Raw genomic sequence first — 55,328 nt, 5'->3', positions numbered from 1 at the left:
TCCGCCGCATCAGCAGCATCCTGCCGGTGGCAGTGCTGGTGAACTACAGCGAGTCGGGCAGTTCCAGTCTGCGCGCGGCGCGGGAACGGCCGGTGGCGCCGATCCTCAACCTCACGCCGAACCTGTCCACGGCGCGGCGGTTGAGCGTGGCGTGGGGCGTGCATTCGGTGGTCAATGACAGGCTGCGCCAAGTAGACGAGGTGTGTTCCACGGCGCTGGAGATTGCCCAGGCGCAGGGGATGGCGGAGCGTGGGGATACCTTGGTGATTACGGCGGGGGTGCCGTTCGGGCAGCCGGGGTCGACGAACTCATTGCGTATCGAGACGTTGATTTAGCGTCTGTAAGGGCCTCATCGCGGGCAAGCCCGCTCCCACATTTGATCGATGTTCGACATGAAAACTCGGTCAACTGTGGGAGCTGGCTTGCCTGCGATAAGGGCAACTCGGCCTGATTGAATGACCCCAAATGCACAACCCAACCTGTCCCGACTGGGCCGAAGCCCTGCTTAACGGCTTCAGCCAGATCTTCCTGCAGCGCCAGCCGCTGTGTGGCCTGCTGTGCCTGCTGGCGATCCTGATCGGCGCGCCGACCTTGCTTGGCGGCGCGCTGCTGGGAGGCCTGGCGGGGTTGCTCACGGCCCAGCGCCGGGCCTATCCCAAGGCCGAACGCCAGGCAGGGCTGTACAGCTACAACGGCGTGTTGCTGGGGTTGTTGATCAGCCAGCACTTCGCCTGGTCAGCCGTGTTGCCGCCGCTGATCCTGGCGTGCGGTGGCTTGAGTGCGATCCTGACGCGGCAATGGTTGAAACGCGCCACTCAGCCCAGTGATTTGCCCGCCTACACCGCGCCGTTTGTCGGCCTGGGTTGGTTGCTGCTGGGCACCCTGCCGGAGCGTGCATTTGCCCTGAACGTACCCGACGCCTCGGCCATCTTCACCGCGCCTTTTACCGGGCTCGCCCAAATCATGCTGCTGGACCAGCCTGTGGCCGGCGCCTTGATTGCGTTGGGCCTGTGGTTGGCCAACCGCCGCGCGGCCACCTGGGCGTTGATCGGCGCCAGTGTCGGCGTACTGATCGCGCTGTGGCTGGACGAACCCGCCACTGCCCTCCTTGGCCTGCACAGCTACAACCCGGCGCTGGCTGCCGTGGCGTTGAGCCAAATACGTCGCCAACCCTGGCTGCCGCTGCTCGGCATCCTGCTGGCAATCACCCTCACCCCAGGCTTTGCCGCCCTGCATCTGCCTGCGTTGACCGCGCCGTTCATCCTCGCCTGTTGGCTGGTGCGCGCTGGCGCTCGGGTGCTGCGCAAACCCCGCATGGACAGGCCCTTCGAATCCCCCCTAGGCTTGCTCGATATTCGTTTCAGGCGGGATTTATGGACAGCAATAACGACTGGCGCCAGCGGCTCTACGTCATGGTTTTTCAAAGTGACACGGTCGCCGGGCGGCGCTTTGACGGCATCTTGCTGCTGATCATCCTCGCCAGCCTGGTGATCGTGATGCTCGACAGCATCGACCAGATACACCAGAACTACGCCGATGTGCTGGCCTATATCGAATGGGGCTTCACGCTGATCTTCCTGATCGAATACGGGTTGCGCCTGTATTGCTCGCCCAAGCCGTTACGCTATGCCTTCAGCTTTTATGGGCTGGTGGACTTGCTGGCCATCGTGCCCGGCATCCTCGCGCTGTATTACAGCGATGCGCAGTACCTGCTGATCATCCGCATCATCCGAATGCTGCGGATCTTCCGCGTGCTCAAGCTCAGCCCCTACCTCAAGCAGGCCAACTACCTGATGTCGGCGTTGCGGGGCAGCAAGCAGAAGATCGTGGTGTTCCTGGTCAGCGTGTGCACGCTGGTCACGGTGTTCGGCACCTTGATGTACGTGATCGAAGGTCCGGAGCACGGCTTTACCAGCATCCCCAAGGGCATCTACTGGGCCATCGTGACCCTGACCACCGTGGGCTTTGGCGACATTGTGCCGAAGACGCCGTTGGGCCAGGTGATTTCATCGCTGGTGATGATCACCGGTTATTCGATCATCGCCGTGCCCACCGGGATTTTTACCGCTGAACTGGCGAGCGCAATGCGGGGCGAACAGCTGCAAACCGACTGCCCGGTGTGCAAGAAGAACAGCCATGAGCCAAATGCCGCCTTCTGCTCGCGCTGCGGGAGCAACCTTTTCCATAAAGTGGAATAAGCAAAGTACGTTTTAATCTTTAAGCGTCTATGCGGCGCCAGCTATAGTCGCTGGCAAATTGCCCCTACTCAATTGACAACCGTCTCGAACAACAAGGAATGAGCAGTGAAAAAACTCGTTAGCGCCTCTCTCCTGGCCGCCGGCCTTGCCCTGGCGGGCGCCGTCCAGGCCGCACCCGTCACACTGCTCAACGTCTCCTACGACGTAATGCGCGATTTCTACAAGGACTACAACGCCGCTTTCCAGAAGCACTGGGAAGCCGAACACCCGAACGACAAGCTGACCCTGCAGATGTCCTTCGGTGGTTCCAGCAAACAAGCGCGCTCGGTGATCGACGGCCTGCCGGCTGACGTGATCACCATGAACATGGCCACCGACATCAACGCCCTGGTCGACAATGGCAAGCTGGTGCCGGACAACTGGGTCACTCGCCTGCCGAACAACAGCGCGCCGTTTACTTCCGCCACGGTCTTCATCGTGCGCAAAGGCAACCCAAAAGCCCTGAAGGACTGGCCGGACCTGTTGAAAGACGGCGTGCAGGTGATCGTGCCCAACCCGAAAACCTCGGGTAACGGCCGCTACACCTACCTGTCGGCCTGGGGCTATGTGCTGAAGAACGGCGGCGATGAAAACAAGGCCAAGGCCTTTGTCGGCAAGCTATTCAAACAGGCACCGGTGCTGGATACCGGTGGCCGTGCGGCCACCACCACCTTCATGACCAACCAGATCGGCGACGTGCTGGTGACGTTCGAGAACGAGGCGGAAATGATCGCCCGTGAATTCGGTCGCGATCAGTTCGAAGTGGTCTATCCAAGCGTCTCCGCCGAAGCCGAGCCACCGGTGTCGGTGGTCGACAAGGTGGTCGAGAAGAAAGGCACCCGCGTGGCCGCCGAAGACTACCTGAAGTACCTGTGGTCGCCGGAAGGTCAGGAAATCGCGGCGAACAACTACCTGCGTCCACGTGACCCGAAAGTGCTGGCCAAATACACTGACCGCTTCCCGAAAGTCGACTTCCTGTCGGTAGAGAAGACCTTTGGTGACTGGCGCACGGTGCAGAAGACCCACTTTAATGATGGTGGGGTGTTTGATCAGGTTTACTCGGGTCAATAACTGACGCAACGCACTAAACCTGTGTGAGCGGGCTTGCTCGCGGATGCGGTGTATCAGCCAACTGATTCAGTGACTGATACTCCCCATTCGCGAGCAAGCCCGCTCCCACATTGGGTTCTGCGCCAGACTCTACATCGGTGGTGTCACGCCATCCTTGCCGGCTGAGATAGCCTGGGCAGTGATGATCCCATCCGCCCCCTGCGCCGCAAACATTACCACCTTCACCCCTGGCTTGAGCAAGCTGCGATCGCCAGGTTCCAGGTTGACGATCGGCACATCCTCCGGCACCACGATCTTCTGTTCGCCGCCTTTGTATTTCACCGTCAACGTCCGCCCGTTGCTGACCACCAGGTCGCCGACGGTGCCGTTGGTCATGCTGCTGCCTTCCTTCAAGTCAAACGCGCGATGCCCGTCGCCCGTGCCGGCCATGGCCGGTGGGAACACGTGCACTTCCAGCGCCGTCAGGCTGCCATCGGCGTTGGGCATGGCGGCGGAGCCAATGTAGCTGCCCGGCTTGATCTCATCGATCTTGGCCAGGGTGACCGCGCGCACCTGAGTGCTTGGGGTCAGGTGCACGATGACGTCCTCGCCGCTGTTGACCTTGACGTGCATCGCGTCGCCCTCCATCGCCGTGATGGCGCCGCGTACGCCCACCCGCGGGACATCCTCGGCCTGGGCCAGGCCCACGGCCATGGCGGCGGCAAGCGTGGAAGCCAGGAGCATCTTGTTCAATGTGATTTTCATGACCTTCAATTTCCTGTTTCGGCAGTTGTGCCTGAATGTATCATCACCCTTCGCGCCGAAAGTTAACGATTCACTCATCATTACTGGGCATGAGTGTTATCACTGCAAGCGGCCTACCCGGTCTACGGTGTTGTCTTTAGGCTCGCCTCACTTTCATTCGCTTTTATGAGAACACCATGAACGCTACCTCCCACGCTACAACCACCATGACCCGGAGCATGGTGATGCTGTTCGCGTTTTGCTGCGGCGCCATCGTTGCCAACATTTACTATGCACAACCGATCATCGAGCTGATCGCGCCGGACATCGGCCTGACGCCCGCCATGGCCAGCCTGATCGTCTCGTTGACACAAATTGGTTACGCCCTGGGCCTGTTTTTCCTGGTACCGCTGGGTGACCTGCTGGAAAACCGCAAGCTGATGATCGCCACCACCGTGCTGGCCATCGCCAGCCTGTTGGGGGCGGCATTTACCGAACAACCGAACCTGTTCCTGCTGGTGTCGCTGCTGATCGGCTTCAGCTCGGTGTCGGTGCAGATCCTGATCCCGCTGGCCGCGCACCTGGCACCCGCCGAGTCCCGAGGCCGCGTGGTCGGCAGCATCATGGGCGGTCTGTTGTTGGGCATCCTGCTGGCTCGGCCCGTGTCCAGCGTGGTGGCGGACCACTTCGGTTGGCGCGCCATGTTCATGGCCGCTGCGGCGTTGATGGCGTTAATCAGCGTGGTGTTGCTGATCACCATCCCCAAGCGCCAGCCTGACCACAGTGCCACCTATGGCCAGTTGCTGCGCTCCCTCGGCACGTTGCTGCGTGAGCAACCGGTATTGCGCCAACGGGCGTTCTATCAGGGTTGCATGTTCGCCACCTTCAGCCTGTTCTGGACCGCTGCCCCACTGGAACTGGCGCGTAACCACGGCCTGAGCCAAAGCGAGATCGCGCTGTTTGCACTGGTCGGTGCGCTGGGCGCCATTGCGGCGCCCGTCGCCGGTCGCCTGGCCGATGCCGGGCATACCCATCGCGCTTCGTTGCTGGCCATGCTGTTTGCGGCGTTGAGTTTCCTGCCGGCCTTTGTACACCCGTTGTACAGCGTGATCGGCCTGGCCGTGACCGGTGTGGTCCTGGACTTCTGCGTGCAGATGAATATGGTGCTCGGCCAGCGCGCTATCTACGCCCTCGACGCCAACAGCCGCAGCCGCCTGAACGCGCTGTACATGACCAGCATCTTTATTGGCGGCGCCTTCGGCTCGGCGATTGCCAGCAGCGTGTATGAACACGGCGGCTGGCTGGGCGTGATGCTGGTGGGCAGCGCATTCCCTCTGATTGCGTTACTGCGGTTCCTCAGTGCTTCACGCCAGGCCACAGTCGCCACTGCTTGAGGCAGCGGTTCAAGACTGGTTTTTTTCCGCGGATGCTTGGCCGGACGGCGATGTCAGCCGGCTCAGCAACTGCGAGAAAAATGCTAGCAGAGTGGTGGCGAACATCTGAATCAAGCCGGCGGCGTGTTCCTGTGCCTTATCCGGCAACGGGGAGGGAGCGGGTGTTGGGACCGGAGGCGGTGTCGGTGTCGGTGTCGGCGTGGGTGTCGGCGTGGGTGTCGGCACGGGTGCAGGTGCAGGCTGAACCTCAGGCGCTTGACCGCCCCACTGCACATCAGTTGGCTTGATCGCGCCCTTGCTCTTGATCAATAGGTCCGCGTTGCCCGTTCCCTTCAGGTCAATGGCCAGGCTTGAAAGGCCTGTGCCGGGGTCATGCTTGAGCACCGCTTCACCGGCTCGCCCCGTGAACCGATCAGTGAAGGCCAGGCCGCTCAACCCAGCGCCCTTCAAGGCGCCCGACACATCGATCTTGTCCGTACCGCTGGTGAAATCCTGGATCATGTCCGGGTCAGTCGGCGTGGAGTCGCTGGCCTTGTCGTAGACAAAGGTGTCCGCGCCGCCACCGCCTCTCAGGGTGTCGCCCCCTCCGCCGCCCTTGAGCCGATTCGCGGCCTCATTGCCCGACACAGTGTCCCGGCCAGAGCCGCCAATCGCGTTTTCAATCGTGCAGCCCTTGGCAATGGACACATTGCCCTTCAGCCCGCCCACATCGGAAAACGATTCGGCTTTCAGGTTGATGTTCTGATCCTGGGAGAACCCGGAGAAGTCCATCGTGTCGACGCCACCACCGTCCCAGACACAGAAAACCGGTTTGTCAGCAGCGCTCTTGAGGCTCATCGCCTCGCGCTCAGTATTGGAGTTGAAGCCATAGGTGGTATTGGTGTTACGGGTTTGGTGATTGGCCCCGTACAAGCGTTGTGCCGCTGCAATATCGTCCATCATCGGCGCGGACGGATTCTGCCCTTTGAAGTCGTGTCCCTTCTGGTTTTTTTTCCGACCAATAACTCATCACCGTACGCGCCTTGGTATCCTCGGCGTAGACCGCGCTGTTCAGGTAATCGAAACCGTTCCCGTTGTAGTTCCCTGGATGCTGCAGGCCAATGGCGTGGCCGATCTCATGGATAGCCGTTATCGAAAACTGACTGCCCAATGCCGGTGCCCCGTTTTCTCTGCGCGTGCCAATCGTGGCTGAAGTCTGGGTAGTGAAACGGCCAGGAAAGGTGGCCACCCCTCGATCACCGCCCGGATTGTTGCGAATGTTGAGAGTGCCGTCCGTCCCACTCGCCTGCTCGCGAAAGTTGATATTGGCGACATCCTGCCAGGACTGCACTGCCTGGCGGACGCGCCCCTGCTGCTGGTGGGTGAAGCTGTTGTCCACCGTGTAATTCACATCGACTTTCGAATCACCATTACGGTCATGAAAACGCAGGTTTTCCCGGGTAAGTTGATTAGCCGCCTGGTCCGTTGTGTAAGACGGTTTACTCCCAGCCCCCACACCCAACGGGCCGAAGTCCGCTACCGGCACGCTATTCAGAGAGCTCCTACTGCGCAGGTCATAATTATTCATTGTGCGACACCTTTGGTTTCAATAACGGGAGCCGGCCAAGCGATCGTTGACCAACCCTTCCAGAGGTAAATTCGCACGCTGAAAAATCCGATACCAACGCAGATTTGGTTCTAACCGCAACACCTGCGCGCGTCGAAACAGGAGGCGATACAACCAGGTATTCCGTTGCAATTTAAACACCCGACAACACAAAATCCCGGGCGGCATCGAGTTGTTTTAACAAGAAAAAAACAAAATCTAAAAAAGCACTTCGCGTGCCAGTACGCTATTTTCCCAACGATCAGGACATATCCCTTAAATCTTCCTCAGGACCGCACCAGCTTCTCCAGCGCGGCATCCGCCAGAAAGGAAGAGCGACTCTTGACCTTGTGCTCACGCACATAACGGTCGATGCGCTGGATGACATAACCGGGCAAGGTCACATTGACCTTCTCGGTCTTGCCCAGGTAGGGCGAGATGTCCAACTCCAACATCCCCCAGCCCATGCCGGCGTAATCTTCGTGCGCATGATGGTTGGCCACCGACGTTGGCAGGGGGATCGGTCCACCCTCTGCGGCAATCTCTTGCAGCATGATGTGGGCGACTTCCACCGCAGCGTTATAGGCCTCCTCAAAACTGTCCCCAGCGGTGACTGCGCCAGGGATGTCGGGGATCTGAATACCGGTGGCGGTGAAGTCATCGCCCCATTCGATACAGATTGGGTATTGCATGAATGTTCTCCTTAAAACTGAAACAAGCCGGCGCGTTTCCTGATGCTTTTGACAGTGCCCAGCGGCAGGTCCTTTTTTGGGTGGGGTACCGGAATGGTGTACGGGTTATAGCGGTGAGTAAAAATATGATGACTGCCCGCGACCCGGTCCAACACCCAACCCGCCTCTTGCAGTTCTTTGATCAATAACCTGCTTTGCACCCCTGCCTCCTTGGCTTGGCCTGAATAAAAGTAACCCTAGAGTTATCTTTACTCAAGCACAAAAGACGCGGGGCTGACTGACGGCTGTTTTACGGGATATTGAAAACCTGCCTGCTCGACACCGTAAACACATGAGAAGACATCGACGTCGCCCTGCGCATCGGTGAACTGGCCTGGAATAGGTGGACGGGTTTACTGAGGCGCGCCCCACATAACACGGCTGAACGGCGTGTAGTTGAGTAGAACCTGCGTAGATGCCTGGATACTCTTGAAGTACCGATGGGCCAATGTTCTGCCTGTCTCCCATAAGGAAAGCAAAATGACCGTGACCATACGACCCCTGCAGGAAAACGATCGAGCACCGGTGATTGCCATGCTCAAGGAGGGCGTTGCACTCAAACACTTTCTACCCACTGCCTACACCCAAGCGAACGCGTTGCTTGGCGCCGCACTTTCTGGCGTACCTTTCACGATGATCAAGTTGAGGGCGGGACAAACGCGTCCCCATCAAGTCACTTCCAGAGCCTGGGTGGCCGAAGTCAACTCCGTGCCTGCGGCGTTCGCACTGTCGCTGGTGCATGCTAATGAAATCGAAATCCATCTGGCCTGGACGCTGAAAGCGTTACGCCGGACAGGGTGCATGACAGCGCTGATTCAACACGAAATCACTTTGAACAATGGCCAGAAGCGTATCTACGCACGGTGCTATAAAAAGTCCACATGGGCGGTGAGTTGCTTCCAGAAAAACGGGTTCACCCTCGCCAACACGGGTGATCCCGTCGAGTTAACCCTATAGCCTCAATACTGCACAACGCCCGCGTCAGGCGCATGCCGAGTGCCCGTGGTCGAGGCAGCACAGCAGGCGCTCGACCGTATGTTCCAGGGGACCGGAGTTGTCCAGCACGAACAACCCCGCCCCATTCCCCGCGATCAACTCGGCAGTGAACCGCGCATTGCGTGCCAGGCGGGCGTCGATATCCACCAGTGCCTCACGCCCGCGTGCGATCAAGCGCTGGCGTAGTACCGCCTGATCCACCGTCAGCAGCAACACCAGCGACGTCGGATAACGCTCGCGGGTCTGTGCCAGGTGCGCACGGGAGCCGTTGACCAGCACGTCGTCACCTGCCGCCAACCAATCGTCGATCACTTTCGGAATGCCATAGGACAAGCCATTCGCCTGCCAGCTGAGGGCAAATGCGCCCTCGGCCTGCATCGAGGCAAACTGCTCCGGGCTAACCCCTTGCGCCGCCTCGCCCACCGCTTCCGCCGAGCGAGTGATAACGCGGCGCACAATGCGACAACCGCGCTCGGCCAGACGTGGGCGTGCGGCATCCAGCAGGCTGTCCTTGCCCGAGCCGGAGGGCCCGATGAGATAGATCAACCTGCCTGCCATCAAAACACCCTCTTCGCTTGTCGCCCTGCTTGTTGCACTACCGGAAGCCCAGGCTAATCATCTTGACTGCTCGCCAGAGGCTGGCCGGGTAATAGTCACTGGAAAGTATACCCAGCAATCCCTCAGCCGCCAGGCCGGCGGCGGCCACATTACCCGAGTCCCACCCGCCGCGCACCACGTTTGGCGCGCCCTCTTACCTGGGCCGACGGTAAGTGGGGGGTTGAGGGCCAGGTTGGCTGTTGAGAATAAAAAAGGCGACCTTTCAAAGGTCGCCTTTTGTCATTGCGCGTATTGCTTGCTCAACCCCGGCGGCACGCCTTGCACGTCGGTTTCTTCCCATGGGCCGTTCGGGCTGATGGAGCGGCTCCAGCCGTTGCTCCAGCGGTAGTAGGTGCGCTGGCGGTAGAAGGTGTCGGGCTGTTCGTCGAGCACATACACCTGCATCCTGCCGTCCCAGTGGCTCACCGCGCCCGGCGGTGGGGCGAACGTCGCTGACTTAGTCGGCACTGGCTTCGGCGCTGGGGTCACCGGGCCGGACGGCTTGGTGCTCGGCTGGGTCGACGGGCCCGACGGTGGAATGGTCGGGCCGGTGGGCGCAGGAGGTGGGCGGTGGACCGCACAAGCGCTCAGGCCCAATACCAGGCTGAGCAGGGTGATTCTTGCGAGTGCGGTCATAGGCGTTTCCTCGAAATTACTTATCCGGACTGTCGATGGTCAGCTGCTGCAGCGCAGTGGTGGTGCTGGCCAAGGGTTGGCTGCGGCCGATCCATTCGCCAGCTGTCGGAACACCTGCCCGGGATATGCGCGCAACCAGTTGGACTTCGGGGAAGTTCGACAGTTTCAACTGCGGCATCATTGCGTCGGCATCGCCCAGTTCGACGGTGATCGGCAGTTCGGCGACGGTGACGCGTTTGGCTGCCAACGGTGCCGGCGGGCCTTTCACGGCGCGGGCGAAGATGAATACGCTGTCGGTGGGCAGGGCTTTGGCCTTCACGTCGGCGCTCAGATCCACACGAACTTTCATCGCGGCTTTTTGAGGGGCGACGGTGCCACCGCTCTCTTTGAGTTTTTCGGCAGCACGGTCGATACCGCCTTGCAACGCCGCACGGGAGTTGTCTTCCGGTGGCAGCTGGGCCAGCAGACGGTTCCAGTAGTCGATAGCCTCCTGATAACGCTGGCCTTCAAACGCAGCGATACCCAGCAGGCCAAGGCTGGTGACTTCCTTCGGATCAAGCTTCAAGGCCTCGTCCGTCAACGCCTGAACCTTGGGCGACCACTGTTTGTTGTCGGCAAAGTACTGCGCCTGGGCCCACTGGCCGAGCAGTTCCGGCTGACGACCGGCCAGCGCCACGGTGCGTTCGAACACGTTGGCGGCATCGGCGGACCGGTCCTGGGCCATGTAGGCACGGCCCAGAAAGTACAAGCCTTCTGCCGAATCCGGCTGGGCGGCAGCGGCGCGTTCCAGGCGCTGGGTCATGTCTTCCATGGACACCGGTGGCTGGGCGAATTCGCGGGTGAGTTCAACCTTGTCGCTGGCCCCGTAATGCAGGTACAGCGCAACACCCAGGGCTGGCACCAAAAACGCGGCCAGAAATGGCAGCGGCTTGCCCAGGCGCGATTCACGGGGCTTTTCCACACCTTCAGTGTCGGCCAGCAATTCACGCGCCGCTTCGGCGCGGCCGGTGTCGAGTTGCGCGGCGTTGAGCACGCCTTCGTCCTGCTGCACTTGCAGCTCGGCGACACGCTCTTGGTACAGCGCCACGTTCAACGCGGTGCGGTCCTCTTCACGCTGGGCACGGCGGCCGCGCAGTATAGGGATCAACAGGAAACTCAGGGCAATCAGAAGCAGCAAGCCGGCTGCGAGCCAGAAATCAATCATCAGTCTTGGTGTCCAGCAATTGGTCGAGGCGTTTACGCTCTTCAGGAGACAGCGCGTCGGAACCATCGGTCGGCGCGGCGCGGCGGCGGCGCACAATCACGGCCATCACCACCACGCCAGCCAGCAACAGCCCGGCGGGGCCGAACCAGAGCAGCGCGGTCTTGCCGGTGAGGGCCGGTTTGTAGCGCACGAAATCACCGTAGCGGTCGACCATGAAGTCGATGATCTGCTGGTTGTCCTTGCCCTCCCCCAGCATGCGGAAGATCTCTTTGCGCAGGTCGGCGGCGATGGGTGCGTTGGAGTCGGCGATGTCCTGGTTCTGGCACTTGGGGCAGCGCAGTTCCTTGGTCAGTTCGCGAAAGCGCTCGCGATCACCGTCCTTGGCGAACTCGTAGGTGTCGATGGCGGCATGGGCCACGCCGACCAGTCCAAGCGCCAGGACTGCAGCGGCTAACAGACGCTTCATGGCTTGGCCTCATCGACCAGTGCCTGGTACTTGGCGGCCAGTTGCTCGCGCCAGACCACTTCGTCGATCACACCGACGTACTTGTCACGGATCACGCCCTTGGCATCGATGAAAAAGGTTTCCGGGGCACCGTAGACGCCGAGGTTCAGGCCGAGGTTGCCGTCTTCATCACGGATATCCAGCTGATAAGGGTTGTGGAACTCGGCCAGCCATTTCAAGGCCGCCGCATTGTCGTCCTTGTAGTTGATGCCGTAGATCACCACGCCCTTCTCGGCCAGCTTGTTCAGCACCGGGTGTTCGACACGGCAGGAGATGCACCAGGTGCCCCACACGTTGACCAGCGCCGGTTTGCCCAGCAAGTCAGCTTGAGTCAGGGTCTTGTCGCCCTGCACGGTCGGCAGTGAAAACGCCGGGAACGGCTTGCCGATCATCGCTGAGGGCAGCTCGGCCGGGTCCAGATACAGACCGCGATACAGGAACACGGCGACCACCAGGAACAACGCCAGCGGCACAACCATCAACCAACGCTTCATACCGCCGCTCCTTGCAGACCGAGGGCTTCACGCACCCGGCTCTTGACCTTGACCCGATAACGCCGGTCCAGCGCAGCCAGCAAACCACCGAAACCGGTGAGCAAGCCGCCGAACCAGATCCAGCGTACAAACGGTTTCACATGCACACGCACCGCCCAGGCACCGTCGCCCAAGGGTTCACCCAGCGCCACATACAGGTCGCGGGTGAAACCGGCGTCGATACCGGCCTCGGTCATCATCGAACTCTGCACGGTGTACAGACGTTTTTCCGGGTGCAGCACGGCGATTTCCTTACCGTTGCGGACTACACGAACGGTGCCTTTGTCTGACGTGAAGTTCGGCCCTTCGAAGTGCTTGGCGCCTTCAAAAATGAAGTGGTAACCGGCCAGGTCCATGGACTCTCCCGGTGCCAGGCGCAGGTCGCGCTCGGCGCTGTTCTGACTGGAGAGCACCACACCCAGGGCGCACACGGCGATGCCGATGTGGGCGATCTGCATGCCCCAATAGCTGCGGGTCAGGGTTGGCAGGCCTTTGATCAGGCCTTTGTGGCGAGTCTTGTCAAAGATGTCACGCACGCCGGCCAGCAATACCCAGGCGGCGAGCAGGAAGGTGGCGAGCACTGCCCAGTTGAAATCGCCGTAGGCAACCCCGGCGATCACGGCCAAGGCCACGCTACCGAGCAGCACCGGCATCAGCATGCCCACCAGCCATTTCACCGGGGTGTCTTTCCAGCGCACCAGCACGCCAACGGCCATCACCACCATCAACAAACCCATCAACGGGATAAACAACGCGTTGAAGTACGGCGGGCCCACGGACAGCTTGGCGCCGCTCAAGGCATCCAGCACCAGCGGGTACAGGGTGCCGAGCAGGATCATCGACGCGGCCACCACCAGCACCAGGTTATTGCCCAGCAACAGGGTTTCCCGCGACCACAGGTTGAAGCCGACCCGGCTCTTGACCACTGGCGCACGCAACGCAAACAACGTCAGGGAACCCCCCACCACAAACAGCAGGAAGATCAGGATGAAAACGCCGCGCTCAGGGTCGGACGCGAACGCATGCACCGAGGTCAGCACGCCCGAACGCACGAGGAATGTGCCGAGCAGGCTGAGGGAAAACGCCGCGATGGCCAGCAGCACGGTCCAGCTCTTGAACACGCCGCGTTTTTCGGTGACGGCCAGCGAGTGAATCAGCGCGGTGCCGACCAGCCAGGGCATGAAGGAGGCGTTTTCCACCGGGTCCCAGAACCACCAGCCGCCCCAGCCGAGTTCGTAGTAGGCCCACCAGGACCCCAAGGTGATACCGATGCCGAGGAACGCCCAGGCCACGATGGTCCACGGCCGCGACCAGCGCGCCCAGGCCGCATCGAGACGTCCGCCGAGCAAGGCGGCGATGGCAAAGGCGAAGGCCACCGAGAACCCCACGTAACCCATGTAGAGCATCGGCGGGTGCACGATCAGGCCGATGTCCTGCAGCAGTGGGTTGAGGTCGTGCCCGTCCGCCGGGATCTGCGGCAGGATGCGGCTGAACGGGTTGGAGGTCATGATCAGGAACAGCAGGAAGCCGATGCTGATCATGCCCATCACCGCCAGCACGCGAGCCAGCATCACTTGCGGCAGTTGCCGTGAGAACACCGACACGGCGAAGGTCCAGCCGCCGAGGATCAACGCCCACAGCAGCAGCGAACCTTCATGGGCGCCCCACACGGCACTGAACTTGTAGTACCAAGGCAACGCCGTGTTGGAGTTGTTGGCGACGTAGGCGACGGAAAAGTCGTCGGTCATGAAGGCGTAGGTCAGGCAGCCAAACGCGAACAGCAGGAACGCAAACTGGCCCCAGGCCGCAGGCTGCGCCAGGCTCATCCACAAGCGATCACCGCGCCAGGCGCCGAGCAATGGCACCACGGCCTGGACGATGGCAAAGCACAGGGCGAGGATCATCGCCAACTGACCCAGCTCCGGAATAAACAGTGCGGACGTCATGGCTTAGCCCTCCTTGGCAGGCGTTGGCGCGGATTGGCCGCTGTCTTTCAGGGCCTTGGTGACTTCCGGCGGCATGTATTTCTCATCGTGCTTGGCCAGCACTTCGTCGGCCACCACCACGCCGTCGGCATTGAGCTTGCCCAGGGCGACGATGCCCTGGCCTTCGCGGAACAGGTCCGGGAGGATGCCGCGGTAGGTGATGGTCACGGCCTTGTTGAAGTCGGTGACCACGAAGGTCACGTCGAGGGAATCACCGGAACGCTTCAGTGAGCCCTTCTCAACCATGCCGCCGGCGCGGATCCGTGTGTCCACCGGCGCTTCGCCATTGGCGATCTGGGTCGGGGTGTAGAACAGGTTGATGTTCTGCTGCAGGGCGCTCAAGGCCAGGCCGACGGCAATGCCGACGCCCACCAGAATCGCAAGGATGATCAACAGACGCTTTCTACGCAGCGGATTCACTTATCGGTCTCCCGGCGCAGACGACGCGCCTCTTGTTGCAGGTAACGCTTGCGGGCCAGGATCGGCGCGGCGACGTTGAGGGCCAGCACTGCCAGGCAGATGCCATAGGCCGTCCAGACATACAGGCCGTGATGGCCCATGGCGAGAAACTCGCTGAAAGAAGCAAAACTCATGCGCGCGCTCCCAGGCTGCTTTGTACTTCGGCCTTGACCCAACGGGTGCGCGATTCACGCTTGAGCACTTCGAGGCGCATGCGCATCAGCAGCACGGCGCCGAAGAAACAGTAGAACCCCAGCACCATGAACAGAAGCGGCGCCCACATCTCTACGGGCATTGCCGGCTTTTCGGTGAGCGTGAAGGTGGCGCCCTGGTGCAGGGTGTTCCACCACTCTACCGAGTATTTGATGATCGGGATGTTGATCACGCCGACAATCGCCAGCACCGCGCAGGCTTTGGCAGCGCTGTCACGATTGCTGATCGCGTTGCCCAGGGCAATCAGACCGAAGTACAGGAACAGCAGGATCAACATGGACGTTAGTCGTGCATCCCACACCCACCATGAGCCCCAGGTGGGTTTGCCCCAGATCGCGCCGGTGACCAGCGCCACGGCAGTCATCCACGCACCAATCGGCGCAGCGCATTGCAGGGCCACGTCCGCCAGTTTCATCTTCCACACCAGGCCGACGATGCCGCACACCGCCAGCATCACGTAGCAGGACTGGGCCAGCATCGCGGCGGGAACGTGGATATAGATGATGCGAAAGCTGTTGCCTTGCTGGTAGTCCGGCGGCGCGAAGGCCAGGCCCCAGACCAGGCCGATGCCGATCAGCAACACGGCGGCGACGCTCAGCCACGGCAGCAGCTTGCCGCTGATGCCATAGAACCATTTGGGCGAGCCGAGCTTGTGAAACCAGGTCCAGTTCATTGCTGTATCCATCACGGTAGCTTTTCGTCGTTGCGAAAAGCTTAGGGTCTTTACTGGTTAAGACAACGCTTAACCAGACCTCATTATTCGCCGACGCTGATCTTCAGGCCGGCGGCTATAGCAAAGGGTGTCAGGGTTACCGCCAGGGCGGTCAGGCTACCAAGCCACAAGAGGTAACCAGTCGCCGGCATGCCCATGAGCGCGGCCTGCAAAGCACCACTGCCCAGGATCAATACCGGGATGTACAAAGGCAGAATCAACAGGGCCAGCAACAGGCCACCCCGCTTCAAACCCACGGTCAACGCTGCGCCCACCGCCCCCAACAGGCTGAGCACCGGCGTACCGAGCAACAAGGACAGGAGCAACACCGGCAGGCATTCGACGGGCAAGCCCAGCATCATCGCCAGCAGCGGCGAGAGCAAGACTAGCGCCAGGCCGGAAAAAGCCCAGTGTGCCAGCACCTTGGCCAGTACCAGAAGTGGCAGGGGGTGCGACGAAAGGACCCACTGTTCTAGGGAACCGTCTTCGAAATCACTGCGAAACAACCCGTCCAGCGAGAGCAGAACCGATAAAAGCGCGGCCACCCACACCAGTCCTGGGGACAAGGTTTGCAACAGTTTAGTCTCAGGGCCGACCGCCAGCGGGAACAACGCGATGACAATCGCGAAAAACACCAGCGGGTTGGCCAGTTCGGCCGGCCGACGGCACAGCAACCGCGCTTCGCGGGCGACCAACAGGGCGAATACGCTCATGCTGACCACTCCCCCAGGTCAAGATCACGGTAGCCGGCGGGCATACGCGTCAGGGTGTGGTGGGTGGTGAGCAATACCGTGCCGCCCTGTTCGCAATGCCGCGCCAAGTGCTCTTCAAGCTGGGCGACGCCTTGTTTATCCAGGGCGGTGAAGGGCTCGTCGAGAATCCATAACGGCGGGCCCGGCAGATACAAACGCGCCAGAGCCACGCGGCGCTGTTGACCGGCGGACAAGGTGTGACAGGGAACATCTTCAAAGCCTTTGAGGCCGACGGCGGCCAGAGCCTGCCAGATGGCATCGCGGGATACGGGATGATGCAGGGCGCTGAGCCAGCCGAGATTTTCTTCGGCGGTGAGCACGTCTTTGATCCCGGCGGCGTGGCCGATCCAAATGAGGTTGCGTGCCAGTTCGGTGCGTTGTTCGTTGAGGGGTTTGCCATTCAGTCGAACTTCACCAGCCGTGGGCTGCATCAACCCTGCCAGCAGGCGCAGCAAACTGGTCTTGCCGCTGCCGTTGGGCCCGCTGACCTGCACCATGTCACCGCCCGTCAGCCGCAATTCGAGGTGCTCGAACAGCAGGCGCAGGTCGCGTTCACAGGAGAGCGCTACGGCTTCAAGAAGAGGGCTGGTCAAAAGATCGCGGGCCTTTACGGTTCAAGTCGGCGGTGCAGCGGCCGTTAAAGAGAAATGCACAATAACGGCTTTGGCGACCGATTTTAGAGAGCTGGATCAAATAGTTGTGAGGTTTTTACCGCTCTCTTTGCAGACGGGCGGCATTATACATGTGATGCCCTACTCTAAAGAGGGCAATTTCCCCAGAGACGACGCGCGCGATGACCGGTGAGATCAACCTTCCTACGCTTCCACCTGCTCCGGCAGCCGGGCCCGGCCCTGCGCCTGTGGCCGGCGAACTGTTGAAACTGCTGGAGCCGCAGATCGGCCTGATCGACCCCGGGAAAACCGCGAATGCCGAGGTCATCGCCCTGAAACAAGGCGGTGAAGCCTTTCAGTTGTTGCTCAAGTTGACCCTCGAGGGCGGTCGCCAGACATTGGTACAGGCAAGCAGCCCGCAGCCGCTGCCGCTGGGCAGCAACGTGGCGGTGAGCCAGACGCCCACCGGCAACCTGACCCTCAGCCTGCAACAAGCCTTGAGCGCCAATGTCGCCGCCCTCACCCGCATCGACACGGATCAGATGCCGGTGGGCACACTGTTGCAGGCCAAGGTGCTGACCACCCAGATGCTGCCCCAGGGCACGGCGCAACCGGCGATCTATCGGTCATTGGTCACCGTGCTCAACAGCGCGCTGGCCGGCGCGACCCTGAGCGTGGAAAGCCCCCAGCCACTGCGCGTCGGCAGCCTGCTCAGCGCTGTGGTGCAGAATACGCAGACCTTGAGCTTTGTGCCGTTGAGCGGGCTCAAGGATCAGTTGGCCGTCACGCAGCAACTGTCGACCCAGCAAAGTCGCCAGGGCTCGCTGGATGCGGTCTTCACCGCGCTGCAAAACCTGCCGCGCGGCGACACGACCTCCGCCGAGCTGCGCGGCGCCGCCGAGCGTTTGCTTGCCGCCCTGCCCGACCTGGCCCAGGTCAGCAATCCCAAGGTACTGGCGCAAGTCATCCAGAACAGCGGCGCGTTTCTTGAAGCCAAGCTGCTTGCCGGGCAAAACCCACAGATCCCGCCTCTGGATATGAAAGGCGCCTTGCTGCGCCTGGTCGCCGATTTGCTGCCAGCCCTACCCGCCAACACCAATATGAATGCCATCCTCGCCGCCAACACCCTGGCCCAGGTGCTGCCCAACTTCGTGCGCAGTCCACTGAATACGCTCGGCCAGGTCAGCGCGCGCCAGATGCCCGCCGGCTTCCCACTGCCCGAACGGTTGATGGCAAAACTGGAAGGCGAAGGCGACCTGGAAAACCTGCTGCGCCTGGCCGCCGGGGCGATCTCGCGGTTGCAAAGCCATCAGCTGTCGAGCCTGGAACAAACAGGCACCACCGCCGACGGCCGCCTGCAAACCACCTGGCAGTTGGAAATCCCCATGCGCACCCTGCAGGACATCGTGCCGTTGCAGGTCAAGTTCCAACGCGAAGAGCCGGCGCCGGACAAGGATCAGCCCGATCGCAAAGAAAAAAGGACGCCAAACAGATGCTCTGGCGCGTCGAGTTGGCTTTCGACATGGAGCCGCTGGGGCCTTTGCAGGTCCAGGCGCAATTGAGCCAGGGCAAACTGTCCAGCCAGTTGTGGGCCTCCCGGCCCTTTACCGCCAGCTTGATCGAAAGCCACTTGGGCAACCTGCGCGAACGCCTGGTGACATCGGGCATCAATGTCGGCGACCTCGATTGCCACCTCGGCACCCCGCCGCGCGGGCCTAAAACCGGACTGGAGCAACGCTGGGTGGATGAGACCGCATGAAAAACCCTACGCCACCGCGCCAGGCGATCGCCCTCAAGTACGACGGCCAGCAGGCACCAACCCTGACCGCCAAGGGCGACGATGCCCTGGCCGAGGCCATCCTGAAGCTGGCGCGGGAAAACGAAGTGCCCATCTATGAAAACGCCGAGCTGGTGAAGCTGCTGGCGCGGATGGAACTGGGTGACAGCATTCCAGAGGAGTTGTACCGCACGATTGCCGAGATCATTGCGTTTGCATGGACATTGAAGGGCAAGTTCCCGGTGGGGTATGACCCGGATGCGGGCCCGGTGGAGCGGGATGTGACGGAGCGTGGGGATGACTACTGACTCACAGACAAACACAAAACAAACTGTGGGAGCGGGCTTGCTCGCGAATGTGGTGTGTCAGCCACTCAATGCGCTGGCTGATCCAACGCATTCGCGAGCAAGCCCGCTCCCACTTTTTTGACCTGTGTTCAGTTCAGAACTTCACTTAGAGGAATGAAATTGACCCGGTCACCCATCTCCAGCGTCGTCCCCTCCAACACCTCCACAAACCCCTCCGCCCACGCCGCACTGCGCAGCACGCCGGAGCTCTGGTTGCGGTAGATGATCGCCTTGCCCTGCTCGATACGACCGCGCAGGTATTCGCGGCGATTGCCCGGCTTGGGCCAGGTGAACCCCACTGGCACTGCAAAACGTAATGGCTCGACATCCTGCACACCTTGGCGGCGCAGCAAGTAAGGGCGTGCCAGCAGCGCGAACGTCACCAACGTCGACGCCGGGTTGCCTGGCAGGCCGATCACCGGTACGCCACGGAAGTGGCCGAAGGTCAGCGGCTTGCCGGGTTTGATAGCCAGCTTCCACAACGCCAGCTCACCCTCTTCACGCAGGGCGATCCCAAGAAAGTCCGCTTCGCCCACCGACACACCGCCCGTCGACAGGATCAAGTCGACACTGCCCAAACCGCCCAGACGTGCGCGGGTCTGCTCCAGATCGTCCGGCAAGATGCCGGCGTCGATCACTTCGCAACCCATGCGCGCCAGCCATGAGCACAGCACCCGTCGGTTGCTGTTGTAGATCTGCCCCGGCCCCAGCGGCAAGCCCGGCTCGATCAGTTCATCACCGGTAGACAAAACCGCCACGCGCGGGCGGCGTACCACCGCCAGGCGATCACGACCGAGGGACGCCGCCAGCCCCAGTTCAATCGGGCCCAGGCGCGTGCCGGCCGACAACACTAACTCGCCAACCGTGGTTTCCTGGCCCTGGGGGCGGATGTTCTGGCCGGCGTGCAGAGGTTCGGTGAAGCTCACGCGCTCATCGGCGTGAACCACGGCGTTTTCCTGCATTTCCACGCAGTCGGCCCCTTCCGGCACCGGGGCGCCGGTGAAGATGCGGGCGCAGGTGCCCGCCGCCAGAGGCTGTGGCGCCTGCCCTGCGAAAATCCGCTGGCTGACCACCAACGGCTCCCCCGTCCAGTCCGCCAGGCGCACGGCGTAACCGTCCATGGCGCTGTTTGGCCACGGCGGCAGGTCGAGGGTGGAGATCAGGTCTTGCGCCAGTACACGGCCGTCGCAGTCCGCCAGCAGCAGCGTTTCCTGCTCGCGGATCGGCGCGGCTTCGGCCATGGCCAGCAGCTGTGCCAACGCGTCTTCCACCGGCAGCAGAGCGCCGGTCTTGCCGGGCTTACCCACGGGACTCACAAGGCTCAGCCTGTTTCAGGTGCGGTACGAAATTGCACGGGCGGTGACGGTTGTCCAGTTGCTCGGCGAGGATGCCATCCCAGCCAGTGCGCACCGCATTGGTGGAACCCGGCAGGCAGCACACCAGGGTGCCATTGGCCAGGCCGGCCAGGGCACGGGATTGCACGGTGGACGTGCCAATGTCGGCCACGGAAATCTGACGGAACAGTTCACCAAAGCCATCGACCTGTTTGTCCAGCAGGCAGCTCACCGCTTCGGGGGTGCTGTCGCGGCCGGTGAAGCCGGTGCCGCCAGTGATCAGCACCACTTGCACCACGTCTTCGGCGATCCAGTGAGCGACCTGGGCGCGGATCTTGTAGAGGTCGTCCTTGAGCAGCACGCGCTCGGCCAGGTGGTGGCCGGCGGCAGTCAGGCGGTCGACGAAGACCTGGCCGGAGGTATCGGTGTCGAGGGTACGGGTGTCGCTGACGGTCAATACAGCGATATTCAGGGGTACGAAGGGCGCATCTGCCTTGGCTTTCATGGCACGGTCCGGTTGTCGAAGGAACAGCCCGATGTTATATCACAGGCCCCCCTTTTGCTGCCGCTGCGGAACCGTTATGCCTATCGATTCATCCCTCCTGCCCTGCTCGGTGCTGCTGCTGTCCGGCGGGCGCGGCCAACGTATGGGCGGCCAGGACAAAGGCTTGCTGGAATGGCGCGGCCAGCCCTTGATCGCGCACGTGCAACATTTGGTGCGACCGCTCACGGATGACCTGATCATCTCGTGCAACCGCAACCCGCAACACTATGCCGCCTACGCCGACCAGTTGGTGAATGACGACAGCCCGGACTTCCCCGGCCCGCTCGCCGGTATCCGGGCGGGGCTCGCCGCCGCACGTCATGCGCACCTGCTGATACTGCCGTGCGATGTGCCGCATATCGACGCAGGGCTGATCCAGGCGCTGCGTGAAACCGCGCAACGCAACCCGCGGCTGCCGGTGATGGTGCGCCATGGTGCGTTCTGGGAACCGTTGATCTGCATCGTCCCCACCGGCCTGCGCGACGCGGTAGACAGCGCGTGGCACGCCGGTGAGCGCAGCCCGCGCAAGCTGTTTCTACAACTGGGCGGCGTGGGTCTGGAATGCCCGGCGGATGACCCTCGCCTGGCCAACCTTAATACGCCGGAGCTGTTACAGACGCCATCGGGCGTGTCAGAATGAACCTCGCACAAGGAACTTTGTCGGCGCTGCACGCGTCACAAGGTCAGCTATTAAAAAGTATTCTCTCGGAGACAGACTCATGACTCAACGGACCATCGCCGCTCTCATGCTTGCACTGGGCCTCGCCACCCTCGCCGGTTGCGCCTCGCCAACAGTGATCACCTTGAATGACGGTCGCGAAATCCAGGCCGTCGACACCCCGAAATACAATGAAGATTCGGGTTTCTACGAATTCGAACAACTTGACGGCAAGCGCACCCGCATCAACAAAGACCAGGTTCGCACCGTCAAAGACTTGTAAGTCTTAACGTTTGCCATCAAGGCCCGCCTCGCGCGGGCCTTGTCGTTTCCGGGGGTTACCAGTCGAGGGTGATCCGACTGCGGAAACTGCGCTCTTCACCCGTGACCGGGTCAATGAACCGCACACCCTGGGCGAGCAGTTTGAGGGGGTTGGCGTAGTCGTCTACCGCGTCCTTGATCACCTCTGGGTAGAACGGGTCGTTACAGATACTCGCGCCGAGGGCGGTCATGTGCACGCGCAACTGGTGTTTCTTGCCCGTCACCGGGAACAGGCCATAACGCCACAAATCGCCCTTTTTCTCGCGCACCTCCACGGCCGTTTCGGTGTTGGCGACACCCTGACCTTCCTGCATGCGAAAGAACGGTTCGCCATCGACCAGCCGGCTTTTATGCACCCTGGGGAACGTCAGGTCCGGCAGCGCTGGCGCAATGGCTTCGTAGAATTTATCGATCTGGCGCGTGGGAAACAGTTGCTGGTAAGCCGAGCGACTGGCCGGGTTGGCCGAGAACAGGACCAGCCCCGCGGTGTGCCGATCGATACGGTGTAACGGCACCAGCGATGGATTATCCAGGCGGCGAATCAAACGGCGCAGCAGGGTTTGCTCGACGTATTCACCGGCCGGGGTCACGGGCAGGAAGTGCGGTTTGTCGGCGACCACCAGATGCTCGTCGGCATACAGGATGGTTTCCTGCACCGGGATGACTTTCTCGTTTGGCACTTCGCGGAAATAGTAGATGCACAAGCCTTCCTTGTAGGCCAGGTCCAGGGCGATCGGGCTGCCGTTGATATCCAGCACTCGGCCTCGCGCGATGCGATCCAGCCAGTGTTCGCGGCCGATGGCCGGAAAGTGCTCGCACAGGCAATCCAGCACCGTCACCCAAGGGCCGGGGGGCAGATACAACGTGCTGGCTTGGTGTTGGGACGCGGAAAAACCGGAGGTGGACATGAAATGCTCGACGCCTTTGACCAAACAGGCGGGCATTATCCCGCATGCAGCGGGATTGAGCCTAGGGCCGATCTCAGGCCTTGGCCAACTCCGCCCGCAGGATCGGCGAGGCACTGGCGGCCTCGGTGAATTCCTTGAGCCAGCGCAGCACATCCACCGCTTCCCAACGGCCCGGATCGTACAACGCGTACAACAACCCCTGGTACCCCACCACATCCAGCTGCTTGTGGTAGCCGGCGCGCTGGAACAGCGCCTCGATCTCGGCAAAACAGGTATTGAAGTGCACTTTGTTGAACGGCGTCTTGCCTTCCGTGACCAGACCATCGAGGCACAGCTCCTTCACCGCATCGCGCACCACGTCGGCGGACATGCGATTGACGCTGCTTTTCAGTTGTTCGACATTCACCACGGGCGTTCCCTCTATTTCAATCGCTGTACAAACATACAGTAACTTAATATTTGGAAACCTGCCATCGCATAAACCTAACGAAGGAAGGCAACAACCTGTTGTGTGTCGAATGGCCAATCCAGTTCCGCACCGCTGTCCACCCGACGCAGCACCGGAATCCGCAGGCCATAGACGTCGGTCAGGTCCTCGGGGTCGGTGATATCCACCAGTTCGACCAGCAACCCGTTATCGACGAGCGGCATGATTTCGGCTTCGGCAATCTCACAAAGATGGCAACCCACGGTGCCTAATAGCTGGCATTCAGGAAGCATGACGAATGGACCTGATCAGAAAGTAGGTCAACATTCTATGCCCGGTGGCGGCATGAAGCCCACCACCACAAAAACCCTGACCCAGGTCACCATGGCCTATAACTGATTCACCGACTCTTGCGGCTTTTTGCCTGCCCCCTTACAACGGAGATGCGTGTGTTTGCCAACCTGCTGATCATTCTGGCCTCATCCCTGGTGGTGATTGCGCTGTTTCGCCGGCTGCAGTTGCCGCCCGTGCTGGGCTACCTCTGCGTCGGCCTGGCCGTGGGGCCCACCGCGCTGGACTGGGTGAATGACAGCGAAGAGTTGCCCGACCTTGCCGAGCTGGGCGTGGTGTTCCTGCTGTTCTCCCTGGGCCTGGAGTTTTCCTTGACCAAGATGCTGGCCCTGCGCCGTGTGGTGTTTGGCCTGGGCAGCCTGCAGGTGTTGGGGTGCGGGGTGCTACTGGGGCTGTTGCTGATGATCCTGGGCGTGGCGCCGGGTATCGCCCTGTTGCTGGGGGCTGGGCTGGCGCTGTCATCCACGGCCATCGTCAGCAAGGAGCTGACCAGCCTCGGGGAAATCTTCAGCAGTCATGGCCAGAACGCCATTGGCGTGTTGCTGTTCCAGGATGTGGTAGCGGTGTTACTGCTGACCTTGGTGCCGGTGTTCGCCGGCACTGGCGAGCAAGCCTGGTATTGGGCGCTGCCACTGACCCTGGGCAAGACCGTGGTGTTGTTTGTCGGCCTGCTGCTCGCCAGTCGCTGGTTATTGCCACGGCTGTTTCATGAAGTGGCGGCCTCCCATTCAGCGGAGTTGTTTGTGCTGCTGGCGCTGGTGATCGTGTTGCTGACCGCCTGGCTCACTCACCTCTTGGGGCTCTCCCCGGCTCTTGGGGCGTTCCTGGCCGGCATGTTGTTGGGCGAAAGCCACTACCGTCACCAGATCGAGGCGGATATCCGGCCCTTTCGCGACATCCTGCTAGGGTTGTTTTTCGTCAGCATCGGCATGCTCATCGACTTGCAATTGTTTGTCAGCCACAGCCTGCTCATCCTCGGCCTGACCCTTACCTTGATGCTGGTCAAAGGCTGCGTGGTCGCCGTGCTGGTCAAGCTGCGCGGCAGCGACAGTGAAACAGCCTGGCGCAGCGGCCTGGCCCTGGCCCAGGGTGGCGAGTTCTGCTTTGCATTGATGGCACAGATGCAGCAGAGCCGGTTGATCCCTGACGAATTCAACGGTTTGTTGCTCGCGGCGACCTTCTGCTCGATGTTGCTCACGCCGCTGCTGTTGCGCGCCGCACCTGGCATCGCCCTGCGCCTGCACCGCAAACCCAACCAGCAAGTGCAACTGGAAGAAATCACTGCGCTGAACGCCGAGCTGCGCGGGCACGCAGTGATCTGCGGCTATGGCCGCGTCGGCCAATCGATCGGGCGTTTTCTGCGCAAGGAACAACAGGCATATATCGCCCTGGATGACGACCCGGAGCGCGTACAGGAAGCAGCCACCGAAGACAGCAGCGTGCATTACGGCGACTGTCGGCGCGGCGCCCTGCTCAGCGCGGTCGGCGTGGAACGTGCGCGGCTGGTGGTGATTGCCGTGGACAACAGCGATGTCGCCTTGGCGGTGTTGAAAGAGGCGCGCCGGATCAACGCCGAAGTGCCGATCCTGGTGCGCACTCGCGATGACAGCCAGCTCGCGGAACTGAAAGCCGCGGGCGCCAGCGAAGTGGTGCCCGAGCTGTTGGAGTCGAGCCTGATGCTCGCCTCCCACGCCCTGATCCTGCTAGGCCTGCCGGACCAACAGGTCCAGGCGCGAGTCGATGAGGTGCGGCAGAACCGCTATCGCCTGCTGCACGGCTTTTACTCACACCCGGACGCCGCTGACGAGGCGCCGATCAATCCTGACTGACCGCGCCGATCTTGTGGATCGACAGGTCCGCACCGTAGTACTCCTCTTCCTGGCTCAGGCGCAGCCCATGCACGCGCTTGATCACGCCGTATACCAGCAGGCCGCCCACCAACGCCACCAGCACGCCAAGGGCCGTGCCGATCAACTGGCTGATCAGGCTGACGCCGCCCAATCCACCCAGGGCTGTCTGGCCGAAAATGCCGCAGGCAATGCCGCCCCACACGCCGCACAGGCCGTGCAAGGGCCACACACCCAGCACGTCGTCGATCTTCCAGCGATCCTGGGCCGCGATGAAGAACCACACAAACAAGCCGCCAGCGACTGCACCCGTGACCAGCGCGCCCACCGGATGCATCAGGTCGGAACCGGCGCAGATCGCCACCAACCCGGCCAGTGGGCCGTTATGCAGGAAGCCTGGGTCGTTGCGGCCGATGATCAGGGCCGCAACCGTGCCACCCACCATGGCCATCAGCGAGTTGACCGCCACCAGGCCGCTGACGCTGTTCAGGGTTTGCGCGCTCATCACGTTGAAGCCAAACCAGCCGACGATCAGAATCCAAGAACCCAACGCCAGGAACGGAATGCTCGACGGCGCGAACGCCACCAAGCGCCCCTCGCGGTAACGTCCGTTGCGCGGACCAAGCAGCAACACCGCCGCCAGCGCCAGCCAGCCGCCCATGGCGTGCACCACCACGGAGCCAGCGAAGTCATGGAAGCTGGCACCGAAGGTCGCGAGCAGCCAGGCCTGCAGGCCGAAATTGCCGTTCCACACCAGGCCTTCGAAAAACGGATAGATAAATGCCACGATCAACGCCGTAGCGCAGAGTTGTGGAGCAAACCGTGCACGCTCGGCAATGCCCCCGGAAATGATGGCCGGGATTGCCGCCGCAAAGGTCAGCAGGAAGAAAAACTTCACCAGACCATAGCCATGGTCGGCACTGATCACCGCCGCCGGTTGCATGAAGCTCACACCGTAGGAGATCCAATAGCCTATAAAGAAATAGGCCAACGTAGAGATAGCGAAGTCGCTGAGGATCTTCGACAGCGCGTTGACCTGGTTTTTCTGGCGTACCGTACCGACTTCAAGGAACGCGAAGCCCGCGTGCATCGCCAGGACCATGACCGCGCCGATCAGGATAAACAGGGTATTGGAACTGTGGACGAGCGTGTCCACTGCACTGTGCAAATTTTCCATGGAGGTTGGCAGGCCTGCAATAAAGGCAAAAAGCACCAAAGCGGTTCAATCCGGGGTTGCGCGCACTAAATTGGCACCGCCGGCCCCACCCCTCTTAAGAGGGCGTGAACCGCTTTAGCGCAGCGATCAACACAACAAGCCGATACCGATAGGGTTTTTCCGCGAATTTCAGTTATTTAGGGTAAGGTTTTTCAAGGCTTCCTGCCCGACCGCCCAGATTCAGCGCAGGCCTCAGGGCCTGCGCACCAAGGCAAAGCAAAAGCTGTACCACACAATTGCACTGAACCTTCACCGAAGCCGGTGACTCGAAAACGTACAGATCAGCCAATCACGGAGATACCCATGGCCAGAAGAACTGCAAAGACTGCTCAAGAAATACTGATGGCGGATTTTCAAACCCTGGTCAGCGACACTGAAAAGTTGCTGGATGACACCAAGGTGCTGGCGGGTGACCAGGCTGACGAGCTGCGCAGCAAGATCCACGAAAGCCTGCTCAAGGCCCGCGAAACCCTACAATTGACCGAGGACTCCCTGCGCGAACGCGGCCAGGCGGCGGTCACTGCGACCGAAGATTACGTGCAAGCCAACCCTTGGCAGTCGGTGGGCATTGCTGCCGGCGTGGGCTTTCTGATCGGCCTGCTGGCCACAAGGCGCTAATCATGTCTATCGGCGAAACGGGCTCGTCCACGGGCACCACCTCAAGACGTCTGGGCGCGGCCGTACTGGGCTTGCTGCACAGCCACGTCGAATTGTTTGGCATCGAATTGCAGGAACAGAAAGCGCGCACCGTCAGCCTGCTGCTGTTTGCCGGCCTGGCGCTGGTGTTTGCGCTGCTGTTGCTGGTGGGCCTGTCCACGCTGGTGATGATCCTCGTCTGGGACACCGGTTATCGCCTGACCGGGATCATCAGCCTGTGCGTGTTCTACACCCTGGCCGCAGCGTTTTGCGGGGTGCGCTTGAAAGCGGCGGTGTTTGATGAGTCCACGCCGTTCCACGCCACCCTCGAAGAGCTGGCCAATGACCGGGAGCGCCTGCTGCCATGAGCATCACTGAAATCCCGAAAACCACCTCCCGCCGGGAAATGCGCAAGGCGTTGATTCGTCTGCGCATGGAAATGCACCGTCAGGAGATTCGCCACGAGTCCCAGCAATTGATGCTGCCTTTGAACAAGGTGCGCAACATGGGCCATAACTGGCAAGACAGCCTGGGCCTCAAGCACGCGCCGCTGTGGGGCGTGGCCGCGGTGACGTTGATGGGCTTCTTTACCGGCAAAGGCGCCAAGGGCGGTGGTATCGGCAGCCTGACGCGCCTGGTGCGCCTCGGTGCCGGCTTGATCCCGCTGATCAAACTGGCCATGCAGGGCTCTTCGCGTAAAAGTTGAGCCTGGCTGGCTGCATTCTTGCTAACAGAAACGGCCCGGCCCTCATTTCGAGGGTCGGGCCTTTTTTCGCCAACCATTCTAAGGAGGCGCCGTGATCGACGGGCAACCGCTCGCCTGCTTCCAGCCGTTTATCGACACTGCCACGGGCCGCATCGCCGGCGTCGAGGCCCTGGGCCGTCTGCGTCAGGCTGACGGTCGCCTGCAGTCCGTAGGCCCGCTGTTCGCTGACCCGCGCACACCGGGCGCAACCTTGCGCCGACTCGACCGACAGATTCGCGACAATGCGCTGAGCCGCTTGCATGAAGCCCCCAAAGACTGGTTCCTGAGCCTGAACATCTCGCCACGTTGGATCAATCGCCTGCGACCGGGCCAGGCCCTGCCGAGCCTCAAACAGATCCAGCACCATGGCGTCGATCCGCAGCGCATCGTGTTCGAGATCACCGAGCTGGGTGGCGACATCCGTCGCCTGGCTGACGTGGTGGCGCGCTATCGCGAAGCCGGTGCGCGCATCGCCATCGACGACTTTGGCGCCGGCTATTCCCAGCTCGACCGGGTGCTGGCGTTGCAGCCGGATATCCTCAAGCTGGACATGCGCCTGTTCCAGGAAGCTGCCCGTGGTGGGCCGAGCAGTGAAGTGGTGCGGGCCCTGGCGCAAATGGCCGAGAAGACCGGCTGCTGGATCATTGCCGAAGGTGTGGAAACCGAGGCGCAGTTGCGCTTTGCCCTGGAGTGCGGCTCGCGCTATGTACAGGGTTATCTGTTTGCCCAGGCCCGGTTGGACTGGTTCGCCGCCGACGCCTTCGTCCCGCGCTTCGCCCAATTGCGCGCGGCCTACGTCCAGCAGAAGCTGGCGGAGCGCGGTCGGATCATGCAGCTGCGCCATCAACTGGTCGAACTGATGAAGATCCTGCAAACCTGGGCCCAGGCCCAGGCACCGTTGAGCAAACTGCCGCAACTGCCGGCGTTTCCCTGGCTGCTGCGCTTCTACCAGTGTGACCGGCATGGCACCCAGCTGACACCCAACTTCGAGTGGCGCCAGGATGCCTGGCAGTCCGATAGCCGCTACCTGGGCCACAACTGGTCATGGCGCCCCTACTTCTATCACTTGCTGGCCGAAGGCTGGGAAGAACGTCGCCTGACCCTGTCCTCGACCTACCGCGACGCCACCACCAACCAGTATTGCCTCACGGCCGGACAATTCTTCGAAAACGGTCAGCGTTTGCTGTTAATCGATATCGACGCGGCCGGGCTGTAGATTTTCGCTTGCCCAGGGCACGCTGAACCGGGAAGCTGGGAGGGTCATTCACCGCACGGAGAGTACCCGCCTTGGATTGGCCCACCCTGTTGACTCGCGAACGTCTTGGCAAACCGCTGCACAGCCCGGAAGAACTGGGGCGTAGCCCGTTTCACAAAGACCATGACCGTATTATCTTCTCCGGCGCCTTTCGTCGCCTGGGGCGCAAGACCCAAGTGCACCCTGTCTCCAGCAACGACCATATCCACACGCGCCTGACCCACTCCCTGGAAGTGAGCTGCGTGGGTCGCTCCCTCGGCATGCGCGTCGGTGAAACCCTGCGCAACGCCCTGCCCGACTGGTGTGACCCCAGCGACCTGGGCATGGTGGTGCAATCGGCCTGCCTGGCCCATGACATCGGCAACCCACCGTTCGGGCACTCTGGCGAAGACGCCATCCGCCACTGGTTTCAACAAGCCGCAGGACGCGGCTGGCTGGACGACATGAGTAGCGCCGAGCGTAACGACTTCCTCAACTTCGAAGGCAACGCCCAAGGTTTCCGCGTATTGACCCAGCTGGAATACCACCAGTTCGACGGCGGCACCCGGCTGACCTATGCGACCCTGGGCACCTACCTGAAATACCCATGGACCGCCCGCCACGCGGACTCCCTGGGTTACAAGAAGCACAAGTTCGGCTGCTACCAGAGCGAACTGCCGATCCTCGAGCAGATCGCCCACAAGCTCGGCCTGCCGCAACTCGAAGAACAACGCTGGGCCCGACACCCGCTGGTGTACTTGATGGAGGCGGCGGATGATATCTGCTACGCCTTGATCGACCTGGAAGACGGCCTGGAAATGGAGTTGCTGGAATACGCCGAAGTCGAGTCGCTGCTACTGAACCTGGTGGGCGACGATCTGCCCCAAACCTATCGCCAACTGGGCGCCCATGACTCGCGCCGACGCAAATTGGCAATCCTGCGCGGCAAGGCCATCGAACATCTGACCAACGCAGCCGCACAGGCCTTCGTCGAACAGCAGGACGCCCTGCTCGCCGGCACCCTGCCCGGCGACTTGGTAGAACATATGCACGGCCCGGCCAAGCGCTGTGTGCTGGATGCCAAGGACATGGCGCGCAAGAAGATCTTCCAGGACAAGCGCAAGACGCTGCACGAGATCGGCGCCTACACCACCCTGGAAATTCTCCTGAATGCGTTCTGCGGTGCGGCCCTGGAGCAGCACGGCGGACGCACGCCGTCGTTCAAGAACCGACGCATCCTCGATCTGCTGGGCAACAACGCGCCAGACCCGGCGTGGCCGCTGCACACCTCGTTCCTGCGAATGATCGACTTTATCGCCGGCATGACCGACAGCTACGCCACCGAGATGGCCCGTGAGATGACCGGGCGCTCTAGCCCTCAATAGCGTTTGATCAACCGCCTGCTCCCTGAAAGGAAGCTACCTACGAAGGGAACAGAGCGGCCTGATCGAATTCGTACAAGCATACGATGAACAATCGCGCACGCTTTTACGTCGTGCCCAATCGCCATCTGACTCACCGTGTGCCCATCCTATGCTCAAGTCCAACCTTCGACTCCTGGTGGTGGAGGATCACCCCTTTCAGCGCCTTGCCACCCAGTGCCTGCTCAAGAGCTTTGGCTTCGACCAATTGACGCTGGCTGAAAACGCTGAACAAGCGATCCAACTGATGACGCAGGGCGAAGCCCCCTTCGATCTCATGCTGTGCGATCAATGCCTGCCCGACCTGCCTGGACTGGAGTTGATAGAAATAGCCAGCCGCCAATGTTTTATAGCAGGTGCCATTTTACTCAGTGGTTTACCCGTGATCGAATTGGAGTATCTGAGCAAGCAAGCCTTTCGGCGGAATCTGCCGCTGCTGGGTTACTTATCAAAACCGCTGAACCAGGACGAACTCATGGCTTTCATCAATGTAGGAAATTAAACATCCTGCCTTAAGAGAACTTACCGAGATTGGCTAGATAACATCAGGCATGCGGTTTACCCTTCAAATAACCTGAGGCGCCGACATGAACGCCCACAAAGCCTTCGCAATGCGTGAGCCTAAGCCGTTTTTGTTGTAGGACTTTTCCTGTTTTGCACCTTCCCCCCCGCTGCTTCATCCTCCCACCTCAACTTCTGAGCTAATGTGCCCGCTTTATTTGCACTTGCGTGGAATATGATTATGAACACAGTTTTCATCATCGATGATCACCCTGTAATCAGGCTGGCCATTCGAATGCTGCTGGAACACGAAGGCTATAAAGTCGTCGGCGAAACCGATAATGGCTGTGATGCGATACAAATGGTTCGCGAGTGCCTTCCGGACTTGATCATTCTGGACATCGGAATCCCAAAACTGGATGGGCTCGAAGTGCTATGCCGCTTCAACTCCATGAATACCTCCATGAAGACCCTTATCCTCACGGCGCAAACCCCCACCCTGTTTGCTACTCGCTGCATGCGCTCAGGTGCCGATGGTTATGTGTGCAAGGAAGGTGATCTGAGTGAATTGCTGAGTGCGATCCGCGCCGTATTATCCGGTTATAACTACTTTCCCAGCCAGGCCTTGAATACGAGCGGACCGGAAGCAAACTACGAAGAGTTGGAGCTGTTCAAAACAGTGAATGATCGAGAGTTAATGGTATTGCAACTTTTTGCACAAGGCCGTACCAACAAGGAAATTGCCAAAGGAATGTTTTTAAGTAACAAAACCGTCAGCACGTATAAAAAGAGGCTTATGCAAAAACTGAAAGCAAAGTCCTTGGTAGAACTTATCGAGCTGGCAAAACGAAACGCGCTGGTGTGAGAAAGCGGATGCCGAAGTGTATAAAGGACTATCTCATTATTTTGAGCGCAGGCGTGTGCCTGAGCACCACTGTGCTCGCCGCTGCAACACAACCGGAGCACTATAATTTACTGAGCCGCGCAGGGAACGTCCAACTGGACACGCCAATGGACGCCACTCAACGCCGGTGGCTGCAGAACAAACGTGAGCTGATCCTGGGTACGGCAGCCCCCGACTACCCGCCGTTCGATATCACGTCGAGCGGGTACGACTACGAAGGCATCACCGCCGATTACGCCGGGGTGTTGGCCAAGGCACTGGCGTTACCCGTCAGGGTGCAGCGCTACCCGACCCGGGAGGCGTCCATCCAGGCACTGGAGTCAGGTGAAATCGACCTGCTGGGTTCTTCCAACGGTTTTGAAGCCACCCATCCATTGCTCACCCTTTCGGCACCGTATGCCGTGGACCAGCCTGTTCTGGTAACACGCGAAGGAGAAACCCGCAGCCTCAGCGATGGCCTGGCCGGTCTTCGCTTGAGCCTGGTCTACCACTACCTGCCCCTGGAGGAGGTACAAAAGCTGTATCCAAAGGCCATTATTCGTGCCTATCCCTCCTATCAGAATGCGTTGAATGCCGTCGCATTCGACCAGGCCGATGTGTTTCTTGGCGATACCATTTCCACTCATTACATGATCAACAAGGGTTACCTGAAAAATATCCATATGGCCAACTTCGGCAAGCACGAAGCCTACGGATTTAGTTTTGCCCTGCGCCAGGACCAGCCCATCCTTTTGAATATCGTAAACGCCGTGCTGGCAGCACTGCCCACCCATGAACGGGAAAACATCGCCAAACGCTGGAGCGCCGGCAGCGACATTCTGCTGACCGATCAGAAGCTGCAACTGACCCAACGCGAAGAGCGTTGGCTCAAGGCACACCCCGTGGTCACGGTCATCGCCAACGAAACCTTTGCGCCGCTGACGTTCTTTGATGCCGACGGCAATTTCCGCGGCATTACAGCCGACCTCCTGGAACTGATACGCCTGCGTACCGGGCTACGCTTCGAGATTCAACGCGGGCGTGACATCAACGCGATGATCGAACAAATCGACACCGGCAAAGTCGATATCATCGGCGCCATTGTGCCCAGCAGTGAGCGAGAGACGCAGTTGAATTTCAGCCGTCCCTACCTGGAAAACTCCTACGTACTGCTGACGCGCAAAGAGCCTGACGCCCCGTTGAACCTGGAACAAATGGCCGGCAAACGTCTGGCGATCACCCAGGGTAACCCGCTCGAAGTCACTCTTCGCAAGGACTTCCCACATATCCAACTGGTGGAAACCAGTGACACCTTCAAGGCTGCGGAATTACTCGCGCAAGGCCACGTTGAGGGTGCGGTGAACTCACTGGTGGTCGCCAACTACTTGCTGTCTTCACACGTCTTCCAGGACAGATTACAGATCGGCACCAGCATCGGCACCCTGCCAGCCCTTTTCGCGCTGGCCACCTCACGCGACGCCACGGAATTGAGCTCGATCCTGGACAAGGCGCTGCTCAGTATCGCTCCGGATGAGCTCGGTGTGATCAACAGCCGCTGGCGAGGCTACACCGCCGCCTCCGACAGCTACTGGCGCGATTACCACGACTTGATTGCCCAGATCATCATCGGCACCGGGCTGCTGCTATTGATCTCGTTGGCCTGGAACGCCTACATGCGCCGCCAGATAAAACATCGCAGGATGGCCGAGCGCGCCCTCAACGATCAGTTCGAATTCATGCGCGCGCTGGTCAATGAAACGCCTCATCCGATTTACGTACGCGACCGCAACGGCCTGTTGCAGACCTGTAACGACAGCTACCTGCAGGTATTCGACGTCAAGCGTGAGGACGTCATCGGAAAAAGTGCCCTTCAGATCAGTACGGCACTGGAAACAGAAGCGTCGCAATACCACGCTGACTATCAGCGTGTGGTCGCGCAAGGCAACCCGCTGATCGTGGATCGCCCCCTGCATATTCGCGGAAAAAAACTGACGATCTATCACTGGATCCTCCCCTATCGCGACTCGACCGGCAAAGTCCAGGGCATCATCGGAGGCTGGATCGACATCAGCGAACGGCGCCAACTGTTCGATGAGCTGCGCGCGGCCAAGGAGCGTGCCGATGAGGCCAACCGCGCCAAAAGTACCTTCCTTGCGACCATGAGCCACGAAATACGCACACCGATGAACGCCGTCATCGGCATGCTGGAACTGACCCTCAAGCGAGCAGATCAGGGCCATCTGGATCGCCCGGCCATCGAGGTTGCCTACCACTCGGCCAAGGACCTGCTGGAGCTGATCGGCGATATCCTCGACATCGCGCGCATCGAGTCAGGCCGACTGAGCCTGTCCCCCGAGCGGGTAAACCTGAAGGACGTGATTGAGTCGGTGGTCCGCGTGTTCGACGGCCTGGCGCGCCAGAAGACGCTCAGTTTGCTGCTGGAGTTCAAACCTGGGCTTGACGACACCGACGTCCTGATCGACCCGCTGCGCTTCAAACAAGTGCTGTCGAACCTGGTGAGCAATGCCATCAAATTCACCGAGCGCGGTGAGGTGAAGGTCAAGGTGGAGGTGCACGCTACCGACCTGCCGCAGCAAGTCGAAATGAAGCTGGTGGTCGAGGACACGGGTATAGGCATCAGCCGAGAAGACCAATTGCGCTTGTTCGAACCCTTCTCCCAGGCCGACAACTCGGGGCACCTGGCCCGCAGCGGGGCGGGCCTGGGGTTGGTGATCTGCCGCAGCCTGTGCGCAATGATGGGCGGGCAATTGAGCCTGAGCAGCGTTCCCATGGTGGGCACGCAGGTGTACGTAAGTCTTAAGATGCACAGCCTGCAGCCCGTGCATGCGGTGGAAGAACCCAAGCCGGCAACCCCCACGCCTGCGCCGGTGCTCAATGTGCTGGTGGTAGATGATCACCCCGCGAACCGCTTGCTGATGTGCCAGCAACTGGGTTACCTCGGCCACCAGTTCACGGCTGCCCAGCATGGCGCGGCCGGCTTCCAGGCTTGGCGCCAGGAACACTTCGACCTGGTCATCGCCGACTGCAACATGCCCATCATGAACGGTTATGAGTTAAGCCGGTCCATCCGTGAATACGAACAACGCGAGCAGTTGCCCCCTTGCGTCATACTGGGTTTCACGGCCAATGCCCAACCGGAAGAGAAGCGGCGCTGCGCTGAAGCGGGAATGAACGACTGCCTGTTCAAACCCATCAGCCTCACGATACTGGAGCGACAGCTGGCGCAGATCGGTCCACACCCCACCAGTACACTGCTGGATCTGAGCAGCTTGGACGCGTTGACGGGAGGCGACCCGCAACTGAGCCGGCGCCTGCTGGAGGAGTTGTTGAGCAGCAGCGCGCATGACCGCCAAGAAATAATTGCGCTAGTGGCTCGACAAGCCCCACTCCAAGACATCATCGAACAGGCGCACAAGATCAAGGGCGCCGCGCGCATTGTGCAAGCCAGCGTACTGGCCGCTCAGTGCGAAGCGCTGGAACAGGGGTGTGCCCGAGGTGATGAACTGCCACTGATCGAAACCGGCATCAAGACTCTGGAAAAATGCATGCTTGAACTGGAAAGGCAGCTGCGAATGCAACTGGACAGTTTAACGACAGAGCAATAGGCGGGAGCGAGCCTCCCGGCTCGCCTCCGATGGAACCGTCAGCAGTCGGTCAATTTCAGGAAAATCGCCGCCAGTTGTTCAATACCCGCCTGGTCCTCAAGGGTAAAACGCGACAGCGATGGGCTGTCGAGGTCAAGGACGCCAATCAGCTTGCCGTCCTTGACCAGAGGCACCACCAGTTCGCTGTTCGAGGCGCTGTCACAGGCAATATGCCCGGGAAACTCGTGCACGTCCTCCACCCGCTGGGTTTGGCGCGTTGCCGCTGCCGCGCCGCACACGCCACGGCCGAATGGAATGCGCACACAGGCGATCTGGCCCTGGAACGGGCCCAGCACCAGTTCTTCGTTACGGTTGAGGTAGAAACCGGCCCAGTTCAAGTCGTCCAGCTGGTTGAACAGGAACGCAGAGAACTGCGCGCTATTGGCGATGAAATCCCGCTCATCGGCCAGCAGCGACTCCAACTGCGCGCACAGCATGGCATAGCCATTCAGGCCGGTACCGGCGCTTTGTAGGTCGATCATGGTTGACGCTCCAGCAATTTGAGGCCCACCCAGTAACGGGCGAACTGGTAAGCGCAGCGGCCGTTGCGGTTGCCACGGCCGGTTGCCCAGCGTACGGCGAGGATGTCGAGGGCTTCATCGCGCTGCCACTGCAAACCGGCCTTGCTCGCCAGCTCGCCGATCCAGTGCTCCACCACATCCAGGAAATGCTCCTGGGTAAACGGATAGAACGACAGCCACAAACCAAACCGATCGGACAAGGCAATCTTGTCCTCTACCGCTTCGCTTGGGTGCAACTCACCATCCACGCGTTTCCAGTTGTCATTGTCGCTCTGGTTTTCCGGCACCAGGTGGCGGCGGTTGGAGGTGGCATACAGCAGTACGTTTTCCGGGGCCTGTTCGAGTGAGCCGTCCAGTACGCTTTTCAGTACGCGGTAATCGCCTTCACCGGCCTCGAATGACAGGTCATCGCAGAACAGGATAAACCGCTGCGGCAGCTTGACCAGTTGCTCGACCACACGCGGCAGGTCGGCCAAATGGTCGCGCTCGATTTCGATCAGGCGCAAACCGGCCTTGGCATGCTGGGCGAGCAAGGCACGCACCATGGACGATTTGCCAGTGCCACGCGAACCCCACAGCAAGGCGTGGTTGGCGGGCACGCCGTCGATGAATTGCTGAGTGTTGCGTGCCAGTGTTTCACGTTGCTTGTCCACACCGATCAGGTCGGACAGGCGCATCTCCAGGCTCACGTCCAGCGGCAACAAGAAACCACTGCGGCCCTCACGCTGCCAGCGGGCAGCCAGGCACTGGTTCCAATCAATGGTTTGGCGCGGCGCGGGCAACAAGGGTTCCAGGCGGGCTAGCACTGCGTCGGCCCGTTCAAGAAAGGCATCCAATCGAGAGTCCACGATTATTCCTCTGGCAAGTTCTTGCAAAAGATGGCGTATTGGCAACCCTGCGGCAGACCGCACGAGGCTGCGTAAAAAAACGATTCATGCCAGGTAAGCCAGAGCCTGTGGATGTTCAGCTATGCTTGCCGGGCGAAGGGAAACGTGAAGTGGTTCAACACTCGATGGATATCAAGTTCGCCCACCGCTTGTCTTATAAACAAGCCAGATTGACTGTGCTGGTCGGTTTCGTCTTGGGAACCTTGCTCAGCCTGATCCAAATCGGCATTGATTATGCCAGCGAAGACGCATCCATCAACCGCGAAATTCGCTCGCTGATCGAAATCAGCCATAACCCCGCCTCACGCATCGCCTATAACATCGACGCCGAACTGGCCCAGGAACTGACCCTGGGCCTGCTGCACTCCCCCGCCATCATTCATGCCCAGTTGATCGACAACAACGGTGTGGTGTTGGCCGATGTCGACCGCCCACGCAAAGAAAGCTCCTACCGACCGGTCAGCGACTTCCTGTTCGGTGCCAACCGCCAGTTTGAAGACCGATTGTTCCTCAGCCATATGCCCAACGAGTCCCTCGGCGTGCTACGCCTGGACGTGGACACCTATGCCTTTGGTAGCCGCTTCCTGCGCCGCGCGGAGGTCACCCTCCTCAACGGCTTCGTCCGCAGCCTGTTACTGACCGGCATCTTGCTGGGTTTGTTCTACGTGATGTTGACCCAGCCCCTGGTACGTATCATCCGCGAATTGAGCAACCGCAAACAGGCACGCCTGGATTGCCCACCGGGCCATGAGCACGACGAAATCGGCGTGCTGGTGAACGTTGCCAATCAGCAGTTTGAAAACATGGAGACGGAGATCCAGCAACGTCGTCACGCTGAAGATCGGCTCACCGAATACCTCGGGCAACTGGAAGACATCGTCTCTGCCCGTACCCTGGAGCTCAAAGCCAGCAACCAGCGGCTGAGCCAGTCCAACGATGAACTGGAAGCGGCGAAGATGCATGCATTGGGCATGGCCCAGGCACGGGCGGCGTTCCTGGCCAACATGAGCCACGAAATCCGCACACCGCTCAACGGCCTGCTGGGGATGATCGCGCTGTCACTCGACAGCCCACTCAACGCCGAACAGCGCCAGCAACTGTCTATAGCCCATGACTCGGGCAAGGTGCTGGTGGAGTTGCTCAACGATATCCTCGACCTGTCCAAGTTCGACGCTGGCCAGTTGGAGTTGGAGCGCATCCCGTTCGACCTGGGTTCGCTGGTGGAAGACACCGCCAACCTGTTGTCGCAGAACGCCGCGCCGAGCGTCGAGCTGACGTGCCTGATCGACCCGCAGTTTCCCGCCCAGGTCCTGGGCGACCCGACCCGTGTACGGCAGATCGTCAGCAACCTGCTGTCCAACGCCTTGAAGTTCACGCGCTTCGGCCGCGTGGATGTTCGCCTCAGCGCGCATGAAGGCCAGGTACGTATCGAGGTCTGCGATACCGGCATCGGTATTGCGCAGGAAGCCCAGGTGAAGATCTTCCAACCCTTCACCCAGGCCGGCGCCGGTATCACTCGCCAGTTCGGCGGCACGGGCCTGGGTCTGGCGCTGACACATAACCTGTGTGAAGCCATGAAGGGCCGGCTGAGCATCAGCTCCGAAGTGGGGTTCGGTAGCCAGTTCTGCGCCGACCTGCCGCTGCCCACCCATCTTCCCGCAATACAACCCGCACCGCTCAAGGGTGAAGTGATCGCCATCACCAGCACCGGCAGCGGCCTGACGGAACTGCTCACCACCCTGCTGCCCCACTGGGGGCTGACACCCCGATGCTACCCGCGTGATGAAGATTTAAGCGGGCAAACCCCCGACCTGCTGATCACCGACTGCCCGGAATGCCTGTTTCGCCTACGCCCCACCATCACGGCACCGATCCTGGTGGTGACCGCCTATGGCAATTTCATGCCCAGTGAAGAAGTCGCCGCACTCGCACCGCTGCAACAACAGGCGCGCCCGCTGAGCCGCAATGCGCTGTATCAGATACTGCAACGTAACTTGCGCAGCGACGCGCAACTGATCCTCGACCCGATCCAGATGGAAACCGCGCCCCTGGTGCACAGGGCACGCATCCTGCTAGTGGAGGACAACCCGGTCAACCAGCTGGTGGCCAAGGGTATGCTCAGCAAACTGGGGTGTGAGGTGATCGTGGCCGCCCACGGTGGCGAGGCACTCAAGTTTCTTGAGGAACAACACTTCGACCTGGTGTTGATGGACTGCAATATGCCGGTGATGGACGGCTACGAAGCCAGCCGGCAGATTCGTCGCAGCGGGCGCTGGCCGGACCTGCCGATTGTCGCGTTGACCGCCAACGCGCTGTCCGAAGAGCGCGAACGTTGCCGGGCCGCGGGCATGAACGACTACCTGGCCAAGCCGTTCCGTCGCGAAGAACTCAGTGGCCTGCTGGAGCTGTGGGTGCCGAAGACGACAAGTCTCTGATCTGCCGAAGCAACTGATCCAGGCCATCGCGCAGGGCGTCGGCCTGGTTCAGGTCGATGCCGCTGTCACACAGCAGCCGGGTCTTGAGCCCATGAGCCTGGTCGCGCAACTGCACACCGGTTTCGCTCAAGCTCAGGTGCACCTCCCGCTCATCCTTGGCGCTGCGCTGGCGCTTGACCAAACCGAGTTGCTCAAGGCGCTTGAGCAGCGGCGTCAGCGTGCCCGAATCCAGCATCAAGCGCTCACCCAACGCCTTGACCGTGGGTTGCGCCGGCGGGGCGGCGTGCCACTCCCACAACACCAGCATCACCAGGTATTGCGGATAAGTCAGGCCCAATTGATCGAGCATCGGCTTGTATGCGCGAGTCACCGCCCTGGACGCGGCGTAGAGCTTGAAACACAGTTGGTTGTCGAGAGCCAGGGAGACGGTCATTTGAGCAGGGCTTCGATCTCTTGGGTCAGGTCCTGCGGCTTAGTGGTCGGCGCAAAGCGTTTGACCACCTGGCCGTCACGGCCGATGAGGAACTTGGTGAAGTTCCACTTGATGCCCTTGGAGCCCAGCAGGCCCGGCGCCTGTTCTTTCAGTTGCACGAACAACGGGTGGGCGTCGCTGCCATTCACGTCGATCTTCTTGAACAGCGGGAAGCTGACGCCGAAATTCAGCTCGCAGAACTCGGAAATTGCGCCTTCGTTACCGGGCTCTTGCTTGCCGAACTGGTTGCAGGGGAAGCCCAACACCACTAATCCCTGGTCCTTGTACTGCTGCCAGAGCTGTTCCAGCCCCTTGTATTGCGGGGTGAAGCCACATTTGCTCGCGGTGTTGACCACGAGGATGGCCTTGCCGGCGAAATCGGCCAAGGTCTTTTGCTCACCCTTGATGGTGGTGCAAGGGATGCTCAGCAGGTTGTTGCTCATGGCAATGCCTCGATCGGGAGAAAAGAACAACAAACATAGTAAGCAATTCAATTGCGTGCAATTTAATTGACGATATTGATGCCGTGATATCAACCCAAACCTGTAGGAGCAAGCGGGCTCGCTCCTACAGGGCGCCGCGCGGTTCAATTCAGCGCGGGACGAGGTTCAGGCACACCGAGTTGATGCAGTAACGCAGGCCAGTCGGCGGCGGACCGTCCGGAAACACGTGCCCCAGGTGAGCATCGCATTTGGCGCAGGTGACTTCGGTGCGGATCATGCCGTGGCTGACGTCACGGATCTCGATCATCGCGCTGTCGGCGATCGGCGCATAGAAGCTCGGCCAGCCGCAGCCGGAGTCGAACTTGGTTTTGGCGTCGAACAACGGCTCGTTGCAGCAAATGCAGTGGTACACACCGTCGGTCTTGGTGCCATTGTACTTGCCGCTGAAGGGTCGCTCGGTGCCCTTGAGACGGCACACGTTGTATTGCTCCGGATCGAGCATCGCCTTCCATTCTTCAACGGTTTTCTGCAACTTTTCCATCGGTACACCTCGGCAACTGAAAAAGCCTGATCTGTGTCTTTTCCATGGATCAGGCGGCACGTATGATTGCGCCTCTTCAAAACGCCAGTCTGGCACCCGCGCTACCGGCATTCAAACGTATTTATGGGTGCGGGCCCCGCAGGATTCGCAGTACGGTAGTGTCCCCACCGTCTGGATCGTTCATTTTCAGGATCACATCGCCATGCAGGTCAGCAAATCGAACAAGCTCGCCAACGTCTGCTACGACATTCGCGGCCCAGTGCTCAAGCACGCCAAACGCCTGGAGGAGGAAGGCCATCGCATCCTCAAGCTGAACATCGGCAACCCGGCGCCTTTTGGTTTCGAAGCGCCGGACGAAATCCTCCAGGACGTGATCCGCAACCTGCCCACCGCCCAGGGCTACAGCGACTCCAAGGGCCTGTTCAGCGCACGCAAGGCGGTGATGCAGTACTACCAACAAAAGCAGGTGGAAGGTGTCGGCATCGAAGACATCTACCTGGGCAACGGCGTGTCCGAGCTGATCGTGATGTCCATGCAGGCCTTGCTCAACAACGGCGACGAAGTGCTGGTGCCGGCGCCCGACTACCCACTGTGGACCGCCGCTGTGACCCTGGCCGGCGGCCATCCGGTGCACTACCTGTGTGACGAAGGCGCAGACTGGTTCCCGGACCTGGCCGACATCAAGGCCAAGATCACCCCGAACACCAAGGCTCTGGTGATCATCAACCCGAACAACCCGACCGGTGCGGTGTACTCCAGGGAAGTCTTGCTGGGCATGCTCGAACTGGCACGCCAGCACAACCTGGTGGTGTTCTCCGACGAGATCTACGACAAGATCCTCTACGATGACGCTGTACACGTGTGCACCGCCTCCCTGGCGCCGGACCTGCTGTGCCTGACCTTCAACGGCCTGTCCAAGTCCTACCGCGTGGCGGGCTTCCGTTCCGGCTGGATCGCGATCTCCGGCCCCAAGCACAACGCCCAGAGCTACATCGAAGGTATCGACATACTGGCCAACATGCGCCTGTGCGCCAACGTACCGAGCCAGCACGCCATCCAGACCGCCCTGGGCGGCTACCAGAGCATCAATGATCTGGTTCTGCCCCAAGGCCGGCTGCTGGAACAGCGCAACCGCACCTGGGAACTGCTCAACGCAATCCCAGGCGTGAGCTGTGTGAAACCCATGGGTGCGCTGTACGCCTTCCCGCGGATCGACCCAAAGGTGTGCCCGATCCTCAACGATGAGAAATTCGTGCTCGACCTGCTGCTGTCGGAAAAGCTGCTGGTGGTGCAAGGCACCGCATTCAACTGGCCGTGGCCGGATCACTTCCGCGTGGTGACGCTGCCGCGTGTGGACGATCTGGAGATAGCCATTGGTCGCATCGGCAACTTCCTCAAGTCCTATCGCCAGTAATGGAAACGGCGCTGTACGACCGACAATCGGTCGTACAGCGAGTATCTGGCAACACTTCTCTGCCTTTCCCACAGACAGGCAGTTCGCGGTCAGCGCAAAAGCCACCTACCCCCCGTAATTACAGGGCTGCGAGGCTACGGAAAACCGATTCAGCCGTCTTTTCCCTATCGGAAATGCCCTTCAAGGCTCTACATTCAAGCTGTAGGACACAGTTTGAAATAGTCGCTCGGTTGAATCACCCCATGCCGCACCTTATATACCCCGCAGTACGCGACATATTAAGCATGAGGAGAATTCTACAACCATGATGCGCATCCTGCTGTTCTTGGCCACTAACCTTGCGGTCGTGCTGATTGCCAGCATCACCTTGAGCCTTTTCGGCTTCAATGGGTTCATGGCGGCCAACGGGGTTGACCTGAACCTCAATCAGCTGCTGATTTTCTGTGCGGTCTTTGGTTTTGCCGGCTCGCTGTTCTCGCTGTTCATCTCCAAGTGGATGGCGAAGATGAGCACCAGCACCCAGGTGATCACCCAACCCCGTACCCGGCACGAGCAATGGTTGCTGCAGACCGTTGAGGAGTTATCCCGCGAAGCCGGTATCAAAATGCCTGAAGTCGGGATCTTCCCGGCTTATGAAGCCAACGCCTTTGCGACCGGCTGGAACAAGAACGACGCACTCGTTGCGGTTAGCCAGGGCATGCTGGAACGCTTCTCGTACGATGAAGTGAAGGCCGTGTTGGCCCACGAGATCGGCCACGTGGCCAACGGTGACATGGTCACCCTGGCGCTGGTACAAGGCGTGGTGAACACCTTCGTGATGTTCTTTGCACGGATCATCGGCAACTTTGTCGACAAGGTGATCTTCAAGAACGAAGGCGGCCGCGGCATTGCCTACTTCGTGGCGACCATCTTCGCCGAGTTGGTACTGGGCTTCCTGGCCAGCGCAATCACTATGTGGTTCTCACGCAAGAGAGAGTTCCGTGCAGATGAAGCCGGTGCCCGCCTGGCCGGTACCGGGGCGATGATCGCAGCGCTGCAACACCTGCGCTCCGAGCAGGGCCTGCCGGTGCACATGCCGGACAGCCTGACCGCCTTCGGCATCAACGGTGGCATCAAGCAGGGCATGGCTCGCCTGTTCATGAGCCACCCGCCGCTGGAAGAGCGTATCGACGCACTGCGTCGCATGGGCTGATAACCCGCATTGCAAAAAAGGGGCGATTGGATCGCCCCTTTTTTTATGGACAAGGTTTACGCCCTGCCCAGCCAATAAACCCGCTCATCAAGCCGCGTGACACCCTCCTGAACAAACTTCCAGCTCTCCCCCAGGACGTCTTGCTCTTGCAGCGTCTTCACGGTCCAGTCCGAGCCGAACAGCACCTTGACTTCATCATCCGTCACAGCAAACGGTGGCCCGGCTTTTTGCGACTGGTCGTAATCAAGGGTGATCAGCAGTCCCTGGCAACCCGAAGGCAGCAGGCGACTCAAATGCTCGGCGTACTGCGCACGCATCAGCGGCGGCAAGGCGATCAGGGCGGCGCGGTCATATAATGCGGTGCAACCGGCCAAGGCTTCGGCGTCCAGAGCGAAGAAGTCGCCGCACCACACTTCGATCAGATCAGTCTGGTACACCGTAAAGGCATCCCGCCGAGTGATACGTGGCACAAGGTTCTGTTCGCTGAAAAACGCCTCCACGGCCTGCTCCGACAGCTCCACCCCCATCACCCGCAGCCCATGACTGGCCAACCACATCAGGTCCAGGCTCTTGCCGCACAAGGGCACCAGCACCCTGGCGCCCTCGACGAGCGCCAGCTGCGACCAATGTCGTTGCAGGTAAGGGTTGACCTCGGGCAGATGAAAGCCGATCTGATTGCGCGCCCAGCGCTCCTGCCAAAACTCAGGTTCCATAGATCCTCCATAAAATTCGATCAAATGGTGCTAAAACTTATATTAGATTTAGATCAATGATCTGACTGAAGATGGGCCCATGTTAACGCTCAGGACCCCACTTATGCTCCCCAGCCTGTTTATCTCCCACGGTTCGCCCATGCTTGCCCTGCAACCCGGTGCCAGCGGCCCGGCCCTGCAGCGTCTTGCTGCCGAGTTGCCACGCCCGAAGGCCATCGTGGTGGTGTCGGCGCACTGGGAAAGCGACGAACTCCTGGTCAGCGGCAGCGCCACGCCTGAAACCTGGCACGACTTCGGCGGATTCCCCCGCGAATTGTTTGCCGTGCAGTACCCGGCGCCGGGCGACCCGCAACTGGCCGGTAGGATTGTCGAGTTGCTGAAGGCCGACGGTCTGAATGCCCGCACCGATGACCGTCGTCCATTCGACCACGGCACTTGGGTGCCGCTGTCGCTGATGTACCCAACGGCCGATATCCCGGTGGTGCAGGTGTCCCTGCCCAGCCGCATGGGCCCTGCCCTGCAGACCCGTGTCGGGCATGCCCTTGCCAGCCTGCGCGAGCACGGCGTACTGCTGATCGGCTCGGGCAGCATCACCCACAACCTGGGCGAGTTGGACTGGCATGCAGGGCCTGAAAGCATCGAGCCATGGGCGCGAGACTTCCGGGACTGGGTGGTCGATAAGCTGGCAGCCGACGATGAAGCCGCCCTGCACGACTATCGGCGCCAGGCGCCGAATGCCGTACGCAGCCATCCCAGTGACGAGCACCTGCTGCCGCTGTACTTCGCACGTGGCGCTGGGGGTGATTTCAGCATCGCGCACCAAGGCTTCACTATGGGCGCGTTGGGCATGGACATCTACCGCTTCGGCTAACGCCCCTTGCCGTCGCCTACAGGCGAATTTCAGCCAAAAAAATCCCCGAACCAGTCGGGGATTTTTTATGTGCGATCAATCAGCCCAGGGGCGGATCAATCTTCGCGGTAGCGACGCAGCTTCAGCTGCTTACCGGCAACGCGAGTGTCTTTCAGCTTGGCCAGCAGTTTTTCCAGACCGTCTTCCGGCAGCTCCACCAGGGAGAAGCTGTCACGAACCTGGATGCGACCGATGGCTTCACGTGCCAGGCCACCCTCATTGAGGATAGCGCCCAGCAGGTTCTTGGCAGCGATACCATCACGCGCGCCCAGCGCGGTACGGCAACGAGCACGGCCTTCAGCCAATGGCACTGGAGCACGACGCTCGCGATCACCACGGTCTGGACGGTCGCCGGAACGCTCTGGACGATCACCGCGCGGCGCGCTGTTCGGCACCAGTGGACGTTCTTTCTCGATAGCTGCCAGGGTCAAGGCTTGACCATTGGTCGCCTTGCGCAGCAGGGCTGCAGCCAGGGCACGCGGGGTGCAACCGATATCGGCGGTCAGGCGGTCCAGCAGGTCGCCGTGGGTCGATTCAGCGTCAGCCACCAGTGGCGACAGGCTGTTGGTCAGTTTCTTGATGCGAGCATCCAGAACGGCTTGGGCATCCGGCAGGCGGACTTCGGCAACTTTCTGACCGGTTACACGCTCGATCACTTGCAGCATGCGGCGCTCGCGCGGAGTCACCAGCAGCAGTGCACGACCTTCGCGACCGGCACGGCCGGTACGGCCGATACGGTGAACGTAGGACTCTGGGTCGTACGGCATGTCAACGTTGAACACGTGGGTGATACGTGGAACGTCGAGGCCACGGGCGGCAACGTCGGTCGCCACAACGATGTCCAGACGGCCATCCTTGAGAGAGTCGATCACGCGCTCACGTTGGTTCTGGGCGATGTCACCGTTCAGCGCAGCGGCTTTATAGCCTTTGGCTTCCAGGGCACTGGCCAGGTCCAGGGTCGCTTGCTTGGTGCGCACGAACATGATCAGGGCGTCGAAGTCTTCGACTTCCAGCAGGCTCAATACAGCCGAGGTCTTCTGGTCAGCGTGAACCAACAGGTGAGCCTGTTCGATCGCGGTAACGGTCTGAGTCTTGGTCTGGATCTTCACGTGCTCTGGATCGCGCAGGTGACGCTCGGCAATGGCACGGATCGACTGCGGCAGGGTGGCCGAGAACAGAACGGTCTGACGGGTCGGTGGCAGCGCCTTGAAGATGACTTCCAGGTCATCCATGAAGCCCAGCTTCAACATTTCGTCAGCTTCGTCCAGAACCAGGTGGTTCACGGTCGACAGGACTTTCTCGTCACGACGCAGGTGGTCGCACAGACGGCCCGGCGTGGCGACAACGATCTGTGCGCCATTACGGATTGCTTTCAGTTGTGGGCCCATAGGCGCGCCGCCGTAAACGGCCACAACGGTTACGCCCGGCATTTGCTTGGCGTAGGTTTCAAAAGCGGTTGCTACTTGCAGCGCCAACTCACGGGTTGGCGCCAGGATCAGGGCTTGCGGTTCGCGCTTGGCAGGATCGATGCAATGCAGGATAGGCAAAGCGAACGCGGCGGTTTTGCCGGTACCGGTTTGCGCCTGGCCGATCATGTCCTTGCCGGCCATGATGATCGGGATCGATTGCTGCTGAATCGCCGAAGGCTCTTCGTAGCCGGTCGCTGCGACGGCTGCAAGAATATTCGGGTTAAGATTAAAAGCGGCGAAGCCGCCGGTTTCCTGGGTCATGGGTCTGCCTCTAAGTGCATCCGCAAAGACCCATGCTCCAAAGCTGCGCATGCCGTGTTGAGACTCAAGAGTCGCCCTGGCTGCTTTGTCGGCGGGGATTTGCGAAAACGAATGAATGAAAAAGATTCGTCAAGGGAGAGTCCGCTGTGCGGACGTGCAGCCGAAGCTGACTTCGGGGAATTGCGCTACCTAAACGCGGCCCGGTTAAAGGCCGGCGCGCACTATACCGGAAATAGCTGAAAAAGGGAGCTTTTTTTATCGCAAAGCACCGACAAACCGCGCTGTGTCACAGCCTTTGCAGATAACACCGGCAAGGTCTATTTTTCAAAGGCCCGGCCCTGCTGGTCATAACACTTAAACGTTTCACCTTACCTGTCGGCCCCTTTGGTCCGAAATCCTTCCCTGCGCCCGAGGGCACACCCATGAATCAAGCCAGTACCAGCCGCGTCAGCCGTGAACTCCAGGGTCATGTCTTGCTTTTAGGCCTGGACCGGGTGGCCAAACGCAACGCGTTCGATCTGGATCTGCTCAATGAGCTGAGCCTGGCGTATGGCGAATTTGATCGAAACACCGACGCGCGGGTCGCCGTGGTGTTCGCCCATGGCGATCACTTCACCGCCGGGCTCGATCTGGCCAATGTCAGCGGGGTGATGGCCGGTGGCTGGCAGCCGCCCTTGGGCGGTTGCGATCCCTGGGGCGTGTTTGCCGGCCCACGCGTGAGCAAACCGGTGATCGTCGCGGCCCAGGGTTACTGCCTGACTATCGGGATAGAGCTGATGCTGGCTGCAGATATCAACCTCTGCGCCAGCAATACGCGCTTTGCGCAGATGGAAGTTCAGCGTGGGATCTTTCCGTTTGGCGGCGCGACGTTGCGCTTTCATCAGATTGCCGGCTGGGGCAACGCCATGCGCTGGCTGTTGACCGGCGACGAGTTCGACGCCCATGACGCCCTGCGCCTGGGCCTGGTGCAGGAAGTGATGGCCAGCGAAGACCTGCTGCCCCGCGCCGTCGAACTGGCCAACCGTATCGCCCGCCAGGCACCTCTGGGCGTACAGGCCACCTTGATGTCGGCACGGCTGGCGCGGGTGGAAGGCGAGACCGTGGCGGCTGCGGCTTTGCCGCCGATGGTGGATAAACTGCTCAACAGCGAGGATGCCAAGGAAGGCGTACGAGCGATGATCGAGAAGCGCCCTGGGGTGTTCAAGGGTATTTGAACGGGCAGTACCGGCCTCTTCGCGGGCAAGCCCGCTCCCACAGGGGAATGCATTTCAACAGGGAAATGCGGTCAAAATGTGGGAGCAGGCTTGCCGGCGATGGCATCGTTACAGGCGACTAGGTTGCGGGACGAATCGCCTTGATCAACGGCTGCAACGAGTATCCCAACCGCGGCGCCAACGCTTCGGCACGCGCCGAAAGCGCACCCAGGTCCAATACCTGATCCAGCTCCGACGGCACCAGCAGAATCACATTGCCCTCCTTCACCGGCAGTTCCCAGTAATGCCGGTGGTACAAGCCACGCAACAACGCCGCCCCCAGGGGTTTGCCATCGTCGGTGGCCCACTGGTTGATCACCAGCCAACCACCGGGATTGAGTTTTTTCTGGCAGTTTTCCAGGAAGGTCCAGGCCAGGTGCCCGACACCGGGGCCGACGTCGGTATAGAGGTCAACAAAGATCAAGTCGGCCGCTTCGGCGCTGTCGAGCAATTGCAGGGCATCGCCAATGCGAATATACAGCCGCGGGTCGTCGTCCAGCCCCAAGTACTCGATGGCCAGGCGCGGCACATCGGGGCGCAGCTCGATGGCTTCCACGTCTTCCAGCGGCAGGAACTTGAGACAGGCCTGGGTCAGCGTGCCGGCGCCCAACCCAAGGAACAGCGCGCTTTCCGGTTGCTCATGGCACAACGCGCCGATCAACATGGCGCGGGTGTAGTCGTACTCCAGCCAGCTGGGGTCGGCGGTAAATACGCAGCTCTGTTCGATGGCATCTCCGAATTCCAGAAACCGGTAATCCGCCACTTCGAGCACACGGATCATGCCGAAATCATCATGGACTTCGGCCAGCAGGCGCTCGACACGCTCCTCGGTCATCACTACTCCTAACGGTTTACCGCACGGCAAAGGCGCGATTGTCGGCCAACCGGCGGCAACAGGTCACGCACTAATTGCTGATAACATTGGCGCCCGATCTCTAATCAGCCAATCGAGTTCATGATGAGCCAACCCTGGAGCCCCGACAGCTGGCGCGCCCTGCCGATCCAGCAACAACCCCAGTACCCGGACGCTGCGCACTTGCTGCAAGTAGAGCAGAACCTGGCCAGCTACCCGCCACTGGTGTTTGCCGGGGAAGCCCGCGAGTTGCGTCGCCAGTTTGCCGAGGTGACCCAGGGCCGCGCATTCCTGCTGCAAGGCGGCGATTGCGCCGAGAGTTTTGCCGAGTTCTCCGCCGCGAAAATCCGCGACACCTTCAAGGTACTGCTGCAGATGGCCATCGTGATGACCTTCGCCGCCGGTTGCCCGGTGGTCAAGGTCGGGCGCATGGCTGGCCAGTTCGCCAAGCCGCGCTCGGCCAACGATGAAACCATCGACGGCATCACCCTGCCCGCTTACCGTGGCGACATCGTCAACGGTATCGGCTTCGACGAAACAAGCCGCGTGCCGGACCCGGACCGCCTGCTGCAGTCCTACCACCAGTCCACCGCCACCCTTAACCTGCTGCGCGCCTTCGCCCAGGGCGGTTTTGCCGACCTGCACCAAGTGCACAAGTGGAACCTGGACTTCATCGCCAACTCCGCGCTGGCCGAGAAATACAGCCAACTGGCCGACCGCATCGATGAGACGCTGGCCTTCATGCGCGCCTGCGGTATGGACAGCTCGCCGCAACTGCGCGAAACCAGTTTCTTCACCGCCCACGAAGCGTTGCTGCTCAACTATGAGCAAGCGTTCGTGCGCCGCGACAGCCTGACCAACGACTACTACGATTGCTCGGCGCACATGCTGTGGATCGGCGACCGCACCCGCCAACTGGATGGCGCCCACGTCGAGTTCCTGCGTGGAGTGAACAATCCGATCGGGGTCAAGGTCGGCCCGAGCATGAACCCGGATGACCTGATCCGCTTGATCGACATCCTCAACCCGGACAACGACCCCGGCCGCCTCAACCTGATCGCACGCATGGGTGCAGGCAAGGTCGGCGACCATCTGCCAGGCCTGATTCGCGCCGTGCAGCGCGAAGGCAAGCAGGTGCTGTGGAGTTCCGACCCGATGCACGGCAACACCATCAAGGCCAGCAGCGGCTACAAGACCCGCGACTTTGCGCAGATCCTGGGCGAGGTGAAGGAGTTCTTCCAGGTGCACCAGGCCGAGGGGACTTATGCCGGCGGGATTCACATCGAGATGACCGGGCAAAACGTCACCGAGTGCATCGGCGGCGCGCGGCCGATCACCGAGGATGGATTGTCGGACCGCTACCACACCCACTGCGACCCACGGATGAATGCCGATCAGTCGCTGGAATTGGCGTTTCTGATTGCCGAGACGCTTAAACAAGTCAAACGCTGAGATTTAAGTCGCCTGCACTGACGCCTTCACGAGCAAGCCCGTTCTCACATTCGACGGCATTCCTACAGGATCTGCGCGGTTACATGTGGGAGCGGGCTTGCTCGCGAAGAGGCCCTAAAGCCCACCCCTATCAAGCATTGCCGCCCTTAACCGGTCGGCACTCGGCCGCTGGCAATTGAGCTGCACCTGTTCCAGTCCCAGCCAACCGGCCATTTGCAACAGGTTCTGCGCGAGTGCCTGCATACCCTCATCATCGAGTCCCGACTCTTCTTCGTGCACCGCATGCACCGCCAGGCGTCCATTGGCGCGTTCGGCGCGCAGGTCGACGCGTGCAGCGATCCGTTCGTTGTACAGAAACGGCAGCACGTAGTAGCCGTACACTCGCTTGTCTTGCGGGGTATAAATCTCCAGGCGGTATCGGAAGTCGAACAGACGCTCGGTGCGGTTGCGCTCCCAGACCAGCGAGTCGAACGGCGACAGCAGAGCGCTGGCCGGCACGTTGCGTGGCACTTTCGGGTCAGGCAGGCAGTAAGCCGGTTGCTTCCAACCTTGTACTTGGCAAACCCGCAGTTGGCCGTCTTCCACCAGTTCGGCGAGGCGAGAGCGGCTGTCGGCAGGGTCGAGACGGAAGTAATCGCGCAGGTCCTTCTCGGTGCCCACGCCCAGCGCCGTAGCGCTGTGCAGCAGCAAACCGCGCTGGGCTTGCGCCTCAGTCACAGAGGTTTGAAGGATATCGCTGGGAATGACCCGCTCTGGCAGATCGTAGAGACGTTCAAAGCCGCGTCGGCCTGCAACAGTCACCAGGCCGGCAGCAAACAGCCATTCCAGCGCGTGTTTCTCATCGCTCCAGTCCCACCAAGGACCGGCACGTTCCGCACGGGTCGACAAACTACCAGCACCCAACGCGCCTTGCTGCTCGACGGTCTGCAAGACCCGCCGGATCGTGGCCTGCTGCTCACGCCCAAAACGCGCCATTTGCGAATAAATTCCCTGCCCCTGCTGCGCCCGCGCCATGCGCCAACGCATCAACGGGTAAAGCGCCAGCGGCAACAGCGAAGCCTCATGCCCCCAGTATTCGAACAACGAACGCCGCCGGCCCTGGCTCCAGGCCGCCTGCTCAAGGAGTAAAGGGGAGTAATGACCCAAACGGGAAAACAGCGGCAGGTAATGCGAGCGCACCACGGCATTCACTGAATCGATCTGCAATACACCCAGACGCTCGATCATCCGGTTGAGATGCGCAGCCTTAATCAGTGCAGGCGCCTGGCGCCCGGAAAAACCCTGGGCCGCCAGCGCCATGCGCCGAGCTTGCTTGAGTGAAAAAGACAGGTCGGCGGGCATGGGAATCTCCGTATGGGCGCGCCCCCCACCCTACTGCATCTGCGATCATTTTCGCAGCGGGTCTTGCCAGAAATGCAGCTGCCGCTCCTGCTCTACGTCGCCGCGATTGAGCCCGATATCCTTGAGTGCATCATCGCTCAAGGTTGCCAGCATCTGGCGTTCCGCATGCACCACCTGCCAACGGGCAATCTTGTGAAACAGCCCGGCAAACGGACGTTTCGCCATCAACACAAAACCTCTTTGACCTTTCATCTTCGCGCCCTCCAGTGGGGATGGCGCAAGTGTGTGCCTGGGCTTATGATCAATCCAACGAATGTTTTTTATGCAATACATCTCAGAGATTGATCAATTGTCCAGCTTTCCGAGCATCGACACAGAAGTGCTGCGCACCTTCGTCGCCATTGCCGACCAGGGAGGTTTCACCCGCGCAGGTGAATTGGTCAACCGCACCCAATCGGCGGTGAGCATGCAGATGAAGCGCCTGGAAGAAGACGTGTTGCAGCGCAAGCTGTTCGAGCGTGATGGTCGGCAGGTGCGACTGACGCCCGAGGGCCAGGTGTTGCTGGGCTATGCACGGCGCATCCTGAAACTGCACAGTGAGGTGTTCAACACCCTGCGTGAGCCGCACATGGTGGGGTTGGTGCGCATCGGCACGCCAGATGATTACGTGATGCGTTTCCTACCGGGAATTCTCAAGCAGTTTTCCAAGGCCTACCCGCTGATTCAGATCGAGATGCACTGCGAATCTTCATCAGTGCTGATGCAGCGGCGGGATTTGGCGTTGACCGTCGTCAGCCGCGAGCCAGGCAATGAAATCGGTGAGCTGTTGCGCACAGAACGCATGGTGTGGGTGGCAGCGCCGTGCTTTTGCACGGACGAGCATGATGCCCTGCCACTGGCGATGTCCGGTGTCGACTGTCTCTATACCCAGTGGGCGCGCTCAGCACTGGAGGCGGCCGGGCGGGATTATCGCCTCGCCTATCACAGCTCCAACGTGGCGGCGATCCAGGCGGTGGTCAACGCCGGCCTGGCGGTGATGGTCAGCATGGAAAGCCTGGTGACTGAAGACCTGCGGGTGCTGGGCAAGGACGAAGGCCTGCCCCCCTGCCCTCGATGAACCTGCACTTGTTGCGCAACCCCCAGATGAATTCGCCCATCACCGACTGCCTGGCGGAATACATCATCGAAGGTTTCAGACCTTAAAGGTCAGCATCACCGCGCACACCACCAGAAAGCCGCAGAACAGGCCGCGCAGTACACGCTCCGGGAGGGCGTGGGCGACTTTCACGCCCCAACTGATACTGAGCAAACCGCCGATGGCCAAGGGGACGCCGATCATCCAGTCCACTTCCTGGTGCCAGGCGTAGGTGACCAGAGTTACACCGGTACTCGGCAGTGCCAGGGCCAGGGACAGGCCTTGGGCAACCACCTGGCTAGTGCCGAACACACTGGTCAGCACCGGCGTGGCAACCACTGCGCCACCCACACCGAATAAACCGCCCATGGAACCGGATGCCGCACCCAGCACCCCGAGCCACGGCCAGGAGTAACGCATCTGCGCCGTCGGCGGTGCGTTGCGGGTGAACATGCGCACCAGGTTGTAGGCCGAGAGCGTCAGCAGGAAGGCAATAAAGCCGATGCGCATGGCGCCCGCATCCAGGCCCACGGCCCAGATCGAACCGAGCCAGGCGAAACTGAAACCCATCACGCCCAACGGCAACGCATGGCGCAGTTCAATGCGGTTGCGCTGGTGGTAGCGCCACAGCGCTAGCATCACATTGGGCACGACCATCACCAGTGCCGTGCCCTGGGCCAGTTGCTGATCCAGGCCGAACAACACGCCCAGCACCGGGATCGCGATCAGCCCGCCGCCAATGCCGAACAGCCCACCCACTGTGCCGAGGGCCGCGCCCAATACCAGGTACATCATTAAATCCAACACAGCTTGTCACTCCGCAATCACAGGCCTTGCATCCTACGCAGTCGACTCTGGCGCGGAAACGCACAGCAACGCACAATGGCTGTGCCAATCTCGCATAAGCATTCGTTTGATGAACCCCAATACTCTGACTGATCAACTGAGCCTGTTTCTCGATGTGTTGGAAACCGGCAGTTTTTCCGCGGCAGCACGCCGTCATCCCTTGACGCCCTCCGCGGTGGCGCGGCGGATCGACAGCCTGGAAAGCTCGGTGGGCAGCCGCCTATTCCAGCGCAGCACCCACGCGGTAGTGCCGACCCCGGCGGGTGTGGCGTTTGCCGAGCGGGCGCGGCGGATCGTCAGCGAGTTGCAATTAGCACGGGCCGAAGCCGTGTCGTTGAGCCATGCGCCGGAGGGTCTGATTCGGGTGGATGCGCCAGCGGCGTTCGGTCGACGGCACCTGGCGCCGGTGATTGCGGACTTCCTGAATGTCTACCCAGGGCTGGATGTGCACCTGCATCTGATCGACAGTTTTGTGGACATGCAGGGCGCGCACCTGGGCAAGGTTGACCTGGTACTGCGCGCCGGGCATATCGTCGACACGCGGTTGATCGCTACCCCACTGGCGAGCATCGTGCGCGTCGCCTGTGCCAGCCCGGCCTATCTGAAGAGCCGAGGCATGCCGAACCACCCTCAGGAGCTGAGCGAACACGACGGGCTGGACTGGGATGGCCTGGCGCCAACATTCGCCTGGCGATTCGAGCTGGATGGGCGCCGTGCTACCTATCGCCCACGTCGCATCCGCATGAGTGCAAATAACGCCGAAGCCTTGCTGTCCGGTGCCCTGGCCGGACTGGGCATTGCCCACCTGCCCACCTGGCTGGCCAGTGAATACCTGGTGCGCGGCGAACTGCTGCCATTGTTTTGCGAAAATGGCCTGCCCAGCCCCGAAACCACCGGGATCTATGCACTACGCCTGGAACAGCAACCCAACGCACGCAGCCGCTTGTTGCTGGAATACCTCAAAACCCGCTTCAGCCCCGTGCCGCCGTGGGACCTGGCATTGCAAAGTGGCTTGGTCTGACCGCTCGGACAGAATTATCTGGCGCATTAAAGATTTGCCCGCTAGATTCCAGCCCAGAGACGTTTTCCGGAGGCAACGCCATGAGCAAAAATCCCGATCCTTGCGAATCCCTGATGCTGGATAACCAGCTGTGCTTCGCCCTGCACTCGACCTCGCTGCTGATGACCAAGGTCTACAAGCCACTGCTGCAAGCGCTGGGCCTGACCTACCCGCAGTACCTGGCAATGATGGTGTTGTGGGAAGAGGATGGTTTGACCGTCGGCGAAATCAGCAGTCGCCTGCTGACTGATCCGGGCTCGCTGACACCGCTGCTCAAGCGCCTGGAAGTCGAAGGCCTGCTCAGCCGTACCCGCAGCCGCGAAGATGAACGCGTGGTGGTCGTGGAATTGACCGCCGCCGGCCGCGCCCTG

At 60.8% G+C, this 55,328-nt stretch carries 58 protein-coding genes and 4 pseudogenes (2 of these 62 only partly in view); 28 read left to right on the top strand and 34 right to left on the bottom strand.

Going from position 1 to position 55,328, the window contains the following annotated elements:
* From pyk to AB4N92_RS20865, 4 genes and pseudogenes are all read left to right on the top strand, one after another.
* Positions 1-335, top strand: the final stretch of a protein-coding gene (gene pyk, locus AB4N92_RS20880; RefSeq protein WP_236267618.1) for a pyruvate kinase. The gene continues 1,081 nt to the left of window position 1, outside the view; 335 of the gene's 1,416 nt are visible here — the last part of the coding sequence; the start codon falls outside the window, past its left edge; the stop codon is at positions 333-335.
* A gap of 130 nt (positions 336-465) precedes the next feature.
* Positions 466-1,338: pseudogene (locus AB4N92_RS20875) on the top strand (urea transporter); the annotation flags it as partial.
* Between the two features lie 35 nt (positions 1,339-1,373).
* Positions 1,374-2,198 (top strand): ion transporter, encoded by an 825-nt coding sequence (locus AB4N92_RS20870; RefSeq protein WP_010211769.1) that lies wholly within the window; start codon positions 1,374-1,376, stop codon positions 2,196-2,198.
* Positions 2,199-2,303: 105 nt separating this feature from the next.
* Positions 2,304-3,308 carry a sulfate ABC transporter substrate-binding protein gene (locus AB4N92_RS20865; protein WP_010211770.1) on the top strand — a complete coding sequence of 335 codons (1,005 nt, stop codon included), beginning with the start codon at positions 2,304-2,306 and terminating at the stop codon, positions 3,306-3,308.
* Positions 3,309-3,437: 129 nt separating this feature from the next.
* Here AB4N92_RS20865 and AB4N92_RS20860 read toward each other — a convergent pair whose 3' ends face one another.
* Positions 3,438-4,052 (bottom strand): DUF5666 domain-containing protein, encoded by a 615-nt coding sequence (locus AB4N92_RS20860; protein ID WP_021492218.1) that lies wholly within the window; start codon positions 4,050-4,052, stop codon positions 3,438-3,440.
* A 176-nt stretch (positions 4,053-4,228) separates the two neighbouring features.
* Here AB4N92_RS20860 and AB4N92_RS20855 point away from each other — a divergent pair, with 176 nt between their 5' ends.
* Positions 4,229-5,425, top strand: a complete 1,197-nt coding sequence (locus tag AB4N92_RS20855) for an MFS transporter (protein WP_021492219.1) — start codon at positions 4,229-4,231, stop codon at positions 5,423-5,425.
* A 9-nt stretch (positions 5,426-5,434) separates the two neighbouring features.
* On the opposite strand, the gene AB4N92_RS20850 is transcribed toward AB4N92_RS20855, so the two are convergent.
* From AB4N92_RS20850 to AB4N92_RS20835, 4 genes are all read right to left on the bottom strand, one after another.
* Positions 5,435-6,364 (bottom strand): M10 family metallopeptidase C-terminal domain-containing protein, encoded by a 930-nt coding sequence (locus AB4N92_RS20850; protein WP_460128097.1) that lies wholly within the window; start codon positions 6,362-6,364, stop codon positions 5,435-5,437.
* Complete coding sequence (locus AB4N92_RS20845; protein WP_460128095.1) at positions 6,309-6,992, bottom strand: reprolysin-like metallopeptidase; 684 nt, start codon at positions 6,990-6,992, stop codon at positions 6,309-6,311. Before AB4N92_RS20845 ends, AB4N92_RS20850 begins: the two co-directional genes overlap by 56 nt.
* A gap of 305 nt (positions 6,993-7,297) precedes the next feature.
* The gene (locus AB4N92_RS20840) at positions 7,298-7,702 is read right to left on the bottom strand and encodes a type II toxin-antitoxin system HicB family antitoxin (protein ID WP_010211776.1); all 405 of its coding nucleotides are present in this window, start codon (positions 7,700-7,702) and stop codon (positions 7,298-7,300) included.
* Positions 7,703-7,713: 11 nt separating this feature from the next.
* A complete protein-coding gene (locus tag AB4N92_RS20835) occupies positions 7,714-7,902 on the bottom strand; it encodes a type II toxin-antitoxin system HicA family toxin (protein ID WP_010211777.1) in 189 nt (62 codons plus the stop codon).
* A gap of 319 nt (positions 7,903-8,221) precedes the next feature.
* Between AB4N92_RS20835 and AB4N92_RS20830 the strand changes: the two genes are divergently transcribed.
* Positions 8,222-8,698, top strand: a complete 477-nt coding sequence (locus AB4N92_RS20830; RefSeq protein ID WP_021492221.1) for a GNAT family N-acetyltransferase — start codon at positions 8,222-8,224, stop codon at positions 8,696-8,698.
* A gap of 24 nt (positions 8,699-8,722) precedes the next feature.
* On the opposite strand, the gene phnN is transcribed toward AB4N92_RS20830, so the two are convergent.
* From phnN to ccmA, 12 genes and pseudogenes are all read right to left on the bottom strand, one after another.
* A complete protein-coding gene (gene phnN / locus AB4N92_RS20825; protein WP_010211780.1) occupies positions 8,723-9,295 on the bottom strand; it encodes a phosphonate metabolism protein/1,5-bisphosphokinase (PRPP-forming) PhnN in 573 nt (190 codons plus the stop codon).
* Positions 9,295-9,485: pseudogene (locus AB4N92_RS20820) on the bottom strand (alpha-D-ribose 1-methylphosphonate 5-triphosphate diphosphatase); the annotation flags it as partial. The pseudogene AB4N92_RS20820 and the gene phnN, both read right to left, overlap by 1 nt.
* A gap of 89 nt (positions 9,486-9,574) precedes the next feature.
* Positions 9,575-9,970, bottom strand: a complete 396-nt coding sequence (locus AB4N92_RS20815) for a hypothetical protein (protein ID WP_010211781.1) — start codon at positions 9,968-9,970, stop codon at positions 9,575-9,577.
* 16 nt (positions 9,971-9,986) lie between these two features.
* Positions 9,987-11,174 carry a c-type cytochrome biogenesis protein CcmI gene (gene ccmI, locus AB4N92_RS20810; protein WP_047543543.1) on the bottom strand — a complete coding sequence of 396 codons (1,188 nt, stop codon included), beginning with the start codon at positions 11,172-11,174 and terminating at the stop codon, positions 9,987-9,989.
* Positions 11,167-11,640 (bottom strand): cytochrome c-type biogenesis protein, encoded by a 474-nt coding sequence (locus AB4N92_RS20805; protein WP_012723038.1) that lies wholly within the window; start codon positions 11,638-11,640, stop codon positions 11,167-11,169. Before AB4N92_RS20805 ends, ccmI begins: the two co-directional genes overlap by 8 nt.
* Positions 11,637-12,173: a DsbE family thiol:disulfide interchange protein gene (locus AB4N92_RS20800; protein ID WP_010211784.1), complete on the bottom strand. Its 537-nt coding sequence runs from the start codon at positions 12,171-12,173 to the stop codon at positions 11,637-11,639. The genes AB4N92_RS20805 and AB4N92_RS20800 overlap by 4 nt, the downstream gene beginning before the upstream one ends.
* Entirely contained in the window at positions 12,170-14,158 is a 1,989-nt protein-coding gene (locus AB4N92_RS20795; protein WP_021492223.1) for a heme lyase CcmF/NrfE family subunit, read from the bottom strand. The genes AB4N92_RS20800 and AB4N92_RS20795 overlap by 4 nt, the downstream gene beginning before the upstream one ends.
* A 3-nt stretch (positions 14,159-14,161) precedes the next feature.
* The gene (gene ccmE / locus AB4N92_RS20790) at positions 14,162-14,617 is read right to left on the bottom strand and encodes a cytochrome c maturation protein CcmE (protein WP_042570794.1); all 456 of its coding nucleotides are present in this window, start codon (positions 14,615-14,617) and stop codon (positions 14,162-14,164) included.
* Positions 14,614-14,790, bottom strand: a complete 177-nt coding sequence (gene ccmD, locus AB4N92_RS20785; protein WP_010211791.1) for a heme exporter protein CcmD — start codon at positions 14,788-14,790, stop codon at positions 14,614-14,616. Before ccmD ends, ccmE begins: the two co-directional genes overlap by 4 nt.
* The gene (locus AB4N92_RS20780; RefSeq protein WP_106120159.1) at positions 14,787-15,542 is read right to left on the bottom strand and encodes a heme ABC transporter permease; all 756 of its coding nucleotides are present in this window, start codon (positions 15,540-15,542) and stop codon (positions 14,787-14,789) included. Before AB4N92_RS20780 ends, ccmD begins: the two co-directional genes overlap by 4 nt.
* Positions 15,543-15,625: 83 nt before the next feature.
* On the bottom strand, positions 15,626-16,294 hold the full coding sequence (ccmB, locus tag AB4N92_RS20775) for a heme exporter protein CcmB (RefSeq protein ID WP_003189951.1): 669 nt from the start codon (positions 16,292-16,294) through the stop codon (positions 15,626-15,628).
* Entirely contained in the window at positions 16,291-16,926 is a 636-nt protein-coding gene (gene ccmA / locus AB4N92_RS20770; protein WP_010211794.1) for a cytochrome c biogenesis heme-transporting ATPase CcmA, read from the bottom strand. Before ccmA ends, ccmB begins: the two co-directional genes overlap by 4 nt.
* A gap of 200 nt (positions 16,927-17,126) precedes the next feature.
* Here ccmA and fliK point away from each other — a divergent pair.
* Together fliK and AB4N92_RS20760 are read left to right on the top strand one after the other, a co-directional pair.
* Positions 17,127-18,703: pseudogene (gene fliK, locus AB4N92_RS20765) on the top strand (flagellar hook-length control protein FliK).
* Complete coding sequence (locus AB4N92_RS20760; RefSeq protein WP_010211799.1) at positions 18,700-19,029, top strand: EscU/YscU/HrcU family type III secretion system export apparatus switch protein; 330 nt, start codon at positions 18,700-18,702, stop codon at positions 19,027-19,029. Before fliK ends, AB4N92_RS20760 begins: the two are co-directional and overlap by 4 nt.
* A 128-nt stretch (positions 19,030-19,157) precedes the next feature.
* Here the strand turns inward: AB4N92_RS20760 and AB4N92_RS20755 are convergent, their stop codons facing one another.
* Both AB4N92_RS20755 and moaB read right to left on the bottom strand, forming a co-directional pair.
* Complete coding sequence (locus tag AB4N92_RS20755) at positions 19,158-20,384, bottom strand: molybdopterin molybdotransferase MoeA (protein WP_029529197.1); 1,227 nt, start codon at positions 20,382-20,384, stop codon at positions 19,158-19,160.
* A complete protein-coding gene (moaB, locus tag AB4N92_RS20750; protein ID WP_010211803.1) occupies positions 20,368-20,907 on the bottom strand; it encodes a molybdenum cofactor biosynthesis protein B in 540 nt (179 codons plus the stop codon). Before moaB ends, AB4N92_RS20755 begins: the two co-directional genes overlap by 17 nt.
* Positions 20,908-20,983: 76 nt before the next feature.
* Here moaB and mobA point away from each other — a divergent pair, with 76 nt between their 5' ends.
* Together mobA and AB4N92_RS20740 are read left to right on the top strand one after the other, a co-directional pair.
* A complete protein-coding gene (mobA, locus tag AB4N92_RS20745) occupies positions 20,984-21,586 on the top strand; it encodes a molybdenum cofactor guanylyltransferase MobA (protein ID WP_010211804.1) in 603 nt (200 codons plus the stop codon).
* A gap of 79 nt (positions 21,587-21,665) precedes the next feature.
* A complete protein-coding gene (locus tag AB4N92_RS20740; protein WP_010211805.1) occupies positions 21,666-21,887 on the top strand; it encodes a YgdI/YgdR family lipoprotein in 222 nt (73 codons plus the stop codon).
* Between the two features lie 55 nt (positions 21,888-21,942).
* Here the strand turns inward: AB4N92_RS20740 and AB4N92_RS20735 are convergent, their stop codons facing one another.
* From AB4N92_RS20735 to AB4N92_RS20725, 3 genes are all read right to left on the bottom strand, one after another.
* Positions 21,943-22,833, bottom strand: coding sequence for a pseudouridine synthase (locus tag AB4N92_RS20735; protein WP_010211806.1), 891 nt, complete (start codon positions 22,831-22,833; stop codon positions 21,943-21,945).
* A gap of 73 nt (positions 22,834-22,906) precedes the next feature.
* Positions 22,907-23,242: a hypothetical protein gene (locus AB4N92_RS20730; protein ID WP_021492231.1), complete on the bottom strand. Its 336-nt coding sequence runs from the start codon at positions 23,240-23,242 to the stop codon at positions 22,907-22,909.
* 74 nt (positions 23,243-23,316) lie between these two features.
* Positions 23,317-23,553: a glutaredoxin family protein gene (locus AB4N92_RS20725; protein WP_044286868.1), complete on the bottom strand. Its 237-nt coding sequence runs from the start codon at positions 23,551-23,553 to the stop codon at positions 23,317-23,319.
* A gap of 150 nt (positions 23,554-23,703) precedes the next feature.
* Between AB4N92_RS20725 and AB4N92_RS20720 the strand changes: the two genes are divergently transcribed.
* Positions 23,704-25,440 carry a cation:proton antiporter gene (locus AB4N92_RS20720; protein WP_021492232.1) on the top strand — a complete coding sequence of 579 codons (1,737 nt, stop codon included), beginning with the start codon at positions 23,704-23,706 and terminating at the stop codon, positions 25,438-25,440.
* Here AB4N92_RS20720 and AB4N92_RS20715 read toward each other — a convergent pair.
* Positions 25,427-26,635: an ammonium transporter gene (locus tag AB4N92_RS20715; protein ID WP_010211811.1), complete on the bottom strand. Its 1,209-nt coding sequence runs from the start codon at positions 26,633-26,635 to the stop codon at positions 25,427-25,429. The two genes, AB4N92_RS20720 and AB4N92_RS20715, sit on opposite strands and share 14 nt — an antisense overlap.
* Positions 26,636-26,977: 342 nt before the next feature.
* Between AB4N92_RS20715 and AB4N92_RS20710 the strand changes: the two genes are divergently transcribed.
* The 8 genes from AB4N92_RS20710 to AB4N92_RS20675 all read left to right on the top strand — a co-directional run bounded on the left by AB4N92_RS20710 (position 26,978) and on the right by AB4N92_RS20675 (position 35,720).
* Positions 26,978-27,292: an ElaB/YgaM/YqjD family protein gene (locus AB4N92_RS20710; protein ID WP_010211812.1), complete on the top strand. Its 315-nt coding sequence runs from the start codon at positions 26,978-26,980 to the stop codon at positions 27,290-27,292.
* Positions 27,293-27,294: 2 nt separating this feature from the next.
* Complete coding sequence (locus AB4N92_RS20705) at positions 27,295-27,678, top strand: phage holin family protein (protein WP_021492234.1); 384 nt, start codon at positions 27,295-27,297, stop codon at positions 27,676-27,678.
* Positions 27,675-28,016: a hypothetical protein gene (locus AB4N92_RS20700; RefSeq protein ID WP_010206381.1), complete on the top strand. Its 342-nt coding sequence runs from the start codon at positions 27,675-27,677 to the stop codon at positions 28,014-28,016. The genes AB4N92_RS20705 and AB4N92_RS20700 overlap by 4 nt, the downstream gene beginning before the upstream one ends.
* A 91-nt stretch (positions 28,017-28,107) precedes the next feature.
* A complete protein-coding gene (locus AB4N92_RS20695) occupies positions 28,108-29,271 on the top strand; it encodes an EAL domain-containing protein (protein WP_042570788.1) in 1,164 nt (387 codons plus the stop codon).
* A 71-nt stretch (positions 29,272-29,342) separates the two neighbouring features.
* On the top strand, positions 29,343-30,674 hold the full coding sequence (locus AB4N92_RS20690) for a deoxyguanosinetriphosphate triphosphohydrolase (RefSeq protein WP_010211819.1): 1,332 nt from the start codon (positions 29,343-29,345) through the stop codon (positions 30,672-30,674).
* A 148-nt stretch (positions 30,675-30,822) separates the two neighbouring features.
* Complete coding sequence (locus AB4N92_RS20685) at positions 30,823-31,212, top strand: response regulator (RefSeq protein ID WP_021492236.1); 390 nt, start codon at positions 30,823-30,825, stop codon at positions 31,210-31,212.
* 240 nt (positions 31,213-31,452) lie between these two features.
* Positions 31,453-32,076: a response regulator transcription factor gene (locus tag AB4N92_RS20680; protein WP_010211823.1), complete on the top strand. Its 624-nt coding sequence runs from the start codon at positions 31,453-31,455 to the stop codon at positions 32,074-32,076.
* An 8-nt stretch (positions 32,077-32,084) separates the two neighbouring features.
* A complete protein-coding gene (locus AB4N92_RS20675) occupies positions 32,085-35,720 on the top strand; it encodes a transporter substrate-binding domain-containing protein (RefSeq protein ID WP_236267181.1) in 3,636 nt (1,211 codons plus the stop codon).
* 38 nt (positions 35,721-35,758) lie between these two features.
* Here the strand turns inward: AB4N92_RS20675 and AB4N92_RS20670 are convergent, their stop codons facing one another.
* Both AB4N92_RS20670 and AB4N92_RS20665 read right to left on the bottom strand, forming a co-directional pair.
* Positions 35,759-36,241 (bottom strand): GAF domain-containing protein, encoded by a 483-nt coding sequence (locus AB4N92_RS20670; RefSeq protein WP_010211827.1) that lies wholly within the window; start codon positions 36,239-36,241, stop codon positions 35,759-35,761.
* The gene (locus tag AB4N92_RS20665) at positions 36,238-37,128 is read right to left on the bottom strand and encodes an ATP-binding protein (RefSeq protein WP_154846901.1); all 891 of its coding nucleotides are present in this window, start codon (positions 37,126-37,128) and stop codon (positions 36,238-36,240) included. The genes AB4N92_RS20670 and AB4N92_RS20665 overlap by 4 nt, the downstream gene beginning before the upstream one ends.
* Positions 37,129-37,292: 164 nt before the next feature.
* Between AB4N92_RS20665 and AB4N92_RS20660 the strand changes: the two genes are divergently transcribed.
* Positions 37,293-39,602, top strand: coding sequence for a hybrid sensor histidine kinase/response regulator (locus AB4N92_RS20660; RefSeq protein WP_029529199.1), 2,310 nt, complete (start codon positions 37,293-37,295; stop codon positions 39,600-39,602).
* Here the strand turns inward: AB4N92_RS20660 and AB4N92_RS20655 are convergent.
* The 3 genes from AB4N92_RS20655 to msrB all read right to left on the bottom strand — a co-directional run bounded on the left by AB4N92_RS20655 (position 39,556) and on the right by msrB (position 41,058).
* Entirely contained in the window at positions 39,556-40,035 is a 480-nt protein-coding gene (locus AB4N92_RS20655) for a MarR family winged helix-turn-helix transcriptional regulator (RefSeq protein ID WP_236267180.1), read from the bottom strand. The genes AB4N92_RS20660 and AB4N92_RS20655 overlap by 47 nt on opposite strands.
* Positions 40,032-40,517: a glutathione peroxidase gene (locus tag AB4N92_RS20650; protein ID WP_010211834.1), complete on the bottom strand. Its 486-nt coding sequence runs from the start codon at positions 40,515-40,517 to the stop codon at positions 40,032-40,034. Before AB4N92_RS20650 ends, AB4N92_RS20655 begins: the two co-directional genes overlap by 4 nt.
* A 148-nt stretch (positions 40,518-40,665) precedes the next feature.
* Positions 40,666-41,058 (bottom strand): peptide-methionine (R)-S-oxide reductase MsrB, encoded by a 393-nt coding sequence (msrB, locus tag AB4N92_RS20645; protein WP_010211836.1) that lies wholly within the window; start codon positions 41,056-41,058, stop codon positions 40,666-40,668.
* 202 nt (positions 41,059-41,260) lie between these two features.
* Here msrB and AB4N92_RS20640 point away from each other — a divergent pair, with 202 nt between their 5' ends.
* Positions 41,261-42,472 (top strand): pyridoxal phosphate-dependent aminotransferase, encoded by a 1,212-nt coding sequence (locus AB4N92_RS20640; RefSeq protein ID WP_236267179.1) that lies wholly within the window; start codon positions 41,261-41,263, stop codon positions 42,470-42,472.
* A 304-nt stretch (positions 42,473-42,776) separates the two neighbouring features.
* Positions 42,777-43,664 carry a protease HtpX gene (gene htpX / locus AB4N92_RS20635; protein ID WP_010211838.1) on the top strand — a complete coding sequence of 296 codons (888 nt, stop codon included), beginning with the start codon at positions 42,777-42,779 and terminating at the stop codon, positions 43,662-43,664.
* Between the two features lie 56 nt (positions 43,665-43,720).
* Here the strand turns inward: htpX and AB4N92_RS20630 are convergent, their stop codons facing one another.
* Complete coding sequence (locus AB4N92_RS20630) at positions 43,721-44,377, bottom strand: thiopurine S-methyltransferase (RefSeq protein ID WP_010211839.1); 657 nt, start codon at positions 44,375-44,377, stop codon at positions 43,721-43,723.
* 103 nt (positions 44,378-44,480) lie between these two features.
* Here AB4N92_RS20630 and AB4N92_RS20625 point away from each other — a divergent pair, with 103 nt between their 5' ends.
* Positions 44,481-45,248, top strand: coding sequence for a DODA-type extradiol aromatic ring-opening family dioxygenase (locus AB4N92_RS20625; RefSeq protein WP_010211840.1), 768 nt, complete (start codon positions 44,481-44,483; stop codon positions 45,246-45,248).
* A 95-nt stretch (positions 45,249-45,343) separates the two neighbouring features.
* Here the strand turns inward: AB4N92_RS20625 and AB4N92_RS20620 are convergent, their stop codons facing one another.
* A complete protein-coding gene (locus AB4N92_RS20620) occupies positions 45,344-47,017 on the bottom strand; it encodes a DEAD/DEAH box helicase (RefSeq protein WP_010211841.1) in 1,674 nt (557 codons plus the stop codon).
* 422 nt (positions 47,018-47,439) lie between these two features.
* Between AB4N92_RS20620 and AB4N92_RS20615 the strand changes: the two genes are divergently transcribed.
* Complete coding sequence (locus AB4N92_RS20615) at positions 47,440-48,231, top strand: crotonase/enoyl-CoA hydratase family protein (RefSeq protein WP_021492240.1); 792 nt, start codon at positions 47,440-47,442, stop codon at positions 48,229-48,231.
* Between the two features lie 118 nt (positions 48,232-48,349).
* On the opposite strand, the gene AB4N92_RS20610 is transcribed toward AB4N92_RS20615, so the two are convergent.
* Positions 48,350-49,105, bottom strand: coding sequence for a spermidine synthase (locus AB4N92_RS20610; RefSeq protein WP_010211844.1), 756 nt, complete (start codon positions 49,103-49,105; stop codon positions 48,350-48,352).
* Between the two features lie 123 nt (positions 49,106-49,228).
* Here AB4N92_RS20610 and AB4N92_RS20605 point away from each other — a divergent pair, with 123 nt between their 5' ends.
* The gene (locus AB4N92_RS20605; RefSeq protein ID WP_010211845.1) at positions 49,229-50,575 is read left to right on the top strand and encodes a class II 3-deoxy-7-phosphoheptulonate synthase; all 1,347 of its coding nucleotides are present in this window, start codon (positions 49,229-49,231) and stop codon (positions 50,573-50,575) included.
* A gap of 114 nt (positions 50,576-50,689) precedes the next feature.
* Here the strand turns inward: AB4N92_RS20605 and AB4N92_RS20600 are convergent, their stop codons facing one another.
* Positions 50,690-51,916 carry a winged helix-turn-helix domain-containing protein gene (locus tag AB4N92_RS20600; protein ID WP_044286863.1) on the bottom strand — a complete coding sequence of 409 codons (1,227 nt, stop codon included), beginning with the start codon at positions 51,914-51,916 and terminating at the stop codon, positions 50,690-50,692.
* Between the two features lie 45 nt (positions 51,917-51,961).
* Positions 51,962-52,168: a DUF1127 domain-containing protein gene (locus AB4N92_RS20595; protein WP_010211847.1), complete on the bottom strand. Its 207-nt coding sequence runs from the start codon at positions 52,166-52,168 to the stop codon at positions 51,962-51,964.
* 70 nt (positions 52,169-52,238) lie between these two features.
* Here AB4N92_RS20595 and AB4N92_RS20590 point away from each other — a divergent pair.
* Positions 52,239-53,119, top strand: a pseudogene (locus tag AB4N92_RS20590) (LysR family transcriptional regulator).
* Here AB4N92_RS20590 and AB4N92_RS20585 read toward each other — a convergent pair.
* A complete protein-coding gene (locus AB4N92_RS20585) occupies positions 53,109-53,858 on the bottom strand; it encodes a sulfite exporter TauE/SafE family protein (RefSeq protein WP_010211849.1) in 750 nt (249 codons plus the stop codon). The pseudogene AB4N92_RS20590 and the gene AB4N92_RS20585 sit on opposite strands and share 11 nt — an antisense overlap.
* A gap of 109 nt (positions 53,859-53,967) precedes the next feature.
* On the opposite strand from AB4N92_RS20585, the gene AB4N92_RS20580 reads away from it, so the two are divergent.
* Both AB4N92_RS20580 and AB4N92_RS20575 read left to right on the top strand, forming a co-directional pair.
* Entirely contained in the window at positions 53,968-54,918 is a 951-nt protein-coding gene (locus tag AB4N92_RS20580; protein WP_021492244.1) for a LysR family transcriptional regulator, read from the top strand.
* Positions 54,919-54,998: 80 nt separating this feature from the next.
* Positions 54,999-55,328: the 5' portion of a MarR family winged helix-turn-helix transcriptional regulator gene (locus AB4N92_RS20575; RefSeq protein WP_010211851.1), read on the top strand. Its footprint extends 123 nt past the window's final position; 330 of the gene's 453 nt are visible here — the first part of the coding sequence; its start codon is at positions 54,999-55,001; the stop codon falls past the right edge of the window.

It is taken from the genome of Pseudomonas sp. S3_A09, assembly GCF_054668065.1.
The sequence above is the reverse complement of the archived record's forward strand: the minus strand, read 5'-3'. Positions and strand labels throughout refer to the sequence as shown.

Coding starts and splice junctions, on each gene's coding strand:
- AB4N92_RS20870 (WP_010211769.1), top strand. CDS start 1,374: ATGGACAGCAATAACGACTGGCGCCAGCGGCTCTACGTCATGGTTTTT.
- AB4N92_RS20860 (WP_021492218.1), bottom strand. CDS start 4,052: ATGAAAATCACATTGAACAAGATGCTCCTGGCTTCCACGCTTGCCGCC.
- AB4N92_RS20855 (WP_021492219.1), top strand. CDS start 4,229: ATGAACGCTACCTCCCACGCTACAACCACCATGACCCGGAGCATGGTG.
- AB4N92_RS20850 (WP_460128097.1), bottom strand. CDS start 6,364: ATGGACGATATTGCAGCGGCACAACGCTTGTACGGGGCCAATCACCAA.
- AB4N92_RS20845 (WP_460128095.1), bottom strand. CDS start 6,992: ATGAATAATTATGACCTGCGCAGTAGGAGCTCTCTGAATAGCGTGCCG.
- AB4N92_RS20840 (WP_010211776.1), bottom strand. CDS start 7,702: ATGCAATACCCAATCTGTATCGAATGGGGCGATGACTTCACCGCCACC.
- AB4N92_RS20830 (WP_021492221.1), top strand. CDS start 8,222: ATGACCGTGACCATACGACCCCTGCAGGAAAACGATCGAGCACCGGTG.
- phnN (WP_010211780.1), bottom strand. CDS start 9,295: ATGGCAGGCAGGTTGATCTATCTCATCGGGCCCTCCGGCTCGGGCAAG.
- AB4N92_RS20815 (WP_010211781.1), bottom strand. CDS start 9,970: ATGACCGCACTCGCAAGAATCACCCTGCTCAGCCTGGTATTGGGCCTG.
- ccmI (WP_047543543.1), bottom strand. CDS start 11,174: ATGATTGATTTCTGGCTCGCAGCCGGCTTGCTGCTTCTGATTGCCCTG.
- AB4N92_RS20805 (WP_012723038.1), bottom strand. CDS start 11,640: ATGAAGCGTCTGTTAGCCGCTGCAGTCCTGGCGCTTGGACTGGTCGGC.
- AB4N92_RS20800 (WP_010211784.1), bottom strand. CDS start 12,173: ATGAAGCGTTGGTTGATGGTTGTGCCGCTGGCGTTGTTCCTGGTGGTC.
- AB4N92_RS20795 (WP_021492223.1), bottom strand. CDS start 14,158: ATGACGTCCGCACTGTTTATTCCGGAGCTGGGTCAGTTGGCGATGATC.
- ccmD (WP_010211791.1), bottom strand. CDS start 14,790: ATGAGTTTTGCTTCTTTCAGCGAGTTTCTCGCCATGGGCCATCACGGC.
- AB4N92_RS20780 (WP_106120159.1), bottom strand. CDS start 15,542: ATGAACTGGACCTGGTTTCACAAGCTCGGCTCGCCCAAATGGTTCTAT.
- ccmB (WP_003189951.1), bottom strand. CDS start 16,294: ATGAGCGTATTCGCCCTGTTGGTCGCCCGCGAAGCGCGGTTGCTGTGC.
- AB4N92_RS20760 (WP_010211799.1), top strand. CDS start 18,700: ATGAAAAACCCTACGCCACCGCGCCAGGCGATCGCCCTCAAGTACGAC.
- moaB (WP_010211803.1), bottom strand. CDS start 20,907: ATGAAAGCCAAGGCAGATGCGCCCTTCGTACCCCTGAATATCGCTGTA.
- mobA (WP_010211804.1), top strand. CDS start 20,984: ATGCCTATCGATTCATCCCTCCTGCCCTGCTCGGTGCTGCTGCTGTCC.
- AB4N92_RS20740 (WP_010211805.1), top strand. CDS start 21,666: ATGACTCAACGGACCATCGCCGCTCTCATGCTTGCACTGGGCCTCGCC.
- AB4N92_RS20735 (WP_010211806.1), bottom strand. CDS start 22,833: ATGTCCACCTCCGGTTTTTCCGCGTCCCAACACCAAGCCAGCACGTTG.
- AB4N92_RS20725 (WP_044286868.1), bottom strand. CDS start 23,553: ATGCTTCCTGAATGCCAGCTATTAGGCACCGTGGGTTGCCATCTTTGT.
- AB4N92_RS20720 (WP_021492232.1), top strand. CDS start 23,704: ATGCGTGTGTTTGCCAACCTGCTGATCATTCTGGCCTCATCCCTGGTG.
- AB4N92_RS20715 (WP_010211811.1), bottom strand. CDS start 26,635: ATGGAAAATTTGCACAGTGCAGTGGACACGCTCGTCCACAGTTCCAAT.
- AB4N92_RS20710 (WP_010211812.1), top strand. CDS start 26,978: ATGGCCAGAAGAACTGCAAAGACTGCTCAAGAAATACTGATGGCGGAT.
- AB4N92_RS20705 (WP_021492234.1), top strand. CDS start 27,295: ATGTCTATCGGCGAAACGGGCTCGTCCACGGGCACCACCTCAAGACGT.
- AB4N92_RS20700 (WP_010206381.1), top strand. CDS start 27,675: ATGAGCATCACTGAAATCCCGAAAACCACCTCCCGCCGGGAAATGCGC.
- AB4N92_RS20685 (WP_021492236.1), top strand. CDS start 30,823: ATGCTCAAGTCCAACCTTCGACTCCTGGTGGTGGAGGATCACCCCTTT.
- AB4N92_RS20680 (WP_010211823.1), top strand. CDS start 31,453: ATGAACACAGTTTTCATCATCGATGATCACCCTGTAATCAGGCTGGCC.
- AB4N92_RS20675 (WP_236267181.1), top strand. CDS start 32,085: ATGCCGAAGTGTATAAAGGACTATCTCATTATTTTGAGCGCAGGCGTG.
- AB4N92_RS20670 (WP_010211827.1), bottom strand. CDS start 36,241: ATGATCGACCTACAAAGCGCCGGTACCGGCCTGAATGGCTATGCCATG.
- AB4N92_RS20660 (WP_029529199.1), top strand. CDS start 37,293: ATGGATATCAAGTTCGCCCACCGCTTGTCTTATAAACAAGCCAGATTG.
- AB4N92_RS20655 (WP_236267180.1), bottom strand. CDS start 40,035: ATGACCGTCTCCCTGGCTCTCGACAACCAACTGTGTTTCAAGCTCTAC.
- AB4N92_RS20650 (WP_010211834.1), bottom strand. CDS start 40,517: ATGAGCAACAACCTGCTGAGCATCCCTTGCACCACCATCAAGGGTGAG.
- msrB (WP_010211836.1), bottom strand. CDS start 41,058: ATGGAAAAGTTGCAGAAAACCGTTGAAGAATGGAAGGCGATGCTCGAT.
- AB4N92_RS20640 (WP_236267179.1), top strand. CDS start 41,261: ATGCAGGTCAGCAAATCGAACAAGCTCGCCAACGTCTGCTACGACATT.
- htpX (WP_010211838.1), top strand. CDS start 42,777: ATGATGCGCATCCTGCTGTTCTTGGCCACTAACCTTGCGGTCGTGCTG.
- AB4N92_RS20630 (WP_010211839.1), bottom strand. CDS start 44,377: ATGGAACCTGAGTTTTGGCAGGAGCGCTGGGCGCGCAATCAGATCGGC.
- AB4N92_RS20625 (WP_010211840.1), top strand. CDS start 44,481: ATGCTCCCCAGCCTGTTTATCTCCCACGGTTCGCCCATGCTTGCCCTG.
- AB4N92_RS20620 (WP_010211841.1), bottom strand. CDS start 47,017: ATGACCCAGGAAACCGGCGGCTTCGCCGCTTTTAATCTTAACCCGAAT.
- AB4N92_RS20615 (WP_021492240.1), top strand. CDS start 47,440: ATGAATCAAGCCAGTACCAGCCGCGTCAGCCGTGAACTCCAGGGTCAT.
- AB4N92_RS20610 (WP_010211844.1), bottom strand. CDS start 49,105: ATGACCGAGGAGCGTGTCGAGCGCCTGCTGGCCGAAGTCCATGATGAT.
- AB4N92_RS20605 (WP_010211845.1), top strand. CDS start 49,229: ATGAGCCAACCCTGGAGCCCCGACAGCTGGCGCGCCCTGCCGATCCAG.
- AB4N92_RS20600 (WP_044286863.1), bottom strand. CDS start 51,916: ATGCCCGCCGACCTGTCTTTTTCACTCAAGCAAGCTCGGCGCATGGCG.
- AB4N92_RS20595 (WP_010211847.1), bottom strand. CDS start 52,168: ATGAAAGGTCAAAGAGGTTTTGTGTTGATGGCGAAACGTCCGTTTGCC.
- AB4N92_RS20580 (WP_021492244.1), top strand. CDS start 53,968: ATGAACCCCAATACTCTGACTGATCAACTGAGCCTGTTTCTCGATGTG.